The 57,671-nt window shown below is 48.9% G+C and carries 50 protein-coding genes and 1 pseudogene (1 of these 51 running past the window's edge); 27 read left to right on the top strand and 24 right to left on the bottom strand.

Annotation, left to right across the window (positions count from 1 at the left end; all coding sequences use genetic code 11):
* The 3 genes from NDA01_RS19935 to NDA01_RS19925 all read right to left on the bottom strand — a co-directional run.
* Positions 1–714 carry the 5' portion of a pentapeptide repeat-containing protein gene (locus NDA01_RS19935; RefSeq protein WP_190558173.1) on the bottom strand. Its footprint begins 138 nt before the window's first position, so the window shows 714 of its 852 coding nt (coding positions 1–714); its start codon is at positions 712–714; the stop codon falls past the left edge of the window.
* A gap of 150 nt (positions 715–864) precedes the next feature.
* Positions 865–5,607, bottom strand: a complete 4,743-nt coding sequence (locus NDA01_RS19930; protein WP_348229326.1) for a diguanylate cyclase domain-containing protein — start codon at positions 5,605–5,607, stop codon at positions 865–867.
* 424 nt (positions 5,608–6,031) lie between these two features.
* Positions 6,032–8,584: a hybrid sensor histidine kinase/response regulator gene (locus tag NDA01_RS19925; RefSeq protein WP_348229325.1), complete on the bottom strand. Its 2,553-nt coding sequence runs from the start codon at positions 8,582–8,584 to the stop codon at positions 6,032–6,034.
* Positions 8,585–9,289: 705 nt separating this feature from the next.
* Here NDA01_RS19925 and NDA01_RS19920 point away from each other — a divergent pair.
* The 11 genes from NDA01_RS19920 to NDA01_RS19870 all read left to right on the top strand — a co-directional run bounded on the left by NDA01_RS19920 (position 9,290) and on the right by NDA01_RS19870 (position 24,900).
* Positions 9,290–9,457, top strand: coding sequence for a hypothetical protein (locus NDA01_RS19920; protein WP_348229324.1), 168 nt, complete (start codon positions 9,290–9,292; stop codon positions 9,455–9,457).
* Positions 9,458–9,666: 209 nt separating this feature from the next.
* On the top strand, positions 9,667–12,189 hold the full coding sequence (locus NDA01_RS19915) for an ATP-binding protein (protein WP_431193467.1): 2,523 nt from the start codon (positions 9,667–9,669) through the stop codon (positions 12,187–12,189).
* Positions 12,190–12,495: 306 nt separating this feature from the next.
* A complete protein-coding gene (locus NDA01_RS19910; protein ID WP_348229323.1) occupies positions 12,496–13,224 on the top strand; it encodes a response regulator in 729 nt (242 codons plus the stop codon).
* A gap of 700 nt (positions 13,225–13,924) precedes the next feature.
* The gene (locus NDA01_RS19905; RefSeq protein WP_348229322.1) at positions 13,925–15,025 is read left to right on the top strand and encodes a sensor histidine kinase; all 1,101 of its coding nucleotides are present in this window, start codon (positions 13,925–13,927) and stop codon (positions 15,023–15,025) included.
* 244 nt (positions 15,026–15,269) lie between these two features.
* Complete coding sequence (locus tag NDA01_RS19900; protein ID WP_348229321.1) at positions 15,270–15,731, top strand: response regulator; 462 nt, start codon at positions 15,270–15,272, stop codon at positions 15,729–15,731.
* Between the two features lie 368 nt (positions 15,732–16,099).
* Positions 16,100–20,530: a response regulator gene (locus NDA01_RS19895; RefSeq protein WP_348229320.1), complete on the top strand. Its 4,431-nt coding sequence runs from the start codon at positions 16,100–16,102 to the stop codon at positions 20,528–20,530.
* Positions 20,524–21,516, top strand: a complete 993-nt coding sequence (locus NDA01_RS19890; RefSeq protein WP_348229319.1) for a diguanylate cyclase — start codon at positions 20,524–20,526, stop codon at positions 21,514–21,516. The genes NDA01_RS19895 and NDA01_RS19890 overlap by 7 nt, the downstream gene beginning before the upstream one ends.
* Before the next feature lie 953 nt (positions 21,517–22,469).
* Entirely contained in the window at positions 22,470–22,760 is a 291-nt protein-coding gene (locus NDA01_RS19885) for a phage integrase N-terminal SAM-like domain-containing protein (RefSeq protein ID WP_431193466.1), read from the top strand.
* Between the two features lie 434 nt (positions 22,761–23,194).
* Positions 23,195–23,335: a hypothetical protein gene (locus tag NDA01_RS19880; RefSeq protein WP_348229318.1), complete on the top strand. Its 141-nt coding sequence runs from the start codon at positions 23,195–23,197 to the stop codon at positions 23,333–23,335.
* A gap of 164 nt (positions 23,336–23,499) precedes the next feature.
* On the top strand, positions 23,500–24,543 hold the full coding sequence (locus tag NDA01_RS19875) for a chemotaxis protein CheB (protein ID WP_348229317.1): 1,044 nt from the start codon (positions 23,500–23,502) through the stop codon (positions 24,541–24,543).
* A 75-nt stretch (positions 24,544–24,618) separates the two neighbouring features.
* The gene (locus NDA01_RS19870; RefSeq protein ID WP_431193465.1) at positions 24,619–24,900 is read left to right on the top strand and encodes a tyrosine-type recombinase/integrase; all 282 of its coding nucleotides are present in this window, start codon (positions 24,619–24,621) and stop codon (positions 24,898–24,900) included.
* On the opposite strand, the gene NDA01_RS19865 is transcribed toward NDA01_RS19870, so the two are convergent.
* A complete protein-coding gene (locus NDA01_RS19865) occupies positions 24,879–25,034 on the bottom strand; it encodes a hypothetical protein (RefSeq protein ID WP_348229316.1) in 156 nt (51 codons plus the stop codon). The genes NDA01_RS19870 and NDA01_RS19865 overlap by 22 nt on opposite strands.
* A 652-nt stretch (positions 25,035–25,686) precedes the next feature.
* On the opposite strand from NDA01_RS19865, the gene NDA01_RS19860 reads away from it, so the two are divergent.
* Entirely contained in the window at positions 25,687–26,085 is a 399-nt protein-coding gene (locus NDA01_RS19860; protein ID WP_348229315.1) for a response regulator, read from the top strand.
* A gap of 22 nt (positions 26,086–26,107) precedes the next feature.
* Here the strand turns inward: NDA01_RS19860 and NDA01_RS19855 are convergent, their stop codons facing one another.
* Positions 26,108–26,317: a hypothetical protein gene (locus NDA01_RS19855; RefSeq protein WP_348229314.1), complete on the bottom strand. Its 210-nt coding sequence runs from the start codon at positions 26,315–26,317 to the stop codon at positions 26,108–26,110.
* Positions 26,318–26,802: 485 nt separating this feature from the next.
* On the opposite strand from NDA01_RS19855, the gene NDA01_RS19850 reads away from it, so the two are divergent.
* Positions 26,803–27,087: a hypothetical protein gene (locus NDA01_RS19850; protein WP_348229313.1), complete on the top strand. Its 285-nt coding sequence runs from the start codon at positions 26,803–26,805 to the stop codon at positions 27,085–27,087.
* A gap of 108 nt (positions 27,088–27,195) precedes the next feature.
* Here the strand turns inward: NDA01_RS19850 and NDA01_RS19845 are convergent, their stop codons facing one another.
* The 4 genes from NDA01_RS19845 to NDA01_RS19830 all read right to left on the bottom strand — a co-directional run bounded on the left by NDA01_RS19845 (position 27,196) and on the right by NDA01_RS19830 (position 32,280).
* The gene (locus NDA01_RS19845; RefSeq protein WP_348229312.1) at positions 27,196–30,699 is read right to left on the bottom strand and encodes an EAL domain-containing protein; all 3,504 of its coding nucleotides are present in this window, start codon (positions 30,697–30,699) and stop codon (positions 27,196–27,198) included.
* A 467-nt stretch (positions 30,700–31,166) separates the two neighbouring features.
* Entirely contained in the window at positions 31,167–31,421 is a 255-nt protein-coding gene (locus NDA01_RS19840; RefSeq protein ID WP_348229311.1) for a DUF433 domain-containing protein, read from the bottom strand.
* A 77-nt stretch (positions 31,422–31,498) separates the two neighbouring features.
* Positions 31,499–31,906, bottom strand: a complete 408-nt coding sequence (locus NDA01_RS19835) for a response regulator (protein ID WP_348229310.1) — start codon at positions 31,904–31,906, stop codon at positions 31,499–31,501.
* 200 nt (positions 31,907–32,106) lie between these two features.
* Positions 32,107–32,280 carry a hypothetical protein gene (locus NDA01_RS19830; protein WP_348229309.1) on the bottom strand — a complete coding sequence of 58 codons (174 nt, stop codon included), beginning with the start codon at positions 32,278–32,280 and terminating at the stop codon, positions 32,107–32,109.
* A 99-nt stretch (positions 32,281–32,379) separates the two neighbouring features.
* On the opposite strand from NDA01_RS19830, the gene NDA01_RS19825 reads away from it, so the two are divergent.
* Complete coding sequence (locus tag NDA01_RS19825; protein WP_348229308.1) at positions 32,380–32,589, top strand: hypothetical protein; 210 nt, start codon at positions 32,380–32,382, stop codon at positions 32,587–32,589.
* Positions 32,590–32,603: 14 nt separating this feature from the next.
* Here the strand turns inward: NDA01_RS19825 and NDA01_RS19820 are convergent, their stop codons facing one another.
* On the bottom strand, positions 32,604–33,005 hold the full coding sequence (locus NDA01_RS19820) for a response regulator (RefSeq protein WP_348229307.1): 402 nt from the start codon (positions 33,003–33,005) through the stop codon (positions 32,604–32,606).
* A 162-nt stretch (positions 33,006–33,167) separates the two neighbouring features.
* Here NDA01_RS19820 and NDA01_RS19815 point away from each other — a divergent pair, with 162 nt between their 5' ends.
* On the top strand, positions 33,168–33,500 hold the full coding sequence (locus tag NDA01_RS19815; RefSeq protein ID WP_348229306.1) for a hypothetical protein: 333 nt from the start codon (positions 33,168–33,170) through the stop codon (positions 33,498–33,500).
* A gap of 33 nt (positions 33,501–33,533) precedes the next feature.
* Here NDA01_RS19815 and NDA01_RS19810 read toward each other — a convergent pair whose 3' ends face one another.
* Together NDA01_RS19810 and NDA01_RS19805 are read right to left on the bottom strand one after the other, a co-directional pair.
* Entirely contained in the window at positions 33,534–33,761 is a 228-nt protein-coding gene (locus NDA01_RS19810) for a hypothetical protein (RefSeq protein ID WP_348229305.1), read from the bottom strand.
* 197 nt (positions 33,762–33,958) lie between these two features.
* Positions 33,959–34,096: a hypothetical protein gene (locus NDA01_RS19805; protein WP_348229304.1), complete on the bottom strand. Its 138-nt coding sequence runs from the start codon at positions 34,094–34,096 to the stop codon at positions 33,959–33,961.
* A 96-nt stretch (positions 34,097–34,192) separates the two neighbouring features.
* On the opposite strand from NDA01_RS19805, the gene NDA01_RS19800 reads away from it, so the two are divergent.
* Positions 34,193–34,516 (top strand): hypothetical protein, encoded by a 324-nt coding sequence (locus tag NDA01_RS19800; RefSeq protein ID WP_348229303.1) that lies wholly within the window; start codon positions 34,193–34,195, stop codon positions 34,514–34,516.
* Between the two features lie 64 nt (positions 34,517–34,580).
* On the opposite strand, the gene NDA01_RS19795 is transcribed toward NDA01_RS19800, so the two are convergent.
* Entirely contained in the window at positions 34,581–34,766 is a 186-nt protein-coding gene (locus NDA01_RS19795; protein WP_348229302.1) for a hypothetical protein, read from the bottom strand.
* Between NDA01_RS19795 and NDA01_RS19790 the strand changes: the two genes are divergently transcribed.
* Entirely contained in the window at positions 34,766–34,945 is a 180-nt protein-coding gene (locus NDA01_RS19790) for a tyrosine-type recombinase/integrase (RefSeq protein ID WP_431193464.1), read from the top strand. The two genes, NDA01_RS19795 and NDA01_RS19790, sit on opposite strands and share 1 nt — an antisense overlap.
* Positions 34,946–35,384: 439 nt before the next feature.
* On the opposite strand, the pseudogene NDA01_RS19785 reads toward NDA01_RS19790, so the two are convergent.
* A pseudogene (locus NDA01_RS19785) lies at positions 35,385–36,262 on the bottom strand (IS630 family transposase).
* A gap of 157 nt (positions 36,263–36,419) precedes the next feature.
* Between NDA01_RS19785 and NDA01_RS19780 the strand changes: the two are divergent.
* Together NDA01_RS19780 and NDA01_RS19775 are read left to right on the top strand one after the other, a co-directional pair.
* Positions 36,420–37,151: a ParA family protein gene (locus NDA01_RS19780; RefSeq protein ID WP_348229301.1), complete on the top strand. Its 732-nt coding sequence runs from the start codon at positions 36,420–36,422 to the stop codon at positions 37,149–37,151.
* Positions 37,151–37,552 carry a hypothetical protein gene (locus NDA01_RS19775; protein ID WP_348229300.1) on the top strand — a complete coding sequence of 134 codons (402 nt, stop codon included), beginning with the start codon at positions 37,151–37,153 and terminating at the stop codon, positions 37,550–37,552. The genes NDA01_RS19780 and NDA01_RS19775 overlap by 1 nt, the downstream gene beginning before the upstream one ends.
* A gap of 205 nt (positions 37,553–37,757) precedes the next feature.
* Here the strand turns inward: NDA01_RS19775 and NDA01_RS19770 are convergent, their stop codons facing one another.
* Positions 37,758–38,321 carry an SMI1/KNR4 family protein gene (locus NDA01_RS19770; RefSeq protein WP_348229299.1) on the bottom strand — a complete coding sequence of 188 codons (564 nt, stop codon included), beginning with the start codon at positions 38,319–38,321 and terminating at the stop codon, positions 37,758–37,760.
* A 128-nt stretch (positions 38,322–38,449) separates the two neighbouring features.
* Positions 38,450–38,746, bottom strand: coding sequence for a hypothetical protein (locus NDA01_RS19765; protein ID WP_348229298.1), 297 nt, complete (start codon positions 38,744–38,746; stop codon positions 38,450–38,452).
* 192 nt (positions 38,747–38,938) lie between these two features.
* Between NDA01_RS19765 and NDA01_RS19760 the strand changes: the two genes are divergently transcribed.
* From NDA01_RS19760 to NDA01_RS19750, 3 genes are all read left to right on the top strand, one after another.
* On the top strand, positions 38,939–39,166 hold the full coding sequence (locus tag NDA01_RS19760; protein ID WP_431193463.1) for a tyrosine-type recombinase/integrase: 228 nt from the start codon (positions 38,939–38,941) through the stop codon (positions 39,164–39,166).
* Positions 39,167–39,603: 437 nt separating this feature from the next.
* Positions 39,604–41,676: an ATP-binding protein gene (locus tag NDA01_RS19755; RefSeq protein WP_348229297.1), complete on the top strand. Its 2,073-nt coding sequence runs from the start codon at positions 39,604–39,606 to the stop codon at positions 41,674–41,676.
* A gap of 336 nt (positions 41,677–42,012) precedes the next feature.
* Positions 42,013–42,336 carry an STAS domain-containing protein gene (locus tag NDA01_RS19750; RefSeq protein ID WP_348229296.1) on the top strand — a complete coding sequence of 108 codons (324 nt, stop codon included), beginning with the start codon at positions 42,013–42,015 and terminating at the stop codon, positions 42,334–42,336.
* A gap of 72 nt (positions 42,337–42,408) precedes the next feature.
* On the opposite strand, the gene NDA01_RS19745 is transcribed toward NDA01_RS19750, so the two are convergent.
* Positions 42,409–42,828 carry a response regulator gene (locus NDA01_RS19745; protein ID WP_348229295.1) on the bottom strand — a complete coding sequence of 140 codons (420 nt, stop codon included), beginning with the start codon at positions 42,826–42,828 and terminating at the stop codon, positions 42,409–42,411.
* Positions 42,829–43,961: 1,133 nt separating this feature from the next.
* Between NDA01_RS19745 and NDA01_RS19740 the strand changes: the two genes are divergently transcribed.
* On the top strand, positions 43,962–47,330 hold the full coding sequence (locus tag NDA01_RS19740) for an EAL domain-containing protein (RefSeq protein WP_348229294.1): 3,369 nt from the start codon (positions 43,962–43,964) through the stop codon (positions 47,328–47,330).
* Between the two features lie 99 nt (positions 47,331–47,429).
* A complete protein-coding gene (locus NDA01_RS19735; protein ID WP_348229293.1) occupies positions 47,430–50,183 on the top strand; it encodes a GAF domain-containing protein in 2,754 nt (917 codons plus the stop codon).
* A 190-nt stretch (positions 50,184–50,373) separates the two neighbouring features.
* On the opposite strand, the gene NDA01_RS19730 is transcribed toward NDA01_RS19735, so the two are convergent.
* Together NDA01_RS19730 and NDA01_RS19725 are read right to left on the bottom strand one after the other, a co-directional pair.
* A complete protein-coding gene (locus NDA01_RS19730; RefSeq protein ID WP_348229292.1) occupies positions 50,374–50,709 on the bottom strand; it encodes a DUF6009 family protein in 336 nt (111 codons plus the stop codon).
* Positions 50,710–50,773: 64 nt separating this feature from the next.
* Positions 50,774–51,154 (bottom strand): hypothetical protein, encoded by a 381-nt coding sequence (locus NDA01_RS19725; RefSeq protein ID WP_348229291.1) that lies wholly within the window; start codon positions 51,152–51,154, stop codon positions 50,774–50,776.
* Here NDA01_RS19725 and NDA01_RS19720 point away from each other — a divergent pair.
* The gene (locus NDA01_RS19720) at positions 51,153–52,805 is read left to right on the top strand and encodes an IS1182 family transposase (RefSeq protein ID WP_348229290.1); all 1,653 of its coding nucleotides are present in this window, start codon (positions 51,153–51,155) and stop codon (positions 52,803–52,805) included. The two genes, NDA01_RS19725 and NDA01_RS19720, sit on opposite strands and share 2 nt — an antisense overlap.
* 224 nt (positions 52,806–53,029) lie before the next feature.
* On the opposite strand, the gene NDA01_RS19715 is transcribed toward NDA01_RS19720, so the two are convergent.
* Both NDA01_RS19715 and NDA01_RS31940 read right to left on the bottom strand, forming a co-directional pair.
* The gene (locus NDA01_RS19715; RefSeq protein WP_348229289.1) at positions 53,030–53,443 is read right to left on the bottom strand and encodes a hypothetical protein; all 414 of its coding nucleotides are present in this window, start codon (positions 53,441–53,443) and stop codon (positions 53,030–53,032) included.
* A gap of 58 nt (positions 53,444–53,501) precedes the next feature.
* Positions 53,502–54,252 (bottom strand): IS1 family transposase gene (locus NDA01_RS31940; RefSeq protein ID WP_431193462.1). Its coding sequence is split into 2 segments (ribosomal slippage): positions 53,502–53,981 and positions 53,983–54,252, totalling 750 coding nucleotides; the frame shifts between segments, so codons are not numbered across the junction.
* Positions 54,253–54,482: 230 nt separating this feature from the next.
* Between NDA01_RS31940 and NDA01_RS19700 the strand changes: the two genes are divergently transcribed.
* On the top strand, positions 54,483–55,895 hold the full coding sequence (locus NDA01_RS19700; protein ID WP_348229286.1) for a methyl-accepting chemotaxis protein: 1,413 nt from the start codon (positions 54,483–54,485) through the stop codon (positions 55,893–55,895).
* Positions 55,896–56,259: 364 nt separating this feature from the next.
* Here the strand turns inward: NDA01_RS19700 and NDA01_RS19695 are convergent, their stop codons facing one another.
* The gene (locus tag NDA01_RS19695; RefSeq protein WP_348229285.1) at positions 56,260–56,472 is read right to left on the bottom strand and encodes a hypothetical protein; all 213 of its coding nucleotides are present in this window, start codon (positions 56,470–56,472) and stop codon (positions 56,260–56,262) included.
* 135 nt (positions 56,473–56,607) lie between these two features.
* Positions 56,608–56,805, bottom strand: a complete 198-nt coding sequence (locus tag NDA01_RS19690) for a hypothetical protein (RefSeq protein ID WP_348229284.1) — start codon at positions 56,803–56,805, stop codon at positions 56,608–56,610.
* Between the two features lie 155 nt (positions 56,806–56,960).
* On the opposite strand from NDA01_RS19690, the gene NDA01_RS19685 reads away from it, so the two are divergent.
* Positions 56,961–57,233, top strand: a complete 273-nt coding sequence (locus NDA01_RS19685) for an HNH endonuclease (protein WP_348229283.1) — start codon at positions 56,961–56,963, stop codon at positions 57,231–57,233.
* A 26-nt stretch (positions 57,234–57,259) separates the two neighbouring features.
* On the opposite strand, the gene NDA01_RS19680 is transcribed toward NDA01_RS19685, so the two are convergent.
* Positions 57,260–57,457, bottom strand: a complete 198-nt coding sequence (locus NDA01_RS19680; protein ID WP_348229282.1) for a hypothetical protein — start codon at positions 57,455–57,457, stop codon at positions 57,260–57,262.
* Positions 57,458–57,671: the final 214 nt, after the last annotated feature.

The raw sequence follows: 57,671 nt of genomic DNA, 5'->3' as shown, positions 1-57,671 counted from the left end.
CTTTAAGGTGGCAGCTCGCAGACTGGCCCGGATCAAACTGGCCGCTCGTAATTGCGCTTCGTTGAGGTTGGCAGCATTCAGGTTGGCTCCGCGCAAATTAGCCCCACTGAGCTTGGCCTCGCTTAAGTTAATTCCGTTAAGGTCTATGCCACTCAAATCCACGCCGTTCAAGTAAGCTTGGCTCAGCTTGATGCCATTTAAGCTCGCCCCGCTTAAGTTGGCTCCGCTCAATCTGGCACCACTCAAGTTGGCCCAATTGAGGTTCGCTCCGCTCAGGTTAGCTGAGCGCAAGTTGATGCCGCGTAGGTCGGCACTACACAAGTTCACCCCTTGCAAGTTGGCAGCGCTTAAGTTGACCCCAGCCAGATTTGCGCCGCTTAACTTGGCATGACTCAAATTAGCTTTGACGAGAAATGCTCCTTTGAGATTCACTTTGGTTAAATCTGCCTCAGCCAAATTGGTAGATCCCAGTTTGGTAAAGCTCAGGTTGGCTCCATACAAAAAAGCTTGACCTAGGTTGGCAGATGTAAGTAAGGCCCGACTGAGATTAACGCTTGGGAGATAAGCCGAGCCTAGATTGATGGCCACTAAGTTAGCAGCGGAGAGGTTAATTCCAGCTAGACTAGCGCCGGCAAGATTGAGCCGACTCAGGTTAGCGGCTTGAAAGTCCCGCTCGCCTTCTAAGTACCGATGCAGGAGCTCATAGTCATACATCTGCTGTACCTCCTAGGATTTGCACAACCTCCATTTAGTCTTAGAGTTCCCACTCCTGTTTAAGGCAAATAGCTTGTATAAAAATTTACATCTACTTTTGCCAAGCCAGTGATTGTAGACTTTAGAGATCGCCCCAAGCTCATTGACCTCTTAAAAAAGGAGAGACTGGAAAACAATGGAATTACGACCTTGAGCTTTGGCTCGATACAGTGCTTGATCCGTGGTGGCAATTAACATTTCTGGAGAGGTGGCATAGGTAGGAGTGGTGCTAGATACCCCGACACTCAAAGTCACGTACTGGCTAACCTGAGAGTTGCCATGGGGAATCTGTAACGCTTGAACCGCGGCTTGGATTTTCTCTGCCACTCGGACCGCTCCTTCAGGCGAGGTATTGGGCAAAATGATGGCAAATTCCTCGCCCCCATAGCGGGCCACTAAATCGCTGGAGCGGCTAATGGTAACGCGAATCGCTTGAGCGACTGCTTGGAGACAGCGATCGCCGGCGGGATGACCATAGGCATCGTTGTAGGTCTTGAAAAAGTCGATGTCACATAGAATCAGGGATAAGGGCAAGCTGGCCCGCTCCAACTGCTGCCATTCCCGGCTGAGAAATGCATCAAAACATCGTCGATTCGCCAGCTGAGTCAGACCATCGGAAGTCGCGAGTTGTTCTAACTGTTGATACATCTCCGACTGTTGAATGGCGATCGCAGCTTGAGTTGCCAATTGGCTGAGCAAACTGATTTCGATTTGCTGCCAGGACCGAGGGCTCTGGCAGTGATGAGCAATTAGCAATCCCCATAACTGTTCGCCTTGCAAAATGGGCACGACCAAGTTAGCCCTGACTTGGAATTGGACTAACAAATCTAGATGGCACTGACTTAAGTCGGCTTCATAGATATCAGCGATCGCGCGGGTTCTCCCTTGCTGATAGTACGAAACGTAAGTGTTTCTGAAGCAGGGTTCGTCAATCGTGGTTTTCAAAATTGGCCGACAACCCTCTGCCACCGCTTCCATCGTCACAACTCCGCTCCAGTCTGGCTTGAAGCGGTAAACGATGACTCTATCTGTCTGCAAGAAGTTGCGAACTTCCTGCACCGTGGTGTTTAAGATTTCATCCAAGTTAAGAGATTGGCGAAGCCGTTGGGAAATTTCTGAAACCAGGCGTTCCCAGCGGGTCTGCTGCCGGACCATCTCCTCAATTTGCTTGTGTTCAATACAATGAGCCATCCCCTCCGCTAGGACAGCTAGCTGAGTCAGGACGGTATCGGCCAGGGATTGACGAGCAAACAGAGCCATGACACCTACCACCCGATTGTGAGCGATTAAGGGATAGCCCGCGAAAGCCACTAAGTTTTCTCGCTGGGCCCATTCTGGGTCGCTGATTTCAGCATCGTTCAGCACGTCGTTGGTTAGGTGTGGCTGACCCGTTTTGGCAATCCGACCAATCTTGAGGTGGCCCATCCGAATTAAGCTATGAGGACCATCTAGATGAGTGTATAAACCTGCGCTGGCTTGGAGTCTGAGTACGTCACTCTCTTCATCTGGGATGATCCAGATCCGGGCAAAAGCCACATCCAGATGTTGAACCAGCATCTCAACGCATTGCTGCAAAATCACTGGCAGTTTGTCACTTTTACCGAGGGCAGCGCTCACTTGAGCGGCGAAGACTGCGAGATGCGCTTGCTCAACTAGAACCTCTTCGGAGCGTTTACAAAGTGTGATCTCTCTTTCAAGGAGTTGGTTGGTGAGTTCAACCTTCTGAGCCTGCCTGAGTTTTTCCTCCAATTGGCTGTGGTTGATTCGATGACGATGAAACTCTAGTTTCGTCACGACCTGCTGGGCGAGAATCCTGAGGGCCTCTTGCTGCTCGAAGCTCAACTCTCGAGGGATGTAGTCAATGATGCACAGCGTCCCTAAGGCAAACCCGTCTGCTGTGAGCAAAGGAGCGCCCGCATAAAACCGAATGTGGGGTTCCTGGGTAACCAGGGGATTTTTAGCAAATCGTCGATCCCCTAACGCATCTGGAACCATCAACAGCTGGTTGTGCAAAATGGCATGGTTGCAAAAAGCCATCTCCCGGGGCGTTTCAGTGATGGTTAAGCCCACTTTTGATTTGAACCATTGCCGCTTGTCATCCAGTAAACTAATCAAAGCAATCGGACTTTGACAAATTTGGGCCGCTAAGCGAGTTAAGTCATCAAAGTCAGCTTCGGGAGCCGTATCCAGAATCTGATATTGATAGAGAGCTTCGAGGCGTTGGCGCTCATTTTCAGGGTAGGGCACTGGCAGCACGGGCTGACTCGTCTCTTTCAGCATTGACTGGCTTGCCAGTTGCTCCAAGGTGCGCCGTACATAAAATTGCGTGGCAGCTTCTGTGGTCAGCGGCGGGCTGAATAAGTAACCTTGGATGGCATCACACTTGACTGAACGTAAAAACTCTAGCTGTTGAGAGGTCTCAATTCCCTCTGCAATCACCTCGAGCCCTAATCCATGCCCCAGGGCAATGATGGCATTCACAATGGAGGCATCTGTATGACTATGCGTGACATCTTGAATGAAGGATTGGTCGATTTTCAGCGTGCTCAGGGGGAAGCGCTTGAGGGCGCTGAACGAAGAGTACCCCGTGCCAAAATCATCAATGGAGATGTGGACCCCGATTTCGCGGAGTTGCTGGAGGAGGGAAATTGTAAAATCCACATCCTGCACAACTGTCGTTTCTGTAATTTCTATTTCTAGGTACTGAGGCTCCAGCTCTGTCTCTGTAAGAATTTCAGCAATGGTTTGCACTAAATTCTGTTGTTGGAACTGTCGAGCCGAGAGATTCACCGCGATCCGCAAAGGTGCTAAACCCGCTAATTGCCAGGCCCGATTTTGAGCACAAGCGGTGCGGAGGACCCACTCTCCAATCGAGATAATCAGTCCGGTTTCTTCTGCGAGCGGAATAAATCGACTGGGAGGAATGGCTCCGAGGTCGGGGTGCTGCCAGCGCAGCAAAGCTTCCATTCCAATGAGTTGGTCACTGTCTAGAGAGATTTGAGGTTGATAATGTAGGACAAACTGTTCTCGATCTAACGCTTTGTAGAGGCTATTTTCTAACACCAACTGCTCCAGAGCCTTGGTGTTCATCAGAGTGTCGTAGAGCTGGCAATTATTCTTGCCCTGTTGCTTAGCATGGTACATCGCCGTGTCGGCGTGCTTCAGCAAAGTCTGGGCATCTTCTCCATCGTAGGGCGCAAAAGCAACGCCAATACTAGCGGTGAGATGCAGGTCCTGATGGTTAGAGGTAAAGGGAGTATTGATGGCACTGAGAATGCGTTGAGCAACCTCCAGGACATCTTCTGCACATCGAATTTCGGTCATCAGAACGGCAAATTCATCGCCTCCCCAACGAGCGATCGTATCTACCTCAGGCAGGCAATCGCTGAGCCGCTGGGCGGCTTCTTGCAAGACCCGGTCGCCAATGGTATGACCCAGCGAGTCGTTGATTGTTTTGAAGCGATCGAGGTCGAGTAGGGCGACTGCAATCATTCTCCCCTGATCGTTAGCGTGGGCCAGAGCCAGGGAAAGTCGCTCATGGAGCAATAAGCGATTGGGCAAACCAGTGAGGTGGTCATGGGAGGCTTGGTGGCGCAGCATTGCGTCTACTCGCCTTTGCATGACAGCAATATAAAATTGATTGCCGAGTGCTTGTGCTAGCTTCAGTTCCCCCGAACTCCAAGGCAGAGTTTGCCCAGGTTTGATTTCTCGCCAAGCTTGAAACGATTGCCGAGGGCGAAGATTCCGCTGGTCTGGATCAAGCTGGCCTGCCCACAGCGTTTCAGTCTCAATTTCATCGCGGAAAATGCTCAGGTATCCCACCCGCTGTTGCTGATATTGCAGGGGGACGATCAGGATTGACCGAATCGAGGTGGACTGAAAAGCTGGGAGTAGGGACTCCCGTGCCGGTGCTTGATAGAGATCAACAATGGTGTAAGCCGAGGAGAAACCATCATTTTGAGAGTCAGTGAAGGTTGAATTCGGGTGTGAGCCGCCCACCATCTGTTGCCAGAGCGCAGTTTCTTCCATCTGGAAGGGAGCCGGCTGCGTCCCCCAAGCATAGAGCTGACTAGCTTGGCCCATCTCATTCCTAGAGATGTAGAGCCGTCCCCCGGAGCCTCGGAGAGCCTGAATAGCCTGCTCTAAAATCGCCTGGTTCACCGCTTCCGAGTTCAATGAGGAATGAATGAAGCCACTGATGCGGCTCAGGACTGCCTCGTGAACCGCTTGTTGTTGGGCTTGGCTGAGCAGATAAGCTTGATCGATCGCGATGGAAACTTGATCCACGAGGAGTTGAACCACGCGCAACTCCCGTTCTGAAAACGAGCGAGGTTCCGTATCGTGAGAGACGAGCAGGCCCCAAAGTTGATTTTGATGCAGAATCGGTACGGTTAAAGAAGAGTTCACCCCCATCGCCCTGAGGTACTGAATATGGCATGGGTCTACAGGTGCACAGCGAACGTCTTCTATCAGTCGTGGTTCTCCAGTTTTGGGGCTATCTAATTGATTCATCACCTTCCGGTGGGAAGCCACATCCACAATCACGCGCTGACGCGCCTTGAGGAACATTTCGCGAGCCACCGTAGGAATATCGCTGGCGGGAAAATGTAAGCCCAGTAAAGAAGGGAGACGATGATCGTCAATGGCTTCTGCGACTACTTGACCGTGACCATCCGGGTGGAATTGATAGATCTTGATGCGAGCCGTGCCCAAAAAGAAACCAATCTCTTGCACCGTTGTGGTCAAGATCTCTTTAAGTTCCAGAGACTGACGAATTCTGTCTGTAATTCGCTGAAGCAGTCCTTCCTGCTCAACATGTTGCAGACTTTTTGGTTGCTCGTCTTTGTTATCCAACTGATTTCGCCTTGTTAATCTAAAAACTTTGTATCAATAAACACAATTATTCACGACACGACTTTAGTTGTATCTAGCAACACTCAAACGTAATAATTCCGTAACATTTTTGATTTCCAGCCTCGAACTGTAGTCAATTCAAGGGATTGATTAGGCTAGAGCTTTTACGGAACGGCTTCGGATTTTCTTAAAAGTTTTTTCGGTTTATGGATGTAGCTTGCGTATTTACTGGTATAAAAACGTCTTTGCGAGAAACAGAACGATCGCTCGGTTGGTAGAGAGGGCTAACCTTCACTAGAACGATTAGCCCTTAACCCGGTGGTTTATTCCTTATAAGGTGTCACCCGTCAGCAATGGCTCGAAGCAATTTCCATAAGGAAATGCTCGACAAAGCCACTTGACCTTGAATGCACAACAACTATTTCTATGGCTGAATTGCTTCAGAGACTTCTTGCAATTTTGCTGCTAGTGCTTCTGCCGTATAGGGTTTGTTCAAGAAGGCTGTAACCATTGCTTTGACATCATCCTCAAGCTGCTCCTTCAATGCAAATTCATCGGCTGCAATAAGCACAACCTGTGGATTTATTTGTTGTAATGTCCGAATTGTTGCGACCACGTCAGGATCTTGGATTGATAGGTTGATGAGGACTGTTTTAACTTCAGATTGATGCTGCGCGTAGAGGGCGATCGCCTCAACTCCATCTTGTGCAGTTAGCACTCGATAGCCAATCCGTTCTAGGATTGTTTGTGCTACTGCACAAGATGCACTGTCAGGCTCAACCAGAAGAATTGCAGCTCCGTTAGGGGAAAGCGTTGATTGAGCCGGTAAGTAAACTTTGAGTTGAGTTCCCTTATCGACTTCGCTCTCGACCTCTACAAAACCTCCATGACCTTTGACGATTCCAACGACCATCGATAGCCCGAGTCCAGTGCCTTTGCCGAACTCTTTAGTGGTAAAGAACGGTTCGAAAATGCGGTTCAAGTTTTCAACCGGTATCCCAATTCCTGTATCAGAGACAGTAATCGCGATATAAGACCCCACCTTTGCATCTACATTAGTGCGAGCAAGATTTTTATCGATCCAAACGTTGTCCGCTGAAATACGTAAGATTCCGCCCTCTGGCATTGCATCACGGGCATTCTGGCAAAGACTGAGGAGGACCTGCTGAAGTTGGGCTGGATTTCCAGAAATACTCCAAACATTAGATGCAATGTGAGTCCGAATTAGAATATTGCGAGGAAATTCTTGCTTCAGGACACGTTCGATATCTAAAAGCCATGATTCCAGGCATAGTGTGTTTTTTTCCCCCTCCACTCCTCGCACAAAGGATAAGACTTGCTTCACGACATCAGCGCTGCGTCTCGTATTTGCTTCCAGGGTCGTCAAGAGTTGCCGGCTCTGTTCATCTGGTAGCCTGTCAGCGAGAAGCTGGATTGACATCAGGATAGGGGCCAAGGCATTGTTGAGATCATGGGCCATACCCGTGGCAATCGTATTAATGCTTTCAAACCGTTGAGTTTGTTGGCGCTGAGCATCCACCCGCTTTCTCTCAGTGATATTGGTGCTACTGACTAAAACAGATTGATGATGTCCTGCTTGGTCATGAATTAATGTCCAACGGCTATCAACCATGACTGGCTGACCATCTTTTGCTCGATGATGAAGTTCACCTTGCCACTCGCCCTGCTCAACCACAGAGGTTTGAGCTTGACAGAGCTGGGGGGAAAACGCCTCAAACAGGAGCTCGTCAATATAGCATCCTACGGCTTCAGTCCCTGTCCAGCCAAATAAGCGAGTGGCACTACTATTCCAGAACAGAATTCGATTTTCTAAATTCAGCACCAGGATGGCATCTTGGGATTGGTCTAACAGCCTTGCTTGCGCTTGCATTGCTGCTTCTGCCTGTTCTCGCTCGGTGACATCGGTTTGAATGCCCACGAAATAGAGTAGCTCACCCGTATCTTCCTTTACAGGTGCGATTTTCAGTTCATTCCAAAAGGGCTGACCGTCCTTGCGATAGTTCAGCAAGGTAACCTGAATTTCCTGCTGTTGAGCGATCGCCTGACGCAGTTGCGACACAACCTCTGGGTTAGTTTCTGGACCTTGGAGAAAGCGACAGTTGCGACCCATCACCTCCTCTGGTTGGTAGCCTGTCAACTTGGAGAAAGCAGGATTTGAGTAGATGATCGGATTGTCAGGTTGATTGGGATCACTGAGCAAAATGCCATCTGAGGCAGAGCAAAACGCGCGAGCCAGTGGCGAATTAGCTAACTCTTGTGCTGACAATCTTGCCGTCAATGAGTGCCCGAGCCAACCGACTGTCTCATGTTTGACTATATCGCAGTAACTCTTGAAGAAGTTAGCCAGCTTAGGTTCCGCAGCAATCAAGTTATCGAAATTGTCTTGAACTCGTTTATCCGCTTCATACTTGACTTCTGGGTATGCCTCCATCCACGCATGGCAGGTTTTGATATAGGCAATAAATGTGACCAAATACTGGTAGTTCTCTGCCCCTAAGAGACGGCGTAACTCCTGCCGACAGGTCTCAGTCTCATCTGTGTTTAAGGCAATAAAAATTGAGCATTGAAGGAGACTCTCTTCAACGGCTGGATCTAACTGGGATAAGACGTTGAGTTGCTCATCGTGGGCGGCCAGTAACCAAAGATGCTCAGGTATATCCTGCGGTCTGGGAGGAGGGCTTTCAAGCAGGTTCAGTATTTCTCTTGCTTGCATCCCTAATTCCCACAGGGAACAACTATGGCATATTAAACAGTACGGAACCGGGCAGAAACGAGACAGATAAGCAGACAACTTCTCCTTAAATAGGGTCGGTAGCGGATTGTCAACGTACGTAGAACAGGTTTGTTGCCATAAATTTTCTAAGACTTGAGGAGTGTCTAAAGCTGGAGAAAAAAAAGGAGGGAAGAACCCAAACTTCTGCTCAATTTCTATCTCAATTTGCTGACTGGTTCGCATAAACGGTTTTATTAAGACAAGCGTGAAAAAACGACAAGCTGATGTCTACCTTCTCTAAGCAGATAAGGATCTACCCAGGCAGCGGGCACAGCTAGTAGCTTATAGTTTGCTAGTTTAGCTTGCCCACTACATCTTAGAATTGTCTTGCTTGGCAGTTTTTACGCAGGCTAGTCAGAAATATTGCTGGTTTTATTGACCCTTGATCCTTCACTATTTTTCTTCTACGGTGAATAGAATTTTTCTATACACTACAAAAACCTAAAACTTTTGTGTTTTAACCAGAGGGGATAACCTACAAATACTTAGGCTCACTAATCCGTCGAATTAATTCATCTAGGGTGCTGCAAAAATTCAGCTGCAATATACTATCTAGTTCTTCAGGGGTTAACTCTCTTTCAGGTTTTGACCGCATCCAGGCGGCTAACTCCGGCGACCATCCCGAGCTACCCTCCTTATGAGCGCTCAGTTGCCAAGTAGCCTCTAAGCGTGTTTCTACCCAAACACTAGGGTTTGTATTATTCATGTGGGCCTTTCACCTGGGGTGCACAGATAAAGGATTAGTCATGAAGTGGGTGTCCAAACCTACCCTTTGACATTTACCCTTCCAAGAGAATTTTAGAGTGGGATCGAGTTTTGCATCATTAAGCAAATCTAATAATGCGTAAGTATCTCGAAGCTGCCCCAAGGAAAGTGATCATATTAACGATGCAGGATGACTCAGCTTCGCTACCTTTAGTCTTTCAGCGGTATCTAGAAGGGGTAGAGCTGCCACTGGAGGGCGACCGCCTCTCAGTTTCCAAAGACACTTCCGCGTTTCCTCCTTCGTATGGCAACGGAAAAGTTTTGATTGCTTACCTCTATAAAGCCATCTAATTCTATGGATCATCGGGAATTCTGATACTCAAAAGCGATCGCCAATTTGATTAAGCGTATTGGCTAGAATCTAAAGTCAGCCTTCATGGCTCATGATCAACCCAATTCTGATTCATCTTCCTCCTCGGTTGTTATGACTGACCAACTGCCTCAAAAGCTTGTAACTACACCCCTCCCGGCAAACGAAACTGAGCGGTTGGCAGCGTTGCATGTTGCATCGCTACAAGATTCTCGATACTCCCTCAGAAACCGCATTCGATCGCATTACTACCTTGGCAGCACGGCTGTTTGACCTGCCCATTGCCCTAGTTTCTCTAGTAGATGAGTCCAGAGCTTGGTTTAAGTCCTCCGTTGGCTTCGATGCCTGTGAAGTTCCGCGTGATACGACACTTTGTAACTTTGCCCTGCTAACGAACGAGCCTCTGATTATTCCTGATACCCGCAAAGACGAACGCTTTGCCTGTAATCCTTTTGTGCAAAGTGAGCCAGGACTACGGTTCTACGCAGGTGCCCCCCTCCTGACTTCAGACGGTTTTACCCTTGGCACGCTCTGTCTGCTCGATACTCAACCCCACCCGCCCTTAAGCCCAAAGCAACAAGCGACCTTGGTTGACCTGGCAGCAATGGTAGTCGATGAAATGGAATTGCGATTGGCCGCTCATCGGATGGCTCAGGTTGATGTAGCACTGCTAGAAATTACTCAAGCTGTGGCGACGGTCACAGGAGACACTTTTTTCTCGACTCTGGTGCAGCACCTTGCTAAAGCCTTAGACGCAGATTATGCCTACATCGGCTTACTAGAGGGAGATGAGCCCAAAATGCTGAGAACGATCGCTACCTGCGCTCACGCTCAGCTCGTGGATAACCTGGAATACCCGCTGCAAGATACGCCCTGCTGGGAGGTCATTGAACAACGAAAAATTTGCTGCTACCCACGCAATGTGCAAGCTCTATTCCCCAACACCCCCCTACTGAAGCCACTTTTAGTTGAAAGCTATGTAGCGATTCCCTGCTTTGACTCCAACGGCACACTTTTAGGGTTGTTAGGGGTCATGGATGGCAAGCCAATGGAGCAGGTGCAACTGGCAGAATCCTTGCTCACGATCTTTGCACTCCGAATTGCCACTGAACTAGAGCGGCAGCAGACGGAAGCTGAGCTACGAGAGGCTCATGTGCAATTGGAGTCTGCTTTGATGGCAGGAGCGATTTACACCTGGCGATGGAATATCCCCGAAAATCTTGTCAGCGGGAATCGAACCTTTGCTCACTTGTTTGGCATTGACCCAACGGAGGCAGCGAAGGGTAAGCCGCTCGAACTATTTGTGCAGGCGATACATGAAGAAGACCGCCCCCGAGTGGTCGCAGCGATTCATCAGGCCCTTGAAACGGGCGAAGAATACAGCACTGAGTACCGCGTCTACACAGCGACGGGTGAGCAGCGCTGGCTAGCGGCACGAGGTCGGGTTGAGTATACAGCTGATGGCAAACCACTAGCCTTTCCGGGAGCACTGGCAGACATCACTGAGCGCAAACGAATTCTGCAACAAGAACAAGCTGCCCGCGAAGAAGCTGAACGGGCGAATCGAATCAAAGATGAGTTTTTAGCGGTGCTGTCGCATGAGTTGAGATCGCCTCTCAACCCGATTTTGGGGTGGGCACGCTTACTGCAAAACGGCAAACTCAATGCTACCCGTCAAGCCGAAGCCCTAGCCACGATCGAGCGCAATGCCAAGCTGCAATCGCAACTGATTGAAGATTTGCTCGACATCTCCCGCATCATGCAGGGCAAGCTGACTTTAATGGTCGCTCCCGTCAGTTTGGCGTTTGTGATTTCTGCGGCCCTTGAAACCGTGCAGTTGGCAGTAGATGCCAAGAATATTGCGGTCGCGCTTGACTTCGACCCGGACATCTCTCCCATCTTTGGGGATGCAGCTCGACTCCAGCAAGTCCTGTGGAACTTGCTGACGAATGCCGTTAAATTCACACCCAGCGGCGGACAGGTCACGGTTGAACTTAGACAAGTTGCCCAAATGGCTCAGATTCGGGTGACCGATACGGGCAAGGGCATTAATCCCAAGTTTCTACCGCATGTGTTTGAGTATTTTCGGCAAGAAGACGGCTCCACCACTCGCAGATTTGGAGGGTTAGGTCTGGGTCTAGCGATCGTACGACAAATTGTGGAAATGCACGGCGGTACAGTTAGGGCAGAGAGCCGGGGTGAGAACCAAGGTGCAACTTTCAGGGTGCAATTGCCTATCATGCCGCAAGTAGCCTCGATTGTCCCTCGGCTAAGCTGCACTCAAATAGAAACAAAAGTGCCTTTAGACAACATTCAGATTTTGCTGGTGGATGATGATACAGATACCCGCGAATTTCAAGCTTTTCTGCTAGAACAAAATGGGGCCAAGGTCACAGCGGTTGCCTCTGGGATAGAAGCGTTGCAAGCCCTGGAGCAGTTGATTCCAGATGTCATTGTCAGTGATATTGGCATGCCGGAAATGAATGGTTATATGCTGATGCACCAACTGAGAGCTTTACCCCCAAAGCAGGGCGGGCACACTCCAGCGATCGCCCTGACTGCCTATGCCGGAGAGTTGAACCACCAGCAAGCTTTGCAAGCAGGGTTTCAGCAGCATCTAGCCAAACCGATTGAGCCAGATCAACTCATCAAAGCAATTACAACTTTAGTGAAAAACAAAAGTGAGTCAGGAAACAGCAAGACCCACAGCTAATGGGTGGAACGCTACAGGTCTCTCATCTACTTCTCAAGTTACTCTTGTTTGGCTATTCACCCACACCTTTATCCCCTCTTGAGGTGTTGAGCTTCTAAAAGGGACGATCTCAGCTCTTAGCTTCCAGCCAATCGGAAGTCAACTCCGAGTCCTCTCCCTAGACAGGTAATTAAGCCTGATTCTACAAACTGGGGCGCATTAAAACTTTTAGAGCCTTAGCTCCAGATCACCAGCCTTGCCAGTAGAGTGGCTACTACAACTATTGTTGAGAACGCTGAAAAGTTACATTCTCCAGAGGCTACCCTCATGACCTTGATTCGAGTTGCTCTCATCGAAGACCATGACCTGACTCGTGTGGGGCTCCGAACGATGCTCAATTTTCAAGCAGGAGTTGAGGTAATCGGGGAAGCCGCTAATGGTCCGGATGGTTTGACCTTACTCATGGAGACTCAATCCGATGTCGCCCTAGTCGATATTGATATGCCTGGTCTAGATGGTACTGAGGTGACTCGTCGCTTCAAGCAATGGTGGAGCGAGAATCATCCTGAGGCTGCCGCAACGAAAGTGCTGATGTTGACGATGCACGATGATGAAGCCGCAGTTTTAGCGGCTTTTGGAGCCGGGGCGGACTCCTACTGCATGAAAAATGTGAGTACAACGCATCTGCTCGAAGCCATCAAAAGTACTTATCACGGCAACCACTGGATTGACCCCTCCATTGCCCGTATCATCTTAAGGCACAACACTCAGGTGCAGGCGGCTCAAGAGACCACTGTTGCTGCTGGGCTTAGCTCAAGAGCGATCGCGGTGGATGAGGAGTATGCCAGCGTTATTGCATCGGCTCCGCTGACGAGTCGAGAGCTCGATGTCCTCAAATTGATTGTCGAAGGATGTACCAATGCTGAGATCGCCGCACAATGTTACATCACGGTCGGCACGGTTAAAACTCATGTCCGCAACATTCTCAACAAGCTTTGTGCCGATGACCGCACTCAGGCCGCTGTGAGAGCTTTACGTGGCGGCTTAGTTTCTTAAGCCACCTTGACTCATCAATCACATCCAGCACTGATGCAAAGAGGCACTAGGAGATTTGTACTGATTTGATGCAGGTCTGTTAGGCGTAGTCTGATACAAGGTACAGTAAAACCAAGTTTCAAAAGGTAAGCGATCGCCCCGCTACGTAGAAGTAGGAGCGATCGTTTTTTATAGAACCCGACCTGCATGAGTGCAATCAAGCAGGGCATGGGTGGGGTATGAGAGCTAATCGGACAGTGGAAAGGGCGATCGCTTGCCTTGGGAGCTGAATGGTTATTCTGATTATCTTGGCTGAGCAGATAAGCTCAAACCTTAGGGCTAGCGTTCTGCTACTGCTGTTCCCGCCTGGTTTGTTCGGAGCTAACCCCGATTAAGTAGAGGATCTCCACCAAACAATTGATGCGCTCCATGCTGAATCGGAGCTTATCCAGGGTTATGGCACGCTCTACCGTCAATTCTGCAAATCTTTTAGGGTGAGTCATGCTGACATCAACAAACAGGGACCCTATGACCTCTAATCATGGCAGAACCTCCTAGCCTCTAAACCTGCCGCAGGTACTGTTGGAAGGGCGATCTCACCTCCATGAATCGAATTCTCACTCAATTTATCCCAGTAGCTTCGTAGGGTATTGTTTGAGAACACTGCTGAAACCTGCGTTTAGAAGTTCGCCTCTATTTACAGTCATATGCAAAATCGAAAATGATGCTGAACCAAACTTCTGACCGACTCCAGCAGAATGCCCAAAGAATCATGCAGATGTGGGAGGCACGAGCGCGGGCTGAAGTCAGTGCCTCCATCCATCATGAATCTCTCGTTTTACAGAACTCGTTACCTAAGTACCTGAACCAATTGGTGGATGAACTGTCCACCCAGATTGAAAGAACGCCTGCCAGAATCAGAACCGATAAGGTGGAAAGCACTCGGATTGGCAAACTGCATGGACAGGAGCGGGCAGGGTATGCGGACTACTCCATGACCCAACTCATTTTTGAGTACCACATTCTCCGCCAAGTGATCTTTCAGGTTCTAGAGGAAGAAGGGCCTTTAGCTGTAAGAGAGCGAGACATTATTATTGACTCGATTGAACAAGCGGTTAACGATGCCGCCACGCAATTTTCTCTGACGCTGCGAGAGATTCAAGAACTATTTATGGTAACCCTCACTCACGATCTCAGAAGCCCGGTCAATGTGGTGAAAATGGGAACCCAGCTAATTCTGCGACGGCTGGAACGCGGAGATGCCCATGTAGATGTAGCAGTGAGAATCATCAGTGCGATCGACCGCATGGATGCAATGATTCAAGACCTCCTGGATGCGAGTCGATTGCGAACCGGGGAACCGCTAAAGCTGGAATTGGAAGCCTGTGATTTAGCTAGGCTCGTCCAGGAGATAGTAGAGGATTTGAACTTCACTTATAGAGAGCGGTTTGTACTCGTCTCTGATGCTGAAGTTAGGAGCCGTTGCAGTCCTAAACAAATTCGGCGGGTGATTGAAAACTTAGCGACTAACGCCGTAAAGTATGGGGCTGCTGATACCCCCATTACACTCACGCTCCAGCAAAGTGAAACTCAGATTAGCTTGACCCTTCATAATGAAGGCAATCCCATTGCCCTAGATGCTCAATCTATCCTGTTTCAACAATTTCGCCGCACCCTGGACGTCGGCGACCAAACCGGATGGGGGCTAGGATTATTTTTAGCCAAAAGTATTGTTGAGGCCCATCAGGGAACGCTTGAAGTTGAAAGTGCAGAGGGTAAAGGGACAAGTTTTATCATTCAGTTGCCTAAGCTTCCCCGCTAGTAAAGCTCAAAGTAGCGAATCGCTTCCAAAGGTAGCATAACGACGAATGGCATCGGCAAGCACTAAAGTTGACGCATCTAGGATGTAGCAGGAAAATCTTAATTCTTTCCTATTGAGAAATAAGAAGCTTATAGTTCTTGCTCTAGAATTCTCATGCAACTGATGAGTCTCCTCGATTTGTCCGACAGGAGTCTAGGGAACTATAAGTAGCTCTTACGCTGAACAAAGGGTAGACCAGGGCTCAATGTCAAAACTCAGTAATCGTTGCTTGCTGGTTGTAGATGATGATGCGGATACGCGGCTTCTACTTGGAATGGCACTCGAATTCGAAGGAGCAGAAGTTCTGACAGCCGCTTCAGCAAAGGAAGCTCTTGACTTGTTAGCATGGCGCAAGCCAGACGCACTCCTCTGTGACTTTGGGCTACCTGAAGTGAATGGTTGTGAACTTCTCCAGGAAATCAGAACTAAAAAGGCCAGAGTTTGGCAACGAATTCCAGCCATTGCTGTCACGGCTTACGACAGAAAGCAAGTTCTGCCAGAAGCACTGGCAGCTGGATTTCAACTGCTTTTCACTAAACCAATCGATTTGGATGGACTGACTGCCGCGATCGCAGAGCTAACTCAATCTAAAGTCTGTGACTTGATACATTCGAAAGCGGTCTCAGCGTTAGGGACAGAACACTCAAGGGCAGTGGAGAAAGCCTAGCTATAGGTGGAGTAGAGGACAAAATCTAAAGGAAACATTAAGGCCAGAACTTCGGGGAAGTTTAACGGTAATCTCGCTTAGCGTATAGAGTTAAAACTTTACGCAACTTAAAACGGGGTCAGATCTTATAAAGACCCTGACGATAAGCTTTTTTGAATACTTGACAAAGTGCCAGCTCTAAAAAAGGTTGGCACTTTGTAATTGAGATGCAATCCCGGTTCGCACTGTAACGCTGATGCAATGGCTGGTTTTGAGGTTTGTCTTCATGGGGAGCGGCAGGTCTTCTGCTCAAAGTCTACCTGCTGACCCCTTCAGGTAAATAATCATAATTCGTGGGAAGAATGAACCTGAGATGAAGCGGTACCCGTATGCTGATTGCTTTCCTAGCAAGAATCACTGCAATTCCCAAGAGAGCTTTCCCCTTACTCCGGATTCTACCGCTCTTACTAGGTCTTAGTACATCCGCTGTCACCGTAGCGCTGTGGCAGGCTTTGGTGCAGCAAGAGCAGGCGCAGATTCAGCACGCTCTGAGCGTCGAGGCAGGAAATCTAGAACTGGAAATTACGGAAAAGATTGAGCCTCAAGTGCAAGCACTGGTACGGATGTCTGAACGCTGGAGGCAGCAGGGCAGGCCCTCCCAAGCAGAGTGGGAGTTTAATGCAGCGCTCAATGTCCGGGACTTTAAGAGCTATCAGGCGATCGCTTGGGTCGATCCAACTCACCGTGTTCGCTGGCTGGTACCGCTACAAGGCAATGAAGCTGCGCTAAATCTAGAACTGGACTTTGAGCAACGACGCAAAGCGGGGCTGAATGCGGCTTACCATCAGCGCAGGGTTGCTGTGAGCCATACTATTGACCTGGTACAAGGAGGGAAGGGCTTTCAAGTCTATGTTCCTATTTTTAGACAGCAGCAGTTTGATGGTTTTATTGTTGCGACCTACCGCACTCAAGAACTGATTAACAGCATCTTGTCGGAGAAGGATGCTCATGGCTATGTGGTTGCTATTTTTGATGGGGAAGACCAGATCTACACGCATGATGATGCCGCAGAGGGAAGTCGAGATGAATGGCACCAAGAGCGTACTGTCGAACTGTATGGGTTGAACTGGCGAGTTCAGGTTTATCCGACAGCGCTCCTGTTCAATCGAATGAGATCGCCCCTGCCCACTATCACCTTGATGGGAGGTTTAGCTGTATCTTGGCTCTTGGCCCTAGCTGCCCATCTAACTTATCAAGCGAGACTAACAACCCAGAACGTCAGCGCTATTAACACCATGTTGGAGCAGGAGGTTGGGGAACGCCAACGGATTGAAGTGGCGCTCCAGGAAGAACAAGACTTCTTGCAGGTCTTACTCAACACGATTGAAGCTGGCATCGTAGCTTGTGACGCGGCAGGAACACTGACGTTGTTCAATCGAGCAGCAAAAGAGTGGCATGGATTACCAGAGCAACCACTTCCGCCTGAGCAATGGGCACAGCACTATAGCCTTTACCATTGGGACGGCCAAACCCGGATGCGGAAGGAGGAGATTCCGCTGTTTCGAGCCTGGCAGGGAGAGCTCGTCCGCAATGTAGAGATGAAGATTGAGCCAGAGCAAGGCCAAGCCCGGATGGTATTAAGCAGTGGGCAGGCCATTACCAATGCTCAAGGAGAGCAGTTGGGGGCTGTGGTGGTGATGCATGACATCACAGCTCGCAAGCAAAGTGAGATTGAATTGCAAGAGAGTGAGGCAGCCATTCGAGCCCTCTATGAGATTATCGCTGCCTATGAGCTAAGTTTTGCAGAACGATTTGAGCGATTGCTAGCAATGGGATGTCAGCATTTCCATCTCGATTTCAGTTTTCTAGCGCACATTCAAGGCGATCGCTATGAAGTCGTCAGTGTCCAAACTCCGGATAATTCAATTCAGCCAGGCGATCGCTTTGATGTGCAGCAAGCTTACTGCCTAGAAACCTTCAAATCTAGTACTCCAATTTGCATTGAACATGCCACTCGATCTCAGTGGGCTCAGCATCCAGGCTATGCGGCATTTTGCATGGAAAGCTACATCGGCATGCAGGTTAAGGTCTTGGGTGAAACCTACGGAGTGCTGTGTTTTTGTAGCCGCAGCCCAGCTCAAAAACCATTTAAACCTGTTGACCAGCAACTCTTAAAACTGATGGCTCAATGGGTGGGGGGGGAACTGGAGCGTCAAGAAGCCACCCAAGCGCTACAGCATCAGCTAGAGCGAGCGACCCTGCTGAAGCACATTACCAACGAGATTCGCCAAAGTTTAAACACGCAACAGATTTTTGAGACGGCTGCCATTCAAATGGGTCAAGCGTTTGGGGTGAGTCGTTGCTTGATCCACACCTACATTCCAGGGCCGATTCCCGAAAAGCCCCTCGTGGCCGAATACCTTACGCCTGGCTGTTCTTCGATGCTAGGTATGACCATCCCGATTGCGGGAAATCCGCATGCGCAACTGATGATGGCGCAGGACAAAGCGATTGCCTCTCCCGATGTGTTTACTGATCCCCTACTTCAGGTTGCCGTACCGATTTGTCACCAGATTCAGCTGAAGTCGATGCTAGCCGTTCGCACTTCCTACCAGGGTCAGGCGAATGGAGCCGTCGGCTTACATCAGTGCGATCGCTTTCGCGAATGGACCCCTGCTGAAGTAGAACTCCTGGAAGCTGTAGCAGCTCAGGTGGGGATTGCCCTAGCTCAGGCCCATCTATTGGACCAAGAAACTCACCAGCGGGAAGAGCTAGCCGTCAAAGGAGAGGAGCTGACGGTGAAAAACCTTGCCTTGGAGCAAGCGAAGCGAGCGGCTGAAGCAGCAACTCAGGCCAAAAGTGAGTTCTTGGCAACCATGAGTCATGAAATTCGCACGCCGCTCAACGGGGTGATTGGCATGACCAGTTTGCTGCTCAACACACCCCTCTCTTCTCAGCAGCATGAATTTGCCCAAACCATCCGCAGCAGTGGAGAAGCACTCCTTACCCTGATCAACGACATCTTGGATTTCTCCAAAATCGAGTCCGGAAAATTGGATTTGGAGCAACAGTCGTTCAATTTGCGAGCTTGTGTCGAGCGATCGCTGGATTTAGTGAGTTCCCAGGCATTAGATAAAGAGTTGGAGTTAGCTTATCTGATCGAACCCTCTGTGCCTCAAGCGATCATGGGTGATGCTGCTCGCCTCAGTCAAATTTTGCTGAATCTGCTGAGCAATGCCATCAAGTTTACAGAGGCAGGAGAAGTGACCGTTGCCATTACGGCTCAAACAATACAGCAAACGGCTGAGGTTGAAAGGACTTTCTCGGACTACGAGCTGCAATTTGCCGTGAAAGATACAGGAATTGGCATTCCCAAAAATCGGATGCACCGCTTATTCAAATCCTTCAGCCAAGTGGATGCTTCTACAACGCGGCAGTACGGCGGGACAGGGCTGGGGTTAGCCATCAGTCAGCGCCTGAGTGAGATGATGGGTGGCAGAATGTGGGTTGAGAGCCAAGAGGGGGTGGGTTCAACCTTTTCCTTTACGATCGCTGCTCAGTCTACGACTCATCCCCGAGCGAGTTTTGATGACCCGCAACCGCAGCTCCTAGGGAAGCGCTTGCTGGTTGTAGAAGAACACTTGACGAATCAACAACTCTTGGTACAGCAGGCTCAATCTTGGGGAATCGTGGTTCAGGCCACTGGCTCTAGCCAGGAAGCCGCCGATTGGCTGGCTGAAGGAGCCACTTTTGACTTTGTGATTCTAGATCCTCTGAAGTCAGATGCTGCGAGCCAGAGACTTTTGACCACGATGAGTGAGCAATGGGGTGGTCAAAACCCACGTCTGATTGCCCTTACACCCGTCGGTAAAAAGCTACCGGAAGCCTTGGAGTCTCAGGTCGCAGGCAGCTTGCCTAAACCCATTAAACAATCGCAAATCTACAATCTTCTGACTCAAATTGTCAGTGGTCAGCGAGTTAGCCACAAGCAAATTCATCGGCCTACGATTCATATCGAGCGATTGGCCGAGCGCCTTCCTTTGCGTATTTTGCTGGCGGAAGATCATCCTGTGAATCAGAAGCTGGCGTTGATGTTTTTGCAGCAGATGGGCTACCGAGCTGAGGTGGCAAGCAATGGGCTAGAAGTACTGGAAGCCTTACAACGGCAGCACTATGACGTGGTGTTGATGGATGTGCAGATGCCTGAAATGGATGGCTTGACCGCAGCCCGCTACATCTGTGAGCAATTTCCTGCCCACTCTCGTCCTCGCATTATTGCCATGACTGCTAACGCCTTGCAGGGCGATCGCAAAATGTGTCTAGACGCAGGAATGGATGATTATCTTGCCAAACCGATTCGAGGTACTGAACTGGTGCAAGCCTTGAGCCAGTGCCATGCGATTCATCAACCATCAGCTAGCGTTCCGCCGCCCAAAAGCAGGATAAAAGCTAACTTGAAAGCTGAGGCTGTCACGTTTGATTCCAAAACCTTGCAAGACCTGAGGGCAATGGCAGGGGACGAGGCAACCGAATTTGTGCAGGAGTTTATTGATTGTTACTGCGACCATGCCCCGCAGCTGTTGCAAGCCATGCAAGTGGCGATCGCTCAAGGGGATGTTTCTAGCTTGCAACACGCGCTTCACAGTCTCAAGGGGTCTAGTGCTTCCATCGGAGCCAAGCGGCTGGCTCAACTTTGTCTAGAACTAGAACGGTTGACCGAAGGACAAATTCTAGCAGGCACAGGGATTCATATAGCCAAGATTACTGATGAGTTTGACAAAGTTTTAGCGGCTTTAGAAGTGGAGCGCTCCTCATGTTAACGCCAGAAACCAACTCCACTGAAACGGCTCCACCCCTGGTTCTGATTGTGGATGATGATCCCTTAATGCGGCTGCAACTTAAGCGGGCCATGAAGCAGCTAGGCTACCGAGTGGCAGAGGCAACCGATGGCACTCAAGGTTTAGATCTTTACCTGCAACTCCACCCTGATCTGGTACTGCTAGATGCTTTGATGCCTGTGATGGATGGATTTACCTGCTGTACCCAGTTACAAGCGCTGCCTATTGCTGGTCAAGTGGAGCCTGCTCCGGTCTTGATGATTACTGCCTTAGAAGACGAGGCATCAGTCGATCGAGCTTTTGCAGCAGGAGCAGCAGACTATGTGACTAAACCGATTCACTGGGCTGTGCTTAACCAGCGAGTTCGCCGTCTGATTCGGCAAGCTCAGTTGCAACAGCAGCAAGCCTTACTACAACAGCAATTACAAGAAGCAAATTTCGCCCTACAACATCTAGCAACCACAGACAGCTTGACAGGTTTAGCAAACCGACGACGCTTTGACGAATGCTTTGCTCAGGAATGGCGACGGATGGCAAGAGAACAACAGCCGCTCTCCCTCCTCTTAGGTGATGTAGATTTCTTCAAGCTCTATAACGATACCTATGGGCATCGAGCCGGGGATAAATGCTTGCAGGAGGTTGCTAAGGCCCTTCAGAGCATGATGAAACGTTCAGGTGATCTAGCTGCCCGCTATGGCGGCGAAGAGTTTGCAGTCATTCTGCCTAATACGGATGAAAGCGGTGCTCTAGTCGTCGCTGAGGCAATTCGTACCAGCATTAGAGCCTTAAAAATTGCTCATAGCTGTTCAAAAATTGGCGAGCATGTCACCCTCAGTTTAGGGGTGGCAACTATTGTGCCTCGGGCACAAACTAGTCCTGAACTTTTCTTTACAGCGGCTGATGCTGCACTTTATCGGGCAAAAGAGGAGGGACGCGATCGCTATTGCATCCAGAGTAGCGCCAACTAGATGGGCATCTTCGCGTCTTCTGCCAAGAATACTAGTTTTAGTATTCTCCAACAATCCGAGCAAATGAAGCAATGCTACGATTCACAAGGTATTGCATCCATTAGGTCGAAAACTGCATCTCATCCATTTTCCAGCCGCTCATATACTGACCGGTGAAATGCCTCAAGCTGATCCAAACTAGCCATGGTCAACGCTGGCACTAGGATCAATCTCAGCATTTTCCGTTGAGCAATTTTTCCTGCGGGCGTTCCCTCTTTTCCATGACTGGGCTGAACGCCCTGCCTCGTAGAGCTGGCGTTCAGCGTCAGCAGTGTTTTTTATTCCGTTTAAGACAACCCTAATATCGTTTGAGACAGTCAAGCAGGTTTATTAACTCATCATCGGTCAATAAACTACGCAAGCGCTTGCTATAGGTTGAGTCGAGAAAGTACTGGAACTGAAGGATATCCCAGCCTAATCGCAAAACCTCTACATCGATGCTTGTTAGCACACTTGCAAAATCTACAAGCTGTCCTTGTGGAAAACTATCTATTGTGCCAGTTAGATTTTCCAAACCCTTTGTTATTAGGTTCTTAAGGAATTCAGAACCGCCAGTAGTTGTGACACTTTCGGTCAACAGGTCGCGGCGGGATAAACCATGGGGGTAAACAGATAAACAATGAGCAAGAATAGATTCAACCCCCACCCTTCATCTCTTTTTTGTAGGTGTAAAATTTCTTGTCTTCAACGGGTTTTGACGATTCTGTACTTCTAGCTTCTGAAGCATGAAAACTGTCTAAAACTGCCTTTGAGTCACTAATCTCCCAAATCGGACATTAGCCTGAAAGTTTTTCTGTATAATACCCCTGATTTCGGAATTAGCCCGAGTTCTTCAGCGTTTCTTCGCTCTGTTTTCGCCTTTGATTCTGCCTAAAATCCCAGAAACGGAATTAGACAGAATTTAGAGTGCTCTTATGGAATCACGACCTCGAAAATTGCTGGATCAAGTCCGCGATGTCATTCGTATGAAGCACTACTCCTACCGCACTGAGGAGAGCTGCGTGGCTTCGATTCACCGCTTCATCCTCTTCCACAACAAACGCCATCCCGGCGAAATGGGAGCAACGGGAATCGAGCAGTTTCTTAGCTACTTAGCAGTGCAGGAACACGTTGCTGCTTCGACTCAGAATCAGGCACTCAGTGCCTTGCTATTTCTCTACCGTGCAGCCTTCAAATATAGCTCCGACAACGTCAGTGGCGACTGACTGAGCAGAAACTCTTTTGCATTGTGTTGGAAATTAGCGATCGCTAGCTCATCAGCGATGCTGTCAGTTTCCCAACTGTGGCTTGATTGCTGTGACCTCACCCGCACTGGTGGGGATGGTAAATCAATTCTGTTTAGCTTAGCCCTGTGGCTTTCGACAAAGCCTTAAGTTTGCTCACCCCATAACTCAAGCACTCTCGCCCCAATCATCTGCTTCGGCATTTCTGGCTACCTTGAAAGTGCTACTAGCGTAGATGCCTCAAGCTTAACCAAATATTTTTGGCCCAAAGCGTAAACGATACTAACGAATTAAGTAAAACTTATCAATTGACGACAGAATCAGGGTTTCAGCCATTTTGGAAACGAAGCGATCGATAAGCTGGGGTTAATTGCCTCTTGTCGTTTGGATGTAACAACGGCGTAGCAATGCTTTGATTGTTTTACCTGAAGAAAATATCCTTAGTTCAGGTAATTGTTGAGGCGGCTGAAGTGAAAGTAGATGGCCACGGTCAAGCCAAAGTTTTAACTTCCCACGAGATTGGCAAGTTGTTTGAGGCAATGGAGGGCGATCGCTGAACTCACTGTGCCAGAGGATCGCTTCTGGTATCACTCCTGCGGGTAGAAGCGGTTGATGACTGCCCTCCCTCACAATGAGATCGTGTCCTTCAATAAAGTGAGGCCACAAAGACGTTTGATGTTTCAAACTTCTGGGATCTTGCGTGAAGGGTGGAAGTGAACCAATGCTGAATCATCGCAACCTTGTTGTCGTGGGAACGTCTGCCGGTGGCCTAGAGGTGTTGCGGTCTTTGGTCAAGCACTTACCTCCAGACTTTCCAGCGGCGATCTGCATTGTTTGGCACTTACCACCCGATGCTCAAGGGATTCTGCCTCGAGTGCTGGATAAAGCAGGTCCCCTGAAAGCCGCCCATGCCATTGATGGAGAAGCGATCGTGCCAGGACGAATCTATGTGGCACCTCCGAATCATCATCTGCTCATCGAGCCGGAGCGGGTTCGGGTGACCAAAGGCCCCAAAGAGAACCGATTCCGTCCCGCGATTGACCCCTTATTCCGTTCTGCTGCCTATGTTTATGGAGCCGGGGCGATTGGCATCGTGCTCACAGGTGCTTTGGATGACGGAACATCCGGGTTATGGACGATTAAGCTCAGGGGAGGCACCACCATTGTGCAGCATCCTCAAGAGGCGTTGATTCCTTCCATGCCTAAAAGTGCGCTCAAAGAAGTTGAGGTTGACCACTGTGTCCCCGTGGCGATGATGCCAGAACTGCTGATTCGTCTGACCCAGGAGCCTGTTGCACAGATGCCTGAAGTTAGTCCGGAAGAGAACGAGAAGACCCAGCTCGAAATTCAGACGGCGGCAGAAGAGAATGCCCTGAAGCTGGGCGTTATGAAGCTGGGGGAACTGAGTGCTTTTACCTGCCCCGAGTGCCATGGCGTCCTAGTCAAAATCAAAGAGGGGAACATCACCCGTTTTCGCTGCCATACGGGACATGCCTTCTCGGCCAACGCCCTCTTGTCTGAGGTTACCCATTCGATTGAAGAGACGTTATGGAGTGCGCTGCGAGCCGTGGAGGAAAGCGTGATGCTGCTGGAGCACCTAGGCGAACATCTGGCTGAGGCTGAAACTTCGGAGCTAGCGCAATTGTATTTGCAGAAGGCCCAAGAAGCGAAACAGCGGGCTGACCTAGTGAGACAAGCGGTGATGCAGCATGAGCAATTCAGTGTCGATACGTTGCGTCAACAAACAGAGGAAGGACACTTCTAGATGCCCCTAGAAAAGCTTTGGTTTCTAAAGCTGAAAGCCGGATAATAGACAGCTTCTTGCGATCGCCTGGGGCTGGTGGAAGTTAGTACTCACAGTTTCAGACGAACTGCTCTAACTCAGATGAGCAGTGCAGGGATACCGCTTCGAGTCATTCAGAAAATCTCAGGGCACCGTAGCTTGCAAGCACTTCAACGATATCTAGAAGTGTCGGAACTGCAACTGGAAGGGGCGATCGCATCTCTGATTTTCCAAGTTGCTTTTGATTCGCGTTACGGTTGCACGTCCTATGAAACCGGTATCCACTCGTTGCAGGAATCTCTAGTTTCAGAGCAAGCTCAGGGACGGAACAGAGTTTGAATCGAACCACTCTTAAAGGCAAGTACTGTAAAGCCGTTGACTCTCTTTAGGGAAATAACGTCATCAGCGGCCTCTATGACTCGGTAGAAATGGCCTGCCTCAGAGAGCAAACATTCGCCTGCTAATACGGTCATCGCTTAACTGTTTACTAAATCAGTAAGTATATTTTTATACCTTTGCTAATTGTGGTGTAGGCTTGTGACAACAAAGTTCTATTTTCTACATACAAGTTAAGGGTTTCTTGGGCCAGCACTGCGATCGCTCAGTCATTAAAGTTTGCGGTTTGATACTGACAGGCTCCAACCCACGACGGTTAAACCTACATCCCTAGCTCTCGCCAAAGCTTCTCTTAAGGTTTCACTTCCCGCAGTTCACACGCAATTAAGTCCGAGCCCTCACAGGATTGATAGCCTAAGGGCAAGTCTGAAGGCGGTTGAAAACAGGTGAGAATGATTTTTTGGGCCATTCTTACAGGGCAACTAGGCCCTAGAGTAAAAACTTTGCAGCGTGAAAAAAACCGCTAAAGCGCTTAATCTTGATGCCTGTAAGCAATATCTCCCAAAGGCAGATTGCCTAAGTAATGGTTCTATCGAGCTAACATGCAATATTGGGTCGTATTCAGAGCCTAAACTCAGCCGCTAGCACCCATGAAATAGCGATCGCGCTTTCAGGGTTTCATCACTGAGCTATGTAAAGACTACATGTATGATGCGCAACATGTAAAAGCTCAGACACTGTGATTCTGATTCCAGAGTTTAGCTCCACCCCGCACCCATAAGCACGAACATGATGGATGCTTCGATTTCTGAACCGAGCCCAGCGGTAAGAGTCTTGTTAGTTGAGGATGATGACTTTAATCGATTACTACTGACCGACTACCTCACTCATCAAGGCTACCAAGTGCTGGGTTTGGCAGAGGGCAGTAGCTTTTTCTCAACTCTGGCTCAGTTTCAGCCGCATGTGGTTTTGCTGGACTTGAAGTTACCCGGCATCAGTGGCTACCAACTACTAGAAGCACTGCGACAGAACATAGAGTTTCAACATTTACCTGTCATCGTCTTTACAGCATTCGCCTTTCGAACCGAGCGCCAACGAGCGCTGCAATTGGGAGTGCAGGGTTATTTTGTCAAGCCGAGCCACCCAGAAGCGCTAGTCGCCGCGATTGAAAAAGTTTGTGCTGGATAGTCCTCTCGATAGCGAGAGGATCTCAGTTCTGGTCTTGGTCTCGTTTTTGCTTTTCGGCAGTAATGAAGTTATCAATAACTTGAGTGAGCTCTTGCATGCTTTGTCGGGTCGATTCGAGCTGTTGCTCTAGGTTGACGACTAAAAGTGTGACCGTTTGGAGTCGGTTGAGTCCAACCTCAATCGCATCTTTAACTTGGGACTCAAACTCATCGAGGTTCATAGAGCTATTCAAACAAGTTTTTCCTTAGGTTGCCCATTGGGGTATAGATTAGTACAGACCCTGAAAACACCGAATTGTAAGAGCGACCGTAGCTTTGCCAGCTTGCGGTATTGGGTAAATTACGAACTTTCTGGTTGGCTGGTAGGCTAGGGTAGTCCCTTTAGTGCGGGCTAGGTAGGCGATCGCGGCTTTGAGCTTCTAATGCATTCGGCTTCTAGTGGATTAGTAGCGACAGAAGCACTAGAGACAGCCTAAGGATAGAAAAGAGTTTGAATTGAATCACTCTTAAAGGCAAGCACCGTGAGGCTATTGACTCTAATTAGGGAAATAACATCCTTAGTAGCTCCCTACTCAGCATTGGGTACAATAGTACTATTGCTTATCCAACTCTGTTGCTCCCTCTAGTCGATTATGACCAGAGGGTTTGCTTTTGAAACCAGGAAACAAATGTTTTGCTTGATATAGCCGCTATCACTAACCCGTCGGATCGTAGCTTGTTGTCTAACCTCCCGGACCCAGTACTCAAGTTACTCCATGAAACTTTGCTGACTCACAACGTGACGGCAACCGCCTCCTTTTTAACCGCGTTGGAAGAAACAGGATGGAGTGAGCCGCTGTTGTATCGGGTGTTCTTGACGCTACAACGTCAGTTAGGGGGCAAAGTGATAGGTTTACTCCAGCGGGCGCTGCCCTTGACCACCCAGCTTAGAAGGGTCCGTAAGGTACTGAAATTGTTGAGTAAACAGTTAGAGGACCTCTCTGATTCCAAGCTTTATTGTTGAGGCGAGTTAGAAGTTGGCTTGTCGGAGCCTAGTGAAGCTAGGAGCGGAAATTGAATGAAACTCAGCAGCCCCATCACCCCTTGAGTTGAGCTGCAGGCTATTTAGGGTTTACCACTGAAACCCAGCGGCAAGCAGAGCGGTTGCGGCTTGGCTATTGAGCGGCTTCGAGAAGAAGTATCCCTGTCCCTGCTCGCAATGTAGCCGGCGTAAATGAGCTAACTGCTCTGCTGTTTCGATGCCTTCTGCAACCACATTCATCCCTAAGTTGTGAGCCAGCGTGATGATGGCTTGAACCACCTCCGCATCTTGAACCGCTTCTCGCATCGTGCTAACAAAGGAGCGATCGATTTTCAAAGTGTGGATGGGGAACTGGCGTAAACGGCTCAAGGAAGAATATCCCGTGCCAAAATCATCAATGCACAGTTGCACCTGAAGCGCCCGCAGTTGTCGCAGTAAAGCGGCTGACTCTGTATTGTTCATAATGCCACTTTCCGTAATCTCCAGCTTCAGATGGTGGGGACTTAAGCCTGTTTCCCGGAGCACCTGGGCGACTTGCTCTACTAAATTGGGTTGGGAAAACTGTCGGCTCGAAAGGTTCACGCTAATGGTTAGCGTTGAGGCAGTTAGAAACTGAGTCTGCCACTGCCGGAGTTGTCGGCAAGATTCAGTTAACACCCACTGCCCAATCGGAACAATCAGTCCTGTCTCTTCGGCGATCGCAATAAACTCGGTGGGAGAGATGAGCCCTTGCTCTGGGTGTAACCAACGCACTAAAGCTTCAAAGCCGACAATCCTACCTGTAGTTAAGGAAACCAGCGGCTGATAAAACACTCGGAGCTCCTGCCGTTCGAGCGCCCAGCGGAGGGCCATTTCTAATTGCAACAACGACATGGCCTGGTTGTGCATTGCGGTGTCGAAAATCGCAAAGCGAGCTTTACCTTGCTCTTTGGCTTGATATAGAGCCGCATCCGCATCCCGTAGCACATCTTCTGGTTGGTTATAGCCCGTCGCACTCAAGGCAATGCCAATACTCACGGTCGTAAACACTTCATAACCATCGAGGTTGAATGGCAGTTGTAATGCCTGGTGAATCTGCTCCGCCACAGTTGCGGCGTCGTTGGGAGCGGCAATGGGGTCGAGCAAAATCGTGAATTCATCTCCCCCCAAGCGGGCAATGGTCTGGGCTGGGTCGAGACAACCCGCTAAGCGCTGAGCGATCGCGACGAGGAGTTGATCGCCGACTAAGTGACCCAGGCTATCATTGATGACCTTGAAGCGATCAAGGTCGAGAAACAGCACCGCAAAGGCGTAATTAGAACGCCGTTTAGTGCGGGCGATCGCTTGCTTGAGTCGATCCATGAACAGCACGCGATTCGGGAGCCCAGTCAGAGCATCATGATAGGCATCATGGACGAGTTGCGCTTCCATCCACTTGCGTTCGGTAATATCGGTGGCAATGCCATCAATGCGAACCACCTGACCCGTGGCATCCCGGATCACTCGGCGACGCTCATACAGCCAACGCACGCTCCCATCGGGTTGGAGAATGCGATACTCTAACTCCAGCTTTTTCTTCTTCCGTAACGCTAGAGTGGCAGTCCGAACGCGCTTGAGGTCGTCTGGATGCACCACCTCAGACCATAAGTTGGGGTGGTCAAAAAACTCTGTGACTGTACGATGATAGATGCGTTCAGCGGCAGGATTGAGATAGAGCGTTTCCTGGCTGGTGGCGGAAATGGACCACACCACATCTTCGAGGGAGCGAAGAATACCGTTGAGACGTTGCTCACCTTCACGGAAGGCAGCTTCGGCTTGCCGCCGCGCCGTCACATCTGTCAGCATGCCCAACGCCCCAATATAGTTGCTTTGCTCGTCAAACATGGGGGCGGTTGAGAGCATAGTCCACACCGCTGTGCCATCTTTGCGGCAGAATTTGAAGTCGTGCATTTCTGGAATGCCTTGCTGTCGCCGCTCTAGATAGAGTTTAGCGAGGGCCTGGCCTTCTTCATCCATGAAAGCAAACAGTGGCTGACCCAGCATCTCCTCAATGCTGTAACCCAGCATGGTGGCTGTCTGTTGGTTGACGTAGCTCGTCTGGCTGTTCTGGTCCAGCATCCAAATGCCTTCTGTCGCCGTTTCGACAATGCGACGATACTGTTCTTCCTGTTGACGCAGGGCGACTTCGGCTTGTCTGCGCTCTGTGATATCTGTTTGGATGCCCACAAAATGAGTTAAGTATCCCTCTGCATCAAACACAGGTGCTACATACAATTCATTCCAGAAGGGAGTGCCGTCTTTGCGGTAGTTTTGCAAGGTCACTTGACACTCTTGTTGGGCTTGGATAGCAGAGCGCAATTGTTCCAGGGCGGGGGCGTCGCGATTCACTCCTTGTAAAAAGCGACAATTTTGTCCTATCGCTTCCTCTGCTTGATATCCCGTCATCGCTTCAAAGGCGGGATTGACATAAATGATGGGGTTGTCGGATTGGCTCGCATCGGTCAGAATAATGCCGTTGCTGCTGGCCGCGATCGCCCGCTCCATCAAATGTAATCGCGCCTCTGATTCGTGACGAGCCAGAGCCGTCGCCAGAACGTTTGCGATCGCTTGCAAAAAGTGGACATCGTCTGGAGTGAAGGTGCGTCGCTCCGTGGTGTAGCAACTCAACACGCCAAAGGCTTGGGTCGGTCCGAGAATGGGCAAGCTGATGCCACTGACGACTCTGTGATTGTGCAATAAGGGCGGACCACTGAATTGGGTATCCACCTGGAGGTCTTCTACCAGCACCGGATTTTGAGTAAGCAGCGCAGAGCCAACTTGGGAATGTGCCTGAGTTCCTACGAGCGCTGTGCCCACGAGCCCGCTTTGCCACCCAATTCCGGCTTGGAGCAGTAAGGTGCTGTCATTGGGTAGGAGCTTCCACAGGCCACAAAGGTTGACTTCCAGAACCTGAGTTACCAGCTTAACCGCCTCATTGAACAACCCGCTCAGAGCGACCCCAGCCAAGGCTTGTTGACCGAGCTCAGCCACCGCCGCCTGTTGCCGGGCGATCGCCTGAAACTGGGTTGTCGCTGCTGGCGGAGCGGTAGATGGAGCAATCAGTTTGGGGAACTGAGGTTTGGCTCGCTCCTTCCAGACCCAAAGAATGGCCAATTGCGCTTCATACTCGACCACTTCAGCGGAAACCCAGGTATCTCGCAGCTCTCCATGAACGGTCTGAAGCTGGAGATCATAATTGACGAGTTGCTCTCCTGACTGAAGTCGGCTCAGCATTTGGATTGGTTCTGTGACACTGGCGTAGAACTTGGCGTCAGTGGGGTCATAGACTTCACCCTGAGCCAGACCAAACAAAGGGGCGACAAGCTGATTTTGTAGCAGAACTTGCTGGTTCGCTAGACAGGTGATAGCCACCGGTAGGGGATTCAACTTGACCAGTGTGGACCACAAATCTTTCCACTTCAGAGCCGAGTGTTGGCAAGCTTCGAGCGCCTGCTGGAGAGCCTGATGCCTTTGTGAGCACTGAGGCTGACTGCATTGATCCAACTTGATGGGAACCGGGTCCGGTTGATTTGACCCCAGCTCATGAGTTTGAAAGGAAGAATCTACACCAGTCATACCTAGCTCCTCCAGGTGGCAGAATCAGCAACCTAGCCAACTCCCCGAGGAGAATTTGACAGCGATCTCTTCCCTAGAACGGTCAGTCAAGCCACGAAGCGGGAAATGATCGAATCAGATTCGGTCGATGCAATGTCGCACAGAACAGATAGGGCTTATGTGAGCAAGTTGCGTTAGCAAAAAATAAACTCTGCAATTTTATGATTCCCAATCCGCAGATTAAGAGCCACCTTGTCTCTAAGTCTTTTAGACCAGGACCGGGAAGGCTACTTGTGGTCTGATTTTATACTAGCTAGGCTCAACAAGTGTATCCTCTTAGTAGAGAGAAACAGATGAATTTTGCGTAAAGCAGTTTCTGCGTCGTACCTCTCCTATGACGCGCCCATCCTAATCATGGCTAAGTCAGCAAAAGCAAAGCCTTGATTCTAAAACCGAGGCTTCCTGAAGTATCAAATGCCACCTAATGCCTAATTGCCTTGCCGTAGGGCATCAAGTGCATGCTTCAAATCCTGCTGGTTCTCGCACCACTCATACAAGGCCACAATCGCCTCAGGTTGAATGCTGACGTAATGCTTGGCTATGTCTTCCTGACTCCAGTCCGCTTCAATTAAAGTCAGGACAAACCATGCAGACACGAGAGTTCCCTTAAACACTCTCACTTTACCTGTCACCTCAAGACTCAACTCAGTGTATTGGTTCAACAGTTCACTTATTTCAGTCATCAACCAAGCCTTAATTGCGACAAACCAGCTCCTTAAAGGTGTCGGGCGAAAGCGACCGCCCCAATCTATAGCTGGGTTTAGGGTGATGAAGTGTAGGCTTCGGCCTCAATCGCCTTAATTAACTTTGTCAATGAGACGGGCTTGACCAGGTAGTGACGAGCTCCCAGTTTTAGCGCCCGCTGTTGCTCTTCTTGAAAGGCAAAGCCAGAAATCACAATGACTGGTAACTGCTGCAAATGTGGTTGTTGCTGTAGTTCTTCTAGCAGCTGATACCCATCGACATCAGGCAGTCCTAGGTCAAGTAGCACTAGATTGGGTTGAAACTGTTCAATAGTCAGAAAAAAACCTGAGCCTTGGGCCAAGGTAAGAATTTCATAGCCATAGTGACGTAGATAATCTCCGAGCAGCTCACGATTTAAGCTATTGTCCTCGACGAGCAGAATGTGGAAGGCTGTGCTCCCTTGGCATGCTTCAGCATCAGTCATGGCATTACCTTGGCGATTGGAATCAACTCTTAGCTCCGTCAGATGTTGGAAGATGAGACCACTTTCCCATAGTTCAGGCTCAAGCGATGGTCCCTTGTCAGCTTTTACAGGAGTTACAACGATTGCCTCTCCAAGCTTCTAGTCTCACTGCGATTAGTAAAGGCTAAGTAAGAGTTGAGCGCAGTGATCCGCCCCCGTTATTACTTGACGGAGATCAGCCCAGGTCGTAAGTAATGCCTGTGTTGATGGCGTGAATCTTCAGCAGTTCTAGACCCAGCTCCCGCCTCCGTCTGATAGGAAGCGCTGATGCTACCAAGGAGCTTGGCAATCTGGCGATCGCGCTCCCGCCAGCCTAGCCCGCATTGATCACTCATGTCGCTATAGCTACGAAAGACTAATACTTCTGCTGGTAGGTTTATTCGTGCCCCTCGGCCTAGACAATACAGCAGTTCTCTACAAGCCTTTCTACTTCCATGAGCACCAAGACGACACAAGATGCTCTTTACTCTATCTATGTTGAGCAAAGTGCCATTGTGCTTTACCTCGATAATGGATTGGATTACAGACCAGGCCGTTTTATCTCTAGCCAAGCGGACTATCCGATGGCTTATGAATTTGCTCTGCAACTAGCCAGCCAAAAAGGACTGACCTTGATCAACCAGGTCGCGGAGGCTTACAACTAACAGCAATCGCTCCCCTATTCAGACTGCCCTAGAAGCTGGATAACAATTTCTATCAATACATCCAGCAGGATTGGCTTCATGATGTATTGCTGAAAGCCGAGTTCTAGCGATTGCTCCTGCCATTCTTTTCCCGCATAACCTGTCAAAGCAATTGCGGGCACCTGCCATCCTAAACCTGCTTCTAATGTGCGTAATTCTTGGATGAGTGAGAAACCATCCTCAAACGGGAGCCCAATGTCGCTAATGAGCAGGGTGGGGTGAAACTGCTTAAATACCTCGATTGCTTCCGAAGTGGAGAGCGCAGCAGCTACCTTGGCTCCACATTTCTCAAGCGTAAAAGTTAGCAGAAAAAGGGTGTCAATATCATCATTGACCACGAGAATTCGTTGCCCCAGCAGCAGTGACCGCTGGTTCATTTTTCTTCTGTCCCTGAAAACATTTACAGTTTATTAGTATATTTAAGCACTAAAACTTAAGAGCTAAATACTTATGCGACAGAAGCAAGCAGACTCTACCTTTAGGTAGGGTGATTTTGTATCTTAAGGTACTTAAATAAAGCAGTTGCTACTATAAGCCCTGTGGAAGAACGGTTCTCACCCACGCAGCAGCAAGAACAAAGCTATCGTGCAGATTTGATCAAGTGGGGAATAGAGCTTGAAAAAGCGCTCAAAGTTGCCAGAATTTTGGCCCTCAACATTCCCAACGAGAACCTGACGAGTAGCGAAGTCGAACTGGTTGAGAAAGTTTGCAAAGAGTGGTTCGAGAAACGGAAGCAGTGGGAACGGTTCCAGCGGGTAACGGCTGAGCACAGCCCAGGGTCGCAGCAACCCGCCTGGGAGAATTACCAAACGGCAGCTCAACGCCACGAGAAGGATTCTCCAACCACATCTGATAGCGATGAAAAGGAATAATGACGGCCTGATACTGTTTTTATTGCAGGGCTGTTAGGTGTAGTGTGATACAAAGCAAAGTAAAATCAAGTTCCAAAAGGTAAGCGATCGCCCCTGTAGCGTAGAAGCAGGAGCGATCGCTTTTTTTAGTGCCACCCCGCCCCGCACGGGTTGACAGAGATGGGGACGGGGGGTGTGAGCTGAGTCGTATAGTGGCGGAGCGATCGCCAGCGGGAAGAACAGTGCGATTACAAGTTGATTAACCTGACCCCAGCAATTCAAATTAGACGAGGGAAATCGACAAAGTTGTAACGACTCAACCCAAAATGTTCATACTAAACATCTTGTCAATTTGAGAGTCTGAAACGGTTGTGTGGGGCGGAATAGAGGGTGGTTTGTAGATGTTCAAAGTGCTATTAAATATATATACCAGTCTGAGCATCTACAAACCACCTGCAAAGCCTTACTCAGAAGGAGTCTCAAGCTACACCAAGATTGCTCACCCCTTGCTCTATTAACTTTATTTGCGGCACTTTTGCCAAAGCTGCCCCAACTTTGGTCACAAACTCTGAGTCGCGATCGCACGTCAGCACCAAAGCAGGAACCAAGGTTGCCATAAGGTTTGAAGAATCACTGGAATTGATTGGATCTAGGATTAACCTACCTAGCGCGTTCAGAGCAACTATAGTAGAGACAGAAATTCAGGCATCACAATGACCCAGGAACCCCCATCTAGGCTGGAAAGCAAGGTAAATTCAGTAGCGCGAAACATTGAAGTGATCGACGCTCGCATCGAAGCGCTAGACCAGCGGTTGACACAGGGGCTCAGCGGCCTAACCGAGAATGTATCGAACCTCACCCATCAAGTTGGCACTTTTACAGAGGGTTTGGTTCGCCTTGAAATTCAAGTTGAACGACTTAGTACCCAAATGGAGCGAGTGGCTGGAACTGTAGAGGAGCAAGCGGCTACTGCTAAACAGCAGGCTGCTACAGTCGATCGACTGGTTAGACTCTTGGAAAACCTGGTTCAGCGGTAAACGATCGCTGTTAAGGGTTAGAGCGCTTCGTAGGCAGAAATATAGGTGCTGGTGAATGATTGATTTAGCGATCGTACTGGCGCTTAGCCAAAGCCCACATCTGACTTCCAGAAATGCCAGGAGTAGCTCTGGCTAGCGCGATCGCTTCTCTTGCAGTTGGCCGATCGCCATCCAAGATGCACTGAATCAGTTCTATAGGCAAGTCACTCGCAGCCAGCAGCAGCAATTCTGAGGGGAGCATTTGAGGCATTGGGAATTGAGGGGGCCAGTACTCACAGTTTTAGAAGAACTGCGCTAACAAGAATGTCGAACCTGGGTATACCGCTGCGGGTGATTCAGGAGATCTCTGGGCACGAGAGTTTGGCTGCGCTGCAAGAGTACCTGGAAGTATCGGATGAGCAGTTGGAGCAGGCGATCGCTCAGTTGTGAGGTTAAGGTTGAAAGGCTGAAGCGATAGGCAGCAATCCCAATGGTAAGAAGGAGCAACTCTTTAGCGCAAAGAGCAATCTCAATCAGCCTGAGCATTGCAGTTGGAACAGGACTGACATTATTTTCGTTGCGCTACAAGCAGCCAGCTAACTGCCAAGAGCTATGTATTGATTCTCAACCTTGTCAGGTGGGACAGTGCAAGTTTGGAGAGCAAAAGGCAGGCTTCCCACTCCCGTTCGTTTGAGACACAGAAGCAAACTCACCCACGGATAGACGAGGAAAGGTAGGGCCAGAAGACTATTTCTACGCTGATCTTTCAGCCTTCACCTTTAATATCGCTTTCTACAGCCTTACCTTATGGCTACTCCAAGGATTGATTAGATGGATTGTTCACTGGCTGCGTCGTTAGGATGCCAGAGTATAGCTGTCGCCACAAGAGTTAGGACGCGGCTTCCTTGAGGACTGTCTCCATCGCCTCACGCAAACTAGTAGCGTTGCGTCGTTGTTTGCGAATGCGGCCCTTTAACCATGCCCAACACTTTTCGATACGATTCAGGTCTGGTGAATAGGGTGGTCAGTAGACCACTTGTGCCCCTTTTGCTTGGATGAGTGGGGCAATTCGTCCGCCATGATGGAAGGTGGCATTATCCAAAATCACCCATTCTCCAGGTTGCAGTATTGGGATGAGACAGCTTTCTAACCAAGTTTCAAATACAGTTCGATTACAGACTCCTTCGACTGTGAATGGAGCAATCAGTTGACCGTTCCGGTACCCCGCAATCATGTTGACTCGACCCTGACGACGACCCGATTTGAGACCATAGACTCTCTCCCCTGCGAGAGACCAACCATACTCATAGTCATCGCGCTCATCCATCCCTGATTCATCCACATAGACCAGATGCGGCGCTCTCGACTCACCTAGCTGTTGCTGGAATTCCGTCCGTTTCGCTTCATCGCGTTCGCGATACCCATACGTCTTTTTTTTCTTGTCAAGCCCAGCTTTTGTAGTGCCCGTGATATCGTGCGACTACTGATATCGCCTTCCCACAACTGCGCCATCTCAGCTTGAGTTTTATCCTCATGCTCCTTAGCAAAAGCACGAAACTTCTCCCAATCGGTGATCTTCTGCCTGGGACTAGGAGTTGCTCTCGGCTTGAGCTGAACGTCTCCGGTTTCGGTTTTCCTCTGGAACCAGAGATTGATCGTATTGCGACTGATGTTGAATAACTCGCTGGCTTCACCTCTCTTCAGTCCGTCTAACTCAATGGCTTGCATTACCTTCTGACGGAAGTCGTAACTATAAGCTTTTGCCATCCTGGGGGACCAATCACTCCTATTGCCAGTCTACGTCCTAACCAGACTGGCAATAGCTATAACATCGACCTGTCAGGATCAGTAGTTGCAATTACTTGACTTACCTATAAAGGTCTAATAGTTTTATAGAAATAAAGGATTAAGTCATTAACCTAATATGCTTAAGATTGCCGTGTTTAATTTCAAGGGCGGCACAGGTAAATCAACGACAGCTCTAAACCTGGGAGCATTCCTCGCCAAGTCTAAATTCAATACTCTAGCGATCGACTTGGACGGACAGCGTACCCTGAGTTTTGGATTAGGTCTTGATGGTCAAGAGCCAACTGCCCTTGATTGGCTCACTAGTGATGAAGCGATCGCCCCATTCGCCACCTCGGTTAAGAACCTTTCACTCATCCCCGGTGACATTGGGATGTTCAGGCTGACTGCTGAAGCTGACCTATTCACCCCGTCTCTTAATGGTCTAATACCTTTAAAGTATGATGTGATATTAATGGACTGCCCACCTAGCTTGAGCGTGGCATCAGTCCAAGCAATCCTTAGCAGCGATCGGGTGTTGGTGCCTACCCTCTGTGAGCCTGCTGCACTCAAGGGATTGTCTGAGGCGATCGCCCTTATCCGTGGTGAGAATCCAGAGATTCCAATTGAGGTTCTGAGGACTCGCTACAAACCTCGATTAGTGCTGACGAGAGAGGCTGATGATTTACTGATCGAGTCTGCTGCTGACTTGGGGTACCGACTACTCCACACCACAATTCCCGAAAACATCCAAGTTGCCGAGTCGATTGCCCAACAGCAACCAGTGGCAGATTATGCATCTACTTCGAGTGGAGCACTTGCCTATCGATCGCTGACTAAAGAATGCACAAAGCTATGGGGGCTTAAGTAATGAGCGCTAAATCAAGAATGGGTGGACTGGGTAAACTGAGCGACTTCGGTAAAACATCCAAGACTCAAGCTCAACCGGAAACAGTAGTAGTTGAGGAGCCGAAGGCTGAACAAGTAGCTGCTCCCCCTCCTGAGCCAACACCACAACCTGCGCCTCAGAAGCAAGCTGATGACAAGGGTAAGCTCGTTCCTATCAACATCAAGATTACTCGTCGCCAGCATGAGTGGCTGAATGATATGGCCCGAACTGTGCGGGAGAATAATTCTGAGCCTGTGCCTCCCAATGAGCGAGTCTTTCCTCAGCATTTGATTGGAGCAGCGATCGACTTGTTACAAGCAAGTGATATGGATTGGAGCCAAATCAAGAATGTCGAGGAACTACGGAATGTATTAAACCTTTAGAGATTTAAAGGTTTACAGTATTAAACTACTAACCCCTTAAACTATTTGATGCTCAACTATTACCTGAATGAAGTGGTGATAAAGGCAAACTTAAATGCAAGCTTGAGTTCTTGAGATTTCCACTGCTCTGCCATTTTGGCTCTCAGTTTAGCAGATGAGCTTTTGAACTTGGCCTCCGTCTACCAAGTTCAAAAGCTTGTATCCACTAGATATCATCTACGTTGAATATGCCGTTGCCTTCTTCAGAAAAAATGAAATGTCCTGATTTCAAGCCTTCAACATATTGCTCCAACCACTCCCTAAAACTTGGTGCAACAATCTGCCTTTCAGGCTCATCGTGCCACATTGTAATAATTTGTCCACGCTTTCCACCCTCACCAGGATTTAAGTCTAGACAATCATGATTACCTGCTCCGTCATAGGTCAGCGGAATCCACTGTGCACTCCACCAATCAGAGCGAATACCTGCATCAGGGGAACTTTCAGAGTCTTCAAACTCCATGCCATCTAAAAGTTCTTTCCACACTGCCCATTCCTCTTGGATACGTTCTAAAGATAAAAACTCCTTCTCCTCAAAAAAGCCATAGCTATAACCTGACTGCCCGTTATGAATACGATAAGAAGCCTTAACTTCTGCCGGGAACTGAATAGAGAGAAAATCTTCTGCTGCTTTGATTTGAGTATCAGAAGCTCCAGGTTGCAAAGTGTCGAGCACCTTGGGGGCATTGGCATAAAGCCAAGATTCTATATATGTCCAAATCTCTTGCATACCGTTAATTGATATCAATACTTATTGACAACTTATTCATTAGTGGCTTATCAGCACCTCTAGAGGTTAAGTTCTAGCTCATAGAGCATTACCGAAACGAGGCATTCTTGGCTACATTTTGTGCAAAGCTAAGCAAGCATTGCTTCTTCTGGTTGTGCACTGGACAAAAAACACAAGGCAACTTGCTCCAATTTTCTGAGGCTAATCCAGACCCTGTATTCAGTCGGCAGACAAGTAATACAAACTTCAATACCTGTCTCTGACAAACTTATTGCTGTACTGAAAGCTTCCTGTCTTTGAGCAGCATCGAACTTTTTATAGAAGCTGTACAGCTCCTTACCAGAGGCAATACCTTCCTGCAGTACACCCTCATGCCAAAACGAAAAGGTTGAAACGACCTCATGAGACAGGACGAGAGGATACATAGAACGACCTTTGAGTTGTAAGCATCTCTTCAATGGGTTCTCAACATTTTACGCGGTTGATATTGCAAATTGTTAATAGTGTCTACGTCTTCTGAGTTAGGGGGACCTTGAAAACCTTTGGCCCCACATCCGCTGAAGCCGAGCGATCGCGAAAGTAGTAGCTAAGAAACCCTAAGACTCCCGCTCATATTCATGGGTCAGTTGTTCAAGTTAAAACGTGTGGCAAGCGATCGCCTGGGGTTAGTGAGAGTCAGTACCCACAGCTTTAGAAGAACTGCTCTGACCCGGATGAGTAGTGCAGGGATACCGCTACGGGTGATTCAGGAGATCTCCGGACACCGGAGCTTGCAAGCACTTCAACGATATCTAGAGGTGTCAGAACTGCAACTGGAGGGGGCGATCGCGTCTCTCAGCTTCTAGGGACGATCAACTCAGTCTAGTTCCGACCAAGGCGATGGAGCTACACCTCGGCCAGCACCAACATCCCAACCTGAGATCGCTTCACCCAAGGCGCTATGAACCCAAACAGAGAAGAATACGACATTAGCGTACGAATGGCGGAGATTAATCAGCGCGATCGCAGGTGTATCCTCAACGAAATTCGCTCAGGATAGAGTAACGGTTTGGCGTCAACTGGCCTCTTGGACTGGAGCGTTACATCCTAGAGTCGCCTGAGTTCAGTTGAGTTACCTTTTGAACAACAGCCTATGACCCTCTCATCCCAACAATCATCGTACGAACCTAAACCTGCCTTTCGCTTCAAGTCATCTGCTGGGCTCAGGTCTAGGGGGAGGCGTTCTATTGGCTCGCGCTTATTTTTGTATGTTTTAAGCGGAGCCCTTGTGGGGTTGGGAGGCATGTCCTATTTGTTCTATCAAGCTTCTGAAAGTAGGGCGAAAGAGCAAATTCAAGCGACTCTTGACACCCAGGTCAAGTCGGTTGAAGCACAGCTCACTGAGGCTGAAGAATCGAGCACGGGTCTAGCAGTAGCAGTGAAGACCTTGGAGGATTTGGGGATTAACGATCCAGAAGCTTATAAGAAAATAGCCTTTGAATTTTTTCAAAAACGGCCAAAACTAACGATGGGAGTTGGCTTTGGCCAGACGTCTGGCCAGATTGTTCCGAGTCAACAGTGGTTCTATCCCTATTTTTATGTAGATCAAGGGACCTCAGGGGCGATCGGAGAACGCTTACCCCCTCCCTATGGCCATATTCGTTATTCAGAGTTGTTTGCTGATGATCAATATCCAGAAAAAGAATACTACAAAGTCCCTATCGCCCAAGGAAAAACAGTTTGGTTAGAACCGTTTGATTGGTACGGTATCACTATGACTAGCCTGATGACTCCTTTTCATAGTGACAGTGGTAAGCTACTTGGCGTTGTAGGAGAAGATGTCAACGTCACTGCGCTCGGTGAACAAGTTCAAGCCGCTGTGACTCGTGGTGGAGGTTATTTTGTCATTCTGAGTGAACAAGGCAACTTGTTGGCTTATCCTCCTCATCCAGAAAAAGCCAAAATTCGAGCGAACTATCAACACATACAAGCGCTTAAAGACATTTGGCCTCAGTTACAAACTGGGCAAGCTGGCCTCATTCAAGCAAAAGGGCAGTTTTGGGCTTATCGCAGAGTCTCGAATACTAACTGGCTGATGTTAGCCGTCGTACCACGCTCTCTAGTCTTAGGGCCAGTCTTAAGCATCACGATTGCAGGGGCTTTGGGAGCAGGCGCTGTCCTCGCCTTAGTGGTGGCTTTGTTTGTGCGGCAACTTAACCATCGCCTGCAACCAATTTTAGAAGAATGTCATCAGTTAAGAGCGATCGAAGCCCAAAAAACTGGTGCTGCGAATCAAGTGGCTACAGGTGAAGCTCTGAATCTTGAGTCAGATTTGCAGGTAGCGGGCTTAGATGAGCTATCCATTTTGTCGCTGTCCTTTCACCAAATGGCTCAGCAGTTACGTGATTCGTTTACAGCTTTAGAGAAAACCAACGCAGAGTTAGAGTTCCGAGTCGCTCAGCGCACTGAAGAATTGCACCAAAACAACGGTCATCTTCAAGCCACGTTGCGGGAGTTACAACAAGCTCAGAGCCAGCTAGTCCATAGTGAAAAAATGTCCAGCTTGGGACAGCTCGTAGCGGGAGTGGCTCACGAAATTAACAATCCAGTCAATTTCATTCATGGCAATCTGGTCCATGCCAGCCAGTACACTCAAGATTTACTAGCCTTGCTGGGCTCCTACCAAGCACAGTTTCCTGATATCCCGACCAAACTTCAAGCTCAAGCTGAAGAAATTGACTTGGAGTTTTTACAGGAAGACTTGCCTAAATTACTGACCTCTATGAAAGTAGGGGCCGACCGCATTCGAGATATTGTGCAGTCCTTGCGGAATTTCTCTCGCCTAGATGAAGCAGAGGTCAAAGATGTAAACATTCATGAAGGCATCGATAGCACGTTGATGATTCTGCAAAATCGCCTCAAAGCCAAACCAGAACATCCAGCGATTCAGGTGATTAAGGAGTATGGCAAGTTACCACTCGTCGAATGTTATAGTGGCCAACTCAACCAAGTTTTTATGAATATTCTCACCAATGCCATCGATGCGTTGGATGAGTATTCAGCTCAGCTAGACGCCACAGACAAGAAACTAGCACCAACGATTACGATTCGCACTCTGCAAAGGGGGAGCGATCGCGTTGTAGTGCAAATTGCGGATAATGGTCCTGGCATGAGTGCATCCGTACAGCAGCGGTTGTTAGATCCCTTTTTCACCACTAAACCTGTGGGCAAAGGAACGGGGTTGGGCATGTCGATTAGCTATCAAATTGTGGTAGAAAAGCATGGCGGCTCACTGGAGTGTATTTCGGCTCCAGGGGAAGGCACAGAATTTGTGATCGAGGTGCCTATGCGTCAATCGAAAAAGCCCTCTAGCTAATCATGAAGTAGCGATCGCTGAACAGTACAACTGAATACATAAGGAAAAGCCTTGGATAACAGGCTGATTAGCCAAAATTGGAGTAGGGAATTGATTGTGGTTCCAGCACCGTAGCTTGCAGCCACTTCAACGGTATCTAGAGGTGTCCGAGTTGCAGATGAAGGGCGCGATCGCGGCTTTGAGGTTTTAAGGTATGGCCACTTGCTAGTAGATTAGTTGCGTAAGAAACAATTGAACCACCCTTAAGCTCAAAAGTTTTTCAGCCCTTGCAACAATTTTTAGGGCTTAGGACTAAAGTGCAGGGAATTGCACCTTCAACTTACCAGACAGCTCTCTATGAAATTTAACCCCGTAGTAATCTCCTATCCTCCTTCATTGCTGGTCGGTGCCGCCGCTAATCACCTTCGCGCGAAAATCCAGGATGCCCTTAAGGTAGGAATTAAGACCTTTTTGATTAACCTCCAAGCAGTGAAGTTTATGGATAGTCATGGCTTGGAAATGTTGGTCATGATTCTCAAAGATGTTCGTACTGTTGAGGGGCACCTGTTTTTATGCTCGAGTGATCAAGTCAAGATGCTTCTAGAGCTGACTAGCATAACTCGAGTTTTTTGTATCTTTGCCCATCAAGCTGAATTCCAAGAAAAAGTGCTAGGAGACTGATTTTCATGGCTGGGGAAGTTCAGCCAGCATCTAGATCAATCGTGCGCCAGGAAAAGTGGCAGTCAAAAATTCCTAATGCTTCTGAGGATGACCTAACTCAGCCACCGCATCTACGAGGTTCTGAAGCTCTACTGGTTTGTGCAGGTACTTCTGAAACCTGGCTGCTACAGACCGGGCCTTATGCTCTTGCTCTAGCCAGGTCGAATCATGAGCTGTGATAGCGATCGCAGGAATCCCGTAGATTCCTCGTTCTACCTCCAAAGCCTTCACCCGTGCCAGCAGCAACCAGCCATCAATATCAGGCAGGTGAGTATCACTGATGAGCACGTGGGGAACAAAAGAGCCTAATATGTTCAAGGCTTCAGTACCGGAAGTGGCGGCGATTACTCGTGCTCCCGCATCTTCCAGAATTAAGGTGAATACCTCAGCAATAGAAGGCTCATCTTCTACCAGCAGCACCCATAAGTCTTGGAGTGGTAAAGCTTGATTCATTCTCCTAACTCTGAGTATCGCCCCATCAAAAGTTCTTGAGCTGGTAAGAAGAGAAGCAGCAAAGGATAACTCTAGCTGGATTACAAGCGACTGGTTGAGGAAGTATCCTCTTAGGTAAGGAAATTATGTTGAATCCACATGTGCTTAGAACCTAAGATGTGGAGCTATCACTGATATGCCCAGGCGAATTAGGGTTTGACTTAAAGCTTCTGCGATCGCTGCTTGGGCTTGAGGACCGAAACTATTATACTCTCGCCCAAGCTAATAAGAGCAGCATTGTTCTACTGGAACGAGGTACTAGCTGTATACTCAAAAACCAGCTTAGAACCCCAACTTATTTACCTAGGGATGTAATAACTCAATCGTGGATAGGACCGCTTCAAATCTGAGTAGACTGGGAACCTTAACAGCTGCACTTTCAACTTTTGGTCAGACATGCGTTTTTGGCTGGCAGCATCGAGATGGTAGCTGGTGGATCAGCGTCACTGATGTTTCTGCCTTGTCAGACCCAAAGCTTTACAAAGTCACAGGAACTGATGAGAGAGTTGTATTCATTGAAATGCCGCATAATCAATAACTCAAGAAACGATTAGGGCGGCATCGATCGTTAACTATCACCAGTCTGACCGCCCCTCTTTTAGGAGCGGCGAACGTTCAGAAGTGCCTGATAAACCATCCGTACCAAGAGTCCAGGCTGTAGACAAGCGATCGCCTGGGGCTAGTGGGGGTCAGTACCCATAGTTTCAGACATACACCTTTGACCCAGATGAGTAGCGTAGGGATAACGCTGCAGGTGATTCAGGAGATATATCAGGACATCGTAGCTTACAGGCACTTTAACAGTACTTTGAGGTGTCGGAGCTGCAACTGGAGGGGGCGATCGCGATCCTCAGCTTTTAATATTTTGATGGTCGCATTGCCTTGCCCAGCTTATGAAATAGACGTCAAGCTGGCTAATTCCTGACATCAGCGGATTGAGTTGCTGCTGTTGCTTGTATCAAGAGAGTTTGAAGGATGAGCCAAATTCATGAAGTTTCCTGAGAATTTAGTAGCATAGTTTACCAACTTCCCATACTGAAGGAGAAAGCATTGCGGTGATCTGACAACTGCCAGGTCACCGGGAAGGAACGGCGATGGTCCAACAAATTTCTGAGCAGAGTTTCCAGCAAGAGCACTTGCTCTATCGGATTAGCAATCGCATTCGTCAATCCCTAGAGCTGCCAGATATTCTCTCCACAGCTGCTCAAGAAATCCGCGCCTTCCTCAACATTGACCGCGTTAAGATCTATCGCTTTGAGCCAGATGCGAGTGGAGCCGTGATTGCCGAGTCCATTGCGGACCAACGATTGCCCTCCTTGCTGGGCTTGCATTTTCCGGCTAGTGATATTCCTGAGCAGGCCCGTGACTTGTTTCTCAAAGCCAGACAACGCGTCATTGTGGATGTGACGGCTCAGCGAAAGATTCTAAGTCAACTTGACCACTCAGATACCAAGGAACCCCTAACTGTCGAAGATGTCCGTTACGCGCCCGTGGACGCTTGCCATGTCCAATACCTGATTCAAATGGGGGTCTTAGCTTCCTTAACCGTCCCCATCGTGCATCTCAATCAGCTGTGGGGGCTGTTCGCCATTCATCATACGGAGCCACGTTCTTTTTCAGAGCGGGAGATCCAGATCGTGCAACTGCTAGTGGATCAGGTCTCCATCGCCATTGCTCAGTCGAATCTATTGCAGCAAGTGCAGCAGCAAGCTCATTACGAAGTGACGGTCAATCAGATTAGCAGCTTGTTGCACAGCCCACTCAACCTGGCAGAAATTCGCCAAACTGTTTTGGCAGAAACCGTCAAAGCGTTAGGCGGTTCAGGGGGGCGGCTCTACTTAGCAGCGGAATCTGCCAATGCCGCAACCCAACTCTACACTACGGGCTCCCAACCCAGTTCTACTAGTGGTCTGGAGGAGAGTGAGTCTTGGCAAGGGTTGATGAACTGGCAAGAAACGACTAGCAGTGCCAAGCCCAGTCACGAAGAGGTGATTACTGCTTGGGAGCATGTGGGGCGATCGCTCATTCCCTCTAGCTCGATGAATCGTTGTGATTTGTCTGCCAGTGGGATTCCTTTCCCCTGTGTCCTAGACCTCTCTCAAGTGAACCAGTGGGGCAAACTGGCAGAGGCCTTTACAGACACTGCTATCCACTCTGTCTTGATTGTGCCCCTCCAGTATCATCATCAGTGTGTGGGGTGGCTGACCATCTTCCGCGATGGCTATGACACTGAAATCCTTTGGGCGGGTCGCCACAACTCAGACAAGCGCAATTCCCGGCCGCGACAGTCATTCGAGGCTTGGTGCGAAGTCAAGACGAATCAGAGCCCCCAATGGCAACCCGATGAAGTTAAATTAGCCCAGACGATTGGCATTCACGTCTACATGGCAGTGATGCAAAAGCGAGTGGAAGCGATGCTGCGGCATGAAGCCTCTCATGATCGCCTCACCCAGTTACCCAACCGTCTGCTGTTTGATGAACAACTGTCCCTAGCCCTCCTGAGGGTCCAACAGCGCGGTGAGATGCTCGCGGTTGCCTTCTTAGACTTAGACCGCTTCAAAACGGTGAACGACACCTTAGGTCATGCCGTGGGAGACCAGTTGCTAAAGCAAGTCACGCAGCGCCTACAAGCATGTTTGAGACAATGGGACATCGTAGCCCGCTGGGGCGGCGATGAATTCACCCTGCTTTTTCCCCACATTACCTATATCGAGGACATTAGCAAGATTGCTCATAGACTTTTGGAAGTCCTGACCACACCCTTCTTTATCGAAGCGCAAGAGCTTTATATCAGTGCCAGTTTAGGCATTGCCCTCTTTCCCTACGATGGGGAAGATGCAGACGTTCTCCTGAAGAATGCGGACACGGCGATGTACCGGGCAAAGCAGCAAGGACGAAACAACTGCCAGTTCTACTCACCCGAGATGAACACCAAAGCTCGGGAGCAGTTGGAGCTGGAAACAGACCTTCGTAAAGCTCTCGCCAAAGACGAATTTTTGCTGTACTACCAGCCTCAAGTTGATCTCAACACGGGTGAGATCATTAGCCTCGAAGCTCTGATTCGGTGGCAGCATCCACAGCTGGGGTTGATTCCCCCCAATCAGTTCATTCCCATTGCCGAAGAGACAGGATTGATTTGCCCGATTGGAGAGTGGGTGATGAGAACGGCTTGTGAGCAGCATCAAGCTTGGTGTGCAGCAGGGCTGCCTCCCATCCGAATTGCAGTTAATCTCTCAGCTCGACAGTTTCAGCAACGCGATTTAGTCAAAACGATCAGGCAAACCTTGCAAGCAACCCAGACAGAGCCGTGTTATCTCGAATTGGAGATTACCGAGAGCATTGCCATGCAAGATATCGAACTGACCGTGGCCGTGCTGCAAGAACTGTGGCAGATGGGCATTCAGATTGCGATGGATGACTTTGGCACGGGTTACTCTTCGTTGAACTCCATCAAACATTTCCCCTTGCACACGCTCAAAATCGACCAGTCCTTTGTCCGAGATTTGATCAGTGACCCGAGTGATGCCGCGATCGCCAAAGCGGTGATTGCGCTGGGGCAAGGGTTGCATCTCAAGGTATTAGCAGAGGGAGTAGAAACCGTCGAGCAACTTGAGTTTTTGCGATCGCTCTCGTGTCAAACAGCTCAAGGATACCTATTCAGCAAGCCGTTACCCGCTGATACGATGACTGAACTACTTCAAGCTAGCACCACCGAGCGTTTATTTGACTCATTGACTCTACCTGGGGCCGAGCCGCTGTTTTCACAGATGTTGGCAACCAGCGTCAGCTCATCCGCTGGCTCTGAGGTGGTAGAACAGCAACTAGAAAAAGTCGTGCAACAGACTCAATGCCTAGAAATCACGGTGCGAGAACAGGCCCAACAACTCCTCAAACACAAGCAAATTGAAGGAGCCCTGCAATTCCAGGTGTCGCAGGAACAGCAGGCCGCTGAGATGATGGAGCAACTGGGTCGCTTACGACGAGCTGAGGAAATTCTCGATTTGGCAGTCACTCAGACCCGCCAACTCTTGCGGGTCGATCGCCTCATCATCTATCGCTTTGAGCCAGATTGGAGTGGGGTCATTGCCGCAGAATCTGTGACAAAACCTTGGATACCCCTGCGCGGCATTCCAGTTGAAGACCGCTGTTTTCAGGAACACTATGTCCAGTACTACCAAGCGGGGCGGACCAGAGCGATTGATGATATTTACCAAAGCGTGTTGGCTCCTTGCCACATCGATCTACTCGCTCGATTTGAGGTGCGGGCCAATCTGGTCGTCCCGATTATGCAATGTGAAACCTTGTGGGGTTTGCTGATCGCTCACGAATGTAGGCAGCCCCGACACTGGCAACAAACAGAAGTTGTGCTCCTCAAACGAATTGCGATGCAACTCGGCATCATGGTTGAGCGGGCAGAACTGCACCAACAGTTACAGTTTTTTTCGGAAAATAAATCTTTGTAACTAACTTTCATCAAAAGTTTAACTAGGGAATCTTAAGTCAACAGCTCAAGCCACTTCCAGGGGGTTGCGGCCTGAGCTGAAACTGCTCGGTAATCACCAATGAACGTAAGACCTGCTGCGAAATTACGAGACCGAGTTAGTCTGGAAGGTTTGCTGCATCGAACTACCAACCGCATCCTGCAGTCGCTGGAGTTGCCTGATATTCTGGCCGCAACGGCAGCAGAAGTCTGTTCATTCCTGGAAACGGATCGGGTGATGATTTACAAGTTTCACCCCGATGGCAGCGGTCAAGTGGTAGCAGAGTCGATTCAAAACCATCGGCTCCCATCTCTCTTGGGACTCAATTTCCCGTCCGACGATATTCCTCCTCATACCCGTCGGTTATTCGTCAAAGCAAAGGTGAAATCAGTCGTTGATGTGAAAGCTCATCAAATTGGTCAAAGCTTCTTGCGCGATCCAGAGACGGGCGAAGTGGTTCCTGATGATCTGCAATATCGTACGGTTGATCCTTGTCACGTAGAATATTTGCTAGCGATGGGGGTCCAGTCCTCTGTGGTGGTACCTATTCTCCACTATGAACAGCTCTGGGGCTTGTTGGTCTCTCATCACTCAGAGTCACGCTCCATCCCTGCCTCAGAACTACAAGCAGTGCAGATGGTCGTCGATCAACTAGCAGTCGCGATCGCTCAATCATCTCTATTGATGCAAACTCGCGAAAAAGCTCATTCAGAAGCGATCGTCAATCAAATTGCCACCCTACTGCGTTCTCGCGCTCCCAAAGATTTACAAGCAGCCTTAGAAGCAGCAGTTACAGCACTACAGGGGTGTGGAGGTCGGCTCTATGTCAAACCCACTGCCTTTGAAACTCAAGATAGCGTGAGCGGACATCTAGTGAAGTTTCAGGAGACTGCAACGCAGGCAGTCAAGCTTTATGTCACGGGGACTCAGCCCGTAATGTCAGAGCAGTTTGTCCCAGAGCCCTGGGAGCAATCACGGGTGCTTCAAGATTACTTGCAATCGAACGAGCAGAATGTTTGGGCGGTCCCGGATCTCTATCAGATTCCTGAGCTCCTCCCGCTTCAGCCTTTCTTTCAACCAACGACCATTCGAAGTGTGCTTATGGTGCCGCTGGAATATGGGCAGCACTGCTTGGGCTACTTGAGTGTCTTTCGAGATGAGATTGCAACGGAAACTCTATGGGCAGGAGAGGTTGATCCAGACCAGCGACAAGAGCGGGCTCGACTCTCCTTTGCTACCTGGAAGGAAGCCAAAATAGGGCAAGCCCTTCCTTGGATGCCCAGCAACATTGAGCTGGCTCAGTCTCTATCGAGCCACTTTGCTGCCGCCATTTTGCATCATCAAATTCAGTGGCAGTTGCAAGCCATGAATGCTGGACTAGAGCAGCAAGTCCAGGAGCGTACCGCCAAGCTGCAACAGGCTGCTGAGCAGCAACAGTCTTTGCTGGAGGTCGTCACGAAAATTCGAGAATCCTTAACGTCTGAGACCATTTTTTGTACGACGACTCAAGAAGTGGGTCAATTGCTGCATGTAGAACGAGTCGCTGTCTACCGCTTTAATGCAGACTGGGGTGGAGCCTTTGTTCATGACTTTGAGGTGGTAACCCCAGAATGGCAAGGCGTTCTCAAGCTAGGGGAGAACCTAGTTTGGGATGATACCTATTTGAAAATTACTCAAGGAGGACGCTACCGCAACAATGAAACCTTCGCTGTTGATGACATTCAGCGGGCTGGGTTGTATCCTTGCCATGTTGATATCCTGAAACAATTTCAAGTTCAAGCGTTTGCGATCGCACCTATTTTTGTAGGGCAAAGCCTATGGGGATTACTCGCAGCTTATCAGCACTCGACGACTCGGCAGTGGGAACCCTCAGAAGTCCAGTTTCTGGCTCAGGCAGCCGCTCAACTAGGCATGGCTCTGCAGCAAGCAGAACTGTTGACCCAAACCCGACAACAGACAGAACAACTGTCGCAAACGTTAGAAGCGTTACGCAGAACTCAAAGTCAGCTGATTCAAACTGAAAAAATTTCGAGCCTGGGGCAACTTGTGGCGGGGATTGCTCATGAAATTAACAACCCAGTGAATTTTATTCATGGTAATCTGACCCCTGCCCGCGAGTATACCCAAGACTTACTCGACCTGATCCAGCTTTATCAACAAGAACATCCTCATCCGAGTGCTAAAGTTCAAGAACAGGCAGCCGCGATCGACCTCGACTTCATCACCGCAGATTTGCCCAAGCTCTTGGGCTCGATGAAAATCGGAGCCGACCGCATTCGTCAAATCGTTGTATCTTTGCTCAATTTCTCTCGTCTGGATCAGGCTGAGATGAAAGCAGTCGATATTCACGAAGGCATTGAAAGTACCCTCCTGATGCTGCAACACCGACTCAGGCATCAGTCAGAGCATCCAGAGATTGAGGTCATCAAACAATATTCCCCGCTACCACCGGTTGAATGTTTTCCCGGAGAACTCAACCAAGTATTCATGAATGTATTGAGTAATGCCATTGATGCGATTGAACAAGCGAGGGCGCAAACTTCAGATGCACCGGCTGGGCAAATTACCATTCAGACATTGGTTGCAGCTGATTCTCCCTATATTGCAATCCGGATCAGCGATAACGGACTAGGAATTCCGCAAGCAGTGAAAAGCCGAATTTTTGACCCGTTCTTCACAACCAAATCGGTTGGTCAGGGAACAGGGTTGGGGCTTTCCATCAGTTATCAGATTGTCGTGGATAAACACGGTGGTGTTCTCGAATGTTCATCCGAACCTGGCCAAGGAGCAGACTTTTGGATCAAAATTCCAATTAGGCAACCCCGCAAAGCCTGAAGAATGGCCGCATCCATACAGAAATAGCATTCGCTACAAAGGCGCTTAGCATCCTTGTTGATGTTTTCAAGCTCAAAAAGCGATCGCCTGTTTTCGGCTGACTAAGGCTAGACCTCACTCTCATAGGCGTTGCTAACGCAGATTTACAGAAATTGCTCGTGCGCTTCTATTGCTGATTATCGGGTTTACATTAACCTTTTACTTTGTCTGTCTTTACTCCTCTAATCCCAGGCTGAACCGTTTTAGGGTCAACTGCTTCCACTGGAAAACTCTTTTGGTAAATGCCCCGTGAGTCGTAAAAACGATCATGAGGTCTCAGAGTAAAGAGACGACGTGTATAAACACCGTGCTCAGTTTTAATTCCTAGCTTCAGGACAGAGTAGCCTACAACTGTTTGCTCATAAATTTTTGGTGGAGGACAGTAGGGCTCGGCTGTAGACCAGGTCTCCTCTCGGACATAGTCTGTATGGGTGATGTCTTGCAGCCAGACAATTTCGGATTCAGCCTCAATCCCTACCACGCGCATAGCTTGCCTACTCAATCCCCAACTGAGTTTTATCTTAAGTTCTCAAGGGCACGAGAGGGACTCGTCAATCATATCTAGCACTGATGCAAAGGGGCACTAAGAGATTTGTACCGATTTGATGCAGGGCCGTTAGGGGGAGTCTGATCCAAGCTAAAGTAAATTCAAGTTTCAAAAGGTAAGCGATCGTCCTGCTAGGTAGAAGTAGGAGCGATCGTTTTTTATAGAACCTGACCCTGGCGGTTTTGGAGGTCTGCAGCGATTTGTGTAAAAAAGGCCATTTTCCTCTAAGAGGGATAGCGACAGGATACGATGCTGTTGGCGAATCGAGCAGAGAAAAATCAATCACTAAAATCTTGTTTTGAAGAAATGCTGGATAACCCAGGTCTACCCCAAGCTTGGGAGAGAAAATCTTACCAAGACCATTTCTTGAGGAGGGTTTATCCATGTCGCTTCAACCTCAAGCTGTTCCTCCTATCCCCGAAGAAACGGCTCGTGTAGCTCGTGCTGCCTTCCCTAAAGGGAACCGCTACATACGAATGCGGGATGAACTGGGAGTCTTTTTTAGCGATCAAGATTTCGCTCAGCTGTATCCCAACTGTGGGCATGCTGCTCAAACTCCTTGGCGACTTGCCTTGATTACCGTCATGCAGTTTGCTGAGAACTTGTCGGACCGTCAAGCAGCCGATGCCGTTCACGCTCGAATCGATTGGAAATATGCCCTGTCTTTAGAGCTAACTGACATTGGATTTGACTTTTCAGTATTGAGTGAGTTTCGAGATCGACTACGAACCAGTGGCACAGAACAGCAACTATTAGAGATGTTGTTGCAGCAATTTCAACAAAAGGGATTATTGAAAGCGCATGGACGACAACGAACAGACTCAACGCATGTGATTGCGAGAGTCAGAGATCTCACCCGTTTAGAGTTGATTGGAGAAACACTCAGGCATACTCTCAATGCCATTGCTCAAGTAGAACCAGAGTGGTTACAAGCACAAGTGCCAGATGAATGGTACGACCGTTATGGCAGCCGTTTAGAAGAGTCTCAGTTTCCCAAAACACCTCCAGAGTGGGACGCATTAGCCAGCAGAATGGGGGCTGATGGCTTTCACCTACTGGATACGATTTATGCAGACCATGTCCCCGCTCATCTCAAAAACCTAGTAGCTGTAGAAACCTTACGTCAGGTGTGGCTGCAACAATTTTATGCACCGACCAGTTCAGTTCAGTTACGGACAGCCAAAGACAGCCCACCAGGAGCATTACGAATTCGGTCACCTCAAGATACTGAAGCTCGATATAGTACCAAGCGATCCACGGAGTGGACAGGATACAAAGTCCATCTCAGCGAAAGTTGTGATGAGTCGCTACCACGACTGATTACCCATGTTGAAACCACTGAAGCGACCACCGCAGATCAAGAAGCCACTCCTCGAATCCATCAAGCTCTAAAAGACAAAGAACTCCTACCTGAGCAACATATCGTTGATCAGGGGTATACCTCTGCACACTTGTTGTTGGCTAGCCAACAAAACTTTGGCATTGATTTGTTAAGCCCGGTTGCACTCACCAGTGGATGGCAAGCTAAAGCCAAAGATGGTTTTGACTTATCTCACTTTGAAATTGACTGGAAACGAAAGGTGGTGCGTTGTCCTAATCACAAACGCAGTCATTTATGGACACCCGGAAAGGATTATTATGGCAAACCCATTATTCACATTGAGTTTAAGCGTTCAGTTTGTCTCAAGTGCCCTTTGCGCTCCCAATGCACCCGTGCTAAAGATCAAGCGAGAACCTTAACGATCAAGATTCAAGAAGAATATCAAGCTTTAGAAGCGGCCCGTGTGCGGCAAACCACAAAGGAGTTCAAGCAGCAATATGCGATTCGAGCAGGGGTTGAAGGGACTATCTCTCAAGGCGTTCGCTCATTAGGTTTGCGGCAATGTCGTTACATTGGATTAAGCAAAGCTCATTTTCAGCATCTTGTTACAGCGGCTGCGATGAATTTGGTACGAGTCATAGCTTGGCTAGAAGGCACTCCCCTCGCTCGGACACGGCAATCCCACTTGGCAAGACTCGCACCAGTCATCGGATGAAAGTTGGTGATTAATTTTTCTCTGGTTGATTCGCCAACAGCATCGTATCCTGTCGCTATCCCCTAATAGCTTCTCTAGTTCAATTCCTTGTCCTAAAAGCATTGCTGTGTCACAGAAGTAACCCCGCAGTCTCCTCCTTAGGCAAGATTGCTCATCTGAGGGGGATCAGCAAGCAAGCTTTAGCAGGTCTGTAGGATGCCTAAACTGGCGAGTTCTTACTTTGTCTATTGCCGCCTTCTTAGCGATCGCCAGTATGTCACTGCTCCTATGATTACGCCTAAAAATGGTACAGCTCCAACGGCTAAAACGGCCCAGCCAGCTACGGAAGATGAAACGGGATAACTGCAACTCGCAGGTTCCTGGTTACAAAAAACTGCGACGCTAGCTACCAAGACTAGCGGTAAGAGGGTAGCAAGCCAACCCCCTAGCGTACAAGAGAGAATCAAATTTGCTTCATCATCGTTTCTAGAGTTTCCCAAGCGGTAGACTACAAAACCGAGCAAGAGGGCAAAATATAGCCCTGTCACTGCTCCAACGACTGCCGTCAAGGTCATGTAAGCCAACGATAAATCGGAAAGTACCCCCAATAAAACAGTCAGCTTGAAGCTTAGCCACTCGCTATAGATAAGTCTGTGCATCTTTCAACAGCAAGTATTGAAGATCACGCAGGTAGTGTTTTAGACATGTGGATCACAGCTAGATGGAGTATCCAAACTCGTAGCGATTGATGAATAGTCCAATGACCACATCATGTAACCAGGTGGACTTGGAAAAGCAAATGGTTTTTCGAGCCAGTCGTTTAATTCTGGTGCGTAAGGTCAGATGTTTGCTCTCAATGGTTTGAGTGTGCTCCTTGCCAACCGTATGAAACACGGGTTCAAGATGGCGTTCATAAGCTCCCCACCTGTCTGTGTAGAACTGGGTGATGCCAAACGGTGCTAACAGAGCTTTAAGTTCTAGGAAGGCTGCGTCTTTGTGATCTGCTAACACATAAGCCAACACCTCACCTGTATTGTGGTCAAGGGCATGCCACAACCAGCGTTCCTGCTTCTTTGATTGAACAAAGCTCCACATCTCGTCCAATCCAGCTTCCACATCCTTCCATTTACACAACTGCACGATGGTTTGAGTGGGTGCAATCTCGGCTAAACGGGCTTCATGGATCGCCTTTAGGTGACGAGCTTTTTTTTAATGTTTCGCTCACTGGAGTTGGGCTAATTCTGAGGACTCGTGCTGTGTCGCGAATCCCACTCCCATTGAGTGCCATATCAGTAATTTGCTGTTTGACTTCAAGCAGATGGCCTCGATAGCTATACGCTCGAATGAAGGTAGTACGACAGCAATCACGATTCCGACATTTGTAACGTGGTTTGCCTGCTCCAGAACGACCATGCTTAATCACATCATCAGTGCCACACTCTGGGCAAAGAACAGGTTCCAAAATCATAGACAAATTGATAAAAAATTACCTGCCAGATTCTCTCATTTCCACACGTCTAGAACATCACCCTCTTCTGTCAGTCCTGCTAGAGAATCGGTAAAAGCTCTCAAGTTTGTTGGGCACTGCTTAGATAAGTTGGTGGAAACACTGTTGCAACAGCACTGCTATTTATCGTTTCTCAAGAGTTGCAGAAGAGTGAATAATGCCTCTGCTCTTTTAGAAATCTCGCAAAAATCATGATTGATTTTAATCAACTCAAGCTGAGAGAGCGCATTTTGTTGGGCTATGCAGTCCCATTAGCACTGACGATCGCCACAACTGGCGTCGTTGTGGTTAATGCTAGACAAGTCATTGAGCACAATCGGAAGACCAGCCTAGGAGCCAAAATTGTTCAAGAAACTGACCGTCTGGAGACCGATCTGTACAAGCGTCAAACTCATTTGCGTGGCTATCTTCTGACCCGAAATAACGTTTTCTCACAAGCTTACGAAGCTAGCGTTCGAGAATATCAAGCCAGAATCAGTACTTTAGAACCAATCATTTCTGCTTCCGGAGACGAGCAGGTTGAACGGTTGCAACAGTTAAAAGTTTTGGGTGAACAAATTTCAGAAATTAACCGCAATCTGATTGGTTTAGTTGAAGTAGGCAAAGTCAATGAAGCTAATCAAGAGTTGGTTAAAGGCCGCATCTTACCCCTCATAGACGAAGCAGGCAGGGTACTCCAGGGATTGAATACTCAAGAGGACAAGCTGCAAGCTCAGCGACTCAAAGCCGCAGAATCTGCCATGCGCTCCTTGATGGTCACCGCTGTCCTAGGGGCGATCGCTGCAACTGTGCTAGCCATTGCCACAGGTGGCCTGATTTCATCTCGCATTACTCGTACAATTAATGAAATTGTGGCGACCGTAGCGAGCTCGTCGACCGAGATTGCCATTGCTGTAGAACAGCAGGAGAAGACCGTCTCTCAGCAAGCCATTTCTGTGAACCAAACTACAGTAGCCATGGATGAACTGAGTGTCGCTTCTCAGAAATCTGCTGAGCAAGCAGAATCCGCCGCCGCTGAAGCGCGCCAAGTGTTGAACTTAATCGCTGGTTTGGGTCAAGTAGAGCAGCAACATGGCAATAGTTTGCGAGAAAAAGTGGGGCAAATCGCCGAACGAATTTTATATTTGAGCGAGCAAACCAACCAAATTGGCACGATCTCTACCTTGGTGAGTGATTTGGCGAATCAGACCAACATGCTCGCGCTGAATGCTGCTGTCGAGGCGTCACGTGCCGGAAACCAAGGGAAAGGGTTTGCAGTCATTGCGACAGAAATCCGAAAACTGGCTGACCAAAGTCGCAAGTCAGCGGATCGCATTGGCACTCTCGTCAGCGAGATTCAAAATGCTACCCACTCTACAGTCATGGTGACGGATGAAGGCACAAAAACTGTTGAGAGCATTGTGGCTGCGGCAAACAATATTTCCTTAAGTAACCAACAGATTTCTTTGACCTCTAAGCAACAGGCGATCGCGATTCAGCAGGTTGTGGATGCCATGATGGCCATCAACCAAGGAGCGAGCCAAACAGCAAGTGGCATCGGGCAAACGAAAGTAAGCACTCGACAGTTGAGTGAAGCAGCGCTCACCCTAAAATCAGTTGTTTAGTTGTAGGTGCTGAGTTCATCAGGATGCATAGTTTGCGTTCTTTTTGCAAGATTAGTTCTTAGTAGGGCTGGGAGGACGTAGAACTGTGTTGCAAGATTAGTTCTTAGTAGGGCTTGGAGGACATAGAACTGTGTGCTTCCAGATTGAATTGCACTCTGGAGCAGCATCTGGTGATGACCTCTATGGCTGCAGATTTACTTTAGAAGTAGCCTCTTAGCCTTTCCATCCTTTGCTCTTGGGATAGTGAGCTACACGGAATTCCAAGCTTGAGCTTGCTGGCGATCGCACTGCTAAAGAAGTCCAGTTAGCAATGCGGGGTTATATTTCCCAATCCAGAGTACTGGTGTCAAAGGTCATGACAAAGCTAATCAGCCTCTATCGGTAGCCATCCCTTGACAGAGTCTTCAGCTTCAGAGCAAGTACAAGAACGGAACAGAGTTTGAATCGAACGACTTTTAAAGGCAAGTACTGTAAAGCCGTTGACTCTGGTTAGGGAAATAACGTCATCAGCGGCCTCTATGACTCGGTAGAAATGGCCTGCCTCAGAGAGCAAACATTCGCCTGCTAATACGGTCATCGCTTAACTGTTTACTAAATCAGTAAGTATATTTTTATACCTTTGCTAATTGTGGTGTAGGCTTGTGACAACAAAGTTCTATTTTCTACATACAAGTTAAGGGTTTCTTGAGCCAGCACTGCGATCGCTCAGTCATTAAAGTTTGCGGTTTAATATTGGCATGCTCCAACCCACGACGGTTAAACCTACATCCCTAGCTCTCGCCAAAGCTTCTCTTGAGGTTTCACCTTCCCGCAGTTCACACGCAATCAAGTCCGAGCCCTCACAGAATTGGTAGCCTAAGGGCAAGTCTGAAGGCGGTTGAAAACAGGTGAGAATGATTTTTTGGGCCATTCTTACAGGGCAACTGACTAGATAGGCACAGATCCTAGAGTAAAAACTTTGCAGCGTTAAAAAAACCGCTAAAGCGCTTAATCTTGATGCCTGTAAGCAATATCTCCCAAAAGCAGATTGCCTAAGTTATGGTTCTATCGAGCTAGCATGCAATATTGGCGACCATCAAGCCAACCGTCGTCAAACCATTGGTAGCTCAATCAGGGAAGTGTCAATCGTGTGGATTGTATTTTCAGTCAGAGGATCTGATGGAAGTTCACCATGTGGACGGCAACTCAACCAACTATCAGCAGAGCAATCTGGCGTTATTGCATCGACATTGCCATGACCAATTGCACCGAAGTCTGCGTGACAAGCACCGAGCGGTTGAGGAGCCGTGTGAGGCGACGAGTTTCATGCACGGTTCTGAAGACCAGCGGGGTGGGTGACTGCTCCGCTGAGTTTAACTCCATTGCTATACAAGGGCGAAGAGGCCGTGGCGAATCCCATACAAGACTCGAGCAATTAAGACTTTGTCTGATTCTTGAGCCGCTCTGGCCGTAGACAGAGTAATCAGCCATCGATACTCTGTTGCAGTCAAGCTACCACACAAGAAAATACTGCTAATCAATTCTTCTAAATCAGACGCTTGAGAAGGCACTAAAGACTGCATAGCGGCTAGGTAAACGTTGAATTGCCAACATCAGATGACGATTCCAGAATGCCTTGTGGCGGTTACATTTGGCACCGAACTATCACGGATATTTTCCCACTAGCAATTTAGTTCGCTCCATAGATTCCGATGCTAGCAGTCAAGAGAGTAATGGCATTGAGTTAAACTCAGCGGAGCAGTCACCCACCCCGCTGGTCTGCAGAACCGTGCATGA

The organism is Trichocoleus desertorum AS-A10, assembly GCF_039962155.1.
GTDB lineage: Bacteria > Cyanobacteriota > Cyanobacteriia > FACHB-46 > FACHB-46 > Trichocoleus.
The sequence above is the reverse complement of the archived record's forward strand: the minus strand, read 5'-3'. Positions and strand labels throughout refer to the sequence as shown.

What these genes read in the sequence shown, in the direction of transcription:
- NDA01_RS19925 (WP_348229325.1), bottom strand. Translation starts at nt 8,584, where the DNA reads ATGCGAACCAGTCAGCAAATTGAGATAGAAATTGAGCAGAAGTTTGGG.
- NDA01_RS19920 (WP_348229324.1), top strand. Translation starts at nt 9,290, where the DNA reads ATGCAGGATGACTCAGCTTCGCTACCTTTAGTCTTTCAGCGGTATCTA.
- NDA01_RS19915 (WP_431193467.1), top strand. Translation starts at nt 9,667, where the DNA reads ATGTTGCATCGCTACAAGATTCTCGATACTCCCTCAGAAACCGCATTC.
- NDA01_RS19910 (WP_348229323.1), top strand. Translation starts at nt 12,496, where the DNA reads ATGACCTTGATTCGAGTTGCTCTCATCGAAGACCATGACCTGACTCGT.
- NDA01_RS19905 (WP_348229322.1), top strand. Translation starts at nt 13,925, where the DNA reads ATGATGCTGAACCAAACTTCTGACCGACTCCAGCAGAATGCCCAAAGA.
- NDA01_RS19900 (WP_348229321.1), top strand. Translation starts at nt 15,270, where the DNA reads ATGTCAAAACTCAGTAATCGTTGCTTGCTGGTTGTAGATGATGATGCG.
- NDA01_RS19895 (WP_348229320.1), top strand. Translation starts at nt 16,100, where the DNA reads ATGCTGATTGCTTTCCTAGCAAGAATCACTGCAATTCCCAAGAGAGCT.
- NDA01_RS19890 (WP_348229319.1), top strand. Translation starts at nt 20,524, where the DNA reads ATGTTAACGCCAGAAACCAACTCCACTGAAACGGCTCCACCCCTGGTT.
- NDA01_RS19885 (WP_431193466.1), top strand. Translation starts at nt 22,470, where the DNA reads ATGGAATCACGACCTCGAAAATTGCTGGATCAAGTCCGCGATGTCATT.
- NDA01_RS19875 (WP_348229317.1), top strand. Translation starts at nt 23,500, where the DNA reads ATGCTGAATCATCGCAACCTTGTTGTCGTGGGAACGTCTGCCGGTGGC.
- NDA01_RS19865 (WP_348229316.1), bottom strand. Translation starts at nt 25,034, where the DNA reads ATGACCGTATTAGCAGGCGAATGTTTGCTCTCTGAGGCAGGCCATTTC.
- NDA01_RS19860 (WP_348229315.1), top strand. Translation starts at nt 25,687, where the DNA reads ATGATGGATGCTTCGATTTCTGAACCGAGCCCAGCGGTAAGAGTCTTG.
- NDA01_RS19845 (WP_348229312.1), bottom strand. Translation starts at nt 30,699, where the DNA reads ATGACTGGTGTAGATTCTTCCTTTCAAACTCATGAGCTGGGGTCAAAT.
- NDA01_RS19840 (WP_348229311.1), bottom strand. Translation starts at nt 31,421, where the DNA reads ATGACTGAAATAAGTGAACTGTTGAACCAATACACTGAGTTGAGTCTT.
- NDA01_RS19835 (WP_348229310.1), bottom strand. Translation starts at nt 31,906, where the DNA reads ATGACTGATGCTGAAGCATGCCAAGGGAGCACAGCCTTCCACATTCTG.
- NDA01_RS19830 (WP_348229309.1), bottom strand. Translation starts at nt 32,280, where the DNA reads ATGAGTGATCAATGCGGGCTAGGCTGGCGGGAGCGCGATCGCCAGATT.
- NDA01_RS19825 (WP_348229308.1), top strand. Translation starts at nt 32,380, where the DNA reads ATGAGCACCAAGACGACACAAGATGCTCTTTACTCTATCTATGTTGAG.
- NDA01_RS19820 (WP_348229307.1), bottom strand. Translation starts at nt 33,005, where the DNA reads ATGAACCAGCGGTCACTGCTGCTGGGGCAACGAATTCTCGTGGTCAAT.
- NDA01_RS19805 (WP_348229304.1), bottom strand. Translation starts at nt 34,096, where the DNA reads ATGGCAACCTTGGTTCCTGCTTTGGTGCTGACGTGCGATCGCGACTCA.
- NDA01_RS19800 (WP_348229303.1), top strand. Translation starts at nt 34,193, where the DNA reads ATGACCCAGGAACCCCCATCTAGGCTGGAAAGCAAGGTAAATTCAGTA.
- NDA01_RS19795 (WP_348229302.1), bottom strand. Translation starts at nt 34,766, where the DNA reads ATGCCTCAAATGCTCCCCTCAGAATTGCTGCTGCTGGCTGCGAGTGAC.
- NDA01_RS19780 (WP_348229301.1), top strand. Translation starts at nt 36,420, where the DNA reads ATGCTTAAGATTGCCGTGTTTAATTTCAAGGGCGGCACAGGTAAATCA.
- NDA01_RS19775 (WP_348229300.1), top strand. Translation starts at nt 37,151, where the DNA reads ATGAGCGCTAAATCAAGAATGGGTGGACTGGGTAAACTGAGCGACTTC.
- NDA01_RS19770 (WP_348229299.1), bottom strand. Translation starts at nt 38,321, where the DNA reads ATGCAAGAGATTTGGACATATATAGAATCTTGGCTTTATGCCAATGCC.
- NDA01_RS19765 (WP_348229298.1), bottom strand. Translation starts at nt 38,746, where the DNA reads ATGTATCCTCTCGTCCTGTCTCATGAGGTCGTTTCAACCTTTTCGTTT.
- NDA01_RS19760 (WP_431193463.1), top strand. Translation starts at nt 38,939, where the DNA reads ATGGGTCAGTTGTTCAAGTTAAAACGTGTGGCAAGCGATCGCCTGGGG.
- NDA01_RS19755 (WP_348229297.1), top strand. Translation starts at nt 39,604, where the DNA reads ATGTCCTATTTGTTCTATCAAGCTTCTGAAAGTAGGGCGAAAGAGCAA.
- NDA01_RS19750 (WP_348229296.1), top strand. Translation starts at nt 42,013, where the DNA reads ATGAAATTTAACCCCGTAGTAATCTCCTATCCTCCTTCATTGCTGGTC.
- NDA01_RS19745 (WP_348229295.1), bottom strand. Translation starts at nt 42,828, where the DNA reads ATGAATCAAGCTTTACCACTCCAAGACTTATGGGTGCTGCTGGTAGAA.
- NDA01_RS19740 (WP_348229294.1), top strand. Translation starts at nt 43,962, where the DNA reads ATGGTCCAACAAATTTCTGAGCAGAGTTTCCAGCAAGAGCACTTGCTC.
- NDA01_RS19735 (WP_348229293.1), top strand. Translation starts at nt 47,430, where the DNA reads ATGAACGTAAGACCTGCTGCGAAATTACGAGACCGAGTTAGTCTGGAA.
- NDA01_RS19730 (WP_348229292.1), bottom strand. Translation starts at nt 50,709, where the DNA reads ATGCGCGTGGTAGGGATTGAGGCTGAATCCGAAATTGTCTGGCTGCAA.
- NDA01_RS19720 (WP_348229290.1), top strand. Translation starts at nt 51,153, where the DNA reads ATGTCGCTTCAACCTCAAGCTGTTCCTCCTATCCCCGAAGAAACGGCT.
- NDA01_RS19725 (WP_348229291.1), bottom strand. Translation starts at nt 51,154, where the DNA reads ATGGATAAACCCTCCTCAAGAAATGGTCTTGGTAAGATTTTCTCTCCC.
- NDA01_RS19715 (WP_348229289.1), bottom strand. Translation starts at nt 53,443, where the DNA reads ATGCACAGACTTATCTATAGCGAGTGGCTAAGCTTCAAGCTGACTGTT.
- NDA01_RS19700 (WP_348229286.1), top strand. Translation starts at nt 54,483, where the DNA reads ATGATTGATTTTAATCAACTCAAGCTGAGAGAGCGCATTTTGTTGGGC.
- NDA01_RS19695 (WP_348229285.1), bottom strand. Translation starts at nt 56,472, where the DNA reads ATGACCGTATTAGCAGGCGAATGTTTGCTCTCTGAGGCAGGCCATTTC.
- NDA01_RS19690 (WP_348229284.1), bottom strand. Translation starts at nt 56,805, where the DNA reads ATGGCCCAAAAAATCATTCTCACCTGTTTTCAACCGCCTTCAGACTTG.
- NDA01_RS19680 (WP_348229282.1), bottom strand. Translation starts at nt 57,457, where the DNA reads ATGCAGTCTTTAGTGCCTTCTCAAGCGTCTGATTTAGAAGAATTGATT.